The organism is Actinosynnema sp. CS-041913, from assembly GCF_050942485.1.
Lineage (GTDB): Bacteria > Actinomycetota > Actinomycetes > Mycobacteriales > Pseudonocardiaceae > Actinosynnema.
On record NZ_CP192037.1, the window covers coordinates 8,475,441 to 8,533,111 of the forward strand.

The following is a 57,671-nucleotide window of genomic DNA, read 5'->3' on the forward strand; positions in this document are numbered from 1 at the left end:
CGCTGGGCGCCGGCACCGAGGCGATGCGGTTCGTCATCGACTCGATGACCACCGCCGTCGACGACCCGGCCGACACCGACGACCACGACCCGGACCCCGAACCGGAGCCGCAGCCGCAGCCGCCGCGGGCCCAGGCCAGGCCCCAGCCCGCCGCGCCGCCGCGCCCGGTCCGCCCCGCGCGCCGGGACGACGAAGACGACGACGACAACCAGCCCTGGTGACCTAGGAAGGCCGTGCCATGACCGCCCCCGACACGCCGATCGCGGCGCCTCCCGGTATCGAGATCACCGAGGAGAACAAGTTCAAGGGCTCGATGTTCATCGAGGCGTTCGACGGGCTGATCGACTCGATCGGCAAGGACGCCGAGTCGGAGACCGAACGCGTCCTGGACATCACGTTCAACGCCATCGGCGCGGCGTCCTCGGTGGCGATGTTCGCCACCGACCCGTTCGGCTCCATCCTGGGCGCGGGCATCGGGTGGCTGATCGAGCACATCACGTTCATCCGCGAGGGCTTCGACCAGCTCATGGGCGACCCCGAGGACATCCAGGCGAACGTCGAGGCCACCAAGAAGCAGGCGGTCGACATCCGCGTGCTCGCCGAGGACCACAAGCAGGGCCTGGTCACCTTCGACGGGTGGACCGGGCAGGCGTCGGAGCGGTTCTCGGCCAGCATGGAGGCGATGGGCAAGGAGCTCGACGACCTCGCGAGCGCCGTCGAGACCAAGGCCAAGATCGTCGCCGTGTGCGGCATGCTGGTGCAGGTCCTGCGGGACATCGTGCGCGACATGATCGCCCAGTTCCTCGGCTCGCTGATCGCGGGCGCGCTGGCCGCCGCAGCCGCCGCGATCCCCACCGTCGGCGCGTCCATTGCCGCCTTCATCGGCTTCGCGGTCGGCCGGGGCGTCGCGCTCGCCACCAACGTCGCGTCCCGCATCGCGCGCCTGGTCGCCGCGCTGAGCAGGCAGATGGGCCGGATCAAGAACCTCGACGGCATCGTGGAGAAGATCGGCAAGGGCTGGGACCGGTTCGAGAACATCGCCGACGTCGCCGAGATCGCCTGGGAGGGCTACAAAGCCGCCGGCGACGTGGACGAGGCCATCGACAAGGGCAAGAAGCAGGACGACGACCAGGACGTGGTCGACAAGGCGAACAAGGACGCCAAGGACGCCAACCAGAAGTACGAGGACGCCAAGAAGAACGAGCAGAAGGAGGCCGAGGAAACCAAGACGGCCAACGAGAAGCTCAACGACGCCTCGGACAAGGCCGCCGCCGCCAACAAGAAGGCCAACGACGCGGCCGAGGAGGTGAACAAGGCGGCGGAGTCCGGCGACCAGGCGAAGTTCGACGCGGCGAAGGCCAAGTACGACGCGGCCAAGGCCGAAGCGGACGCGGCCCGCGCCGAAGCGGCGACCGCGGCGTCCGGCGCGGCCAAGGAGGCACGCGACCTGGCGAACGCGTCGAAGGAGTCGAACGCGGCGCTGGACGCCACCAAGCCGACCGACGACGCCCAGCAGAAGGCGTACGAGGACTACCAGCAGAAGAACCCCGGAGGCCCCCAGGACCCGGGCAAGACCTCGGCGGAGAACGACCTGACCGCCAAGAACAACGCCGCCAAGGAAGCCAACGCCGCGTACGAGAAGGCGAACGTCGACTTCACGGAGGCCAACGCCAAAGCGTCCGAGGCCAACGCGAAGGCGTTCCAGACCGGCAGCGAGGCCGACATCGCCGCCGCCAAGCGTGCCTCGGAGGAGGCCGAAGCGGCGGGCAAGCGGGCCGAGACGGCCGGTGCGCAGGCGAAGTCGTCCGGCGACGCGGCCAAGTCCTCGTACGACGACTACCAGTCGAAGTACCCGAACAAGCCCGACACCCGCACCGACGCGCCCTCCGTCCAGGTCTAGTACCGCCTAGTCGTCCGGAGAGAACCGCTCATGGCACCCAAGAACCCCGGCGGCGGCAACCCGAACCCGTCACCGAGCCCCAGCCCGTCCCCCACCCCCGGCCCACCGCCACCACCGGTGGGCGGGCCGACGGGCACGTCCGGGTTCGGCATGAGCGGTTCCGCCATGGAAGGCCTGCAGGGCAAGGCGGGCGACTTCCAGTCCAGGCTGAACGCGATCACCGGGGGGCTGCGCGGCCTGCAGCTCAGCCCCAACTCGCTGGGCCCGATCGGCTTGTTCGCCGTGCCTGCGCTGAATTCGTCCAACAACAACTCGGTGTCGCAGGCGGAACGGGCGGCGACGACGTTCGGCAACGTCCAGGCGGGTCTGAAGGCCACGCAGCAGACACACGTCAGCACGGACGCCAACAGCGGCCGCGAGTTCACCAAGTTCAACCCTGACGCGAACGCCCAGCGGCCACCCGGGCAGCCCGGCGGCGGGCCGGTCGGTGGTCCCAAGACGGGTGGTCCTTCGGTCACTCCTTCGCAGGGGCACACGGGTGGCGGCGGTCCTGGCGCGTCGGGTGGGCCCAAGGGGGCCGGTGGGCCTGCGGTCGGACCCGCCAACGCGCCTAAAGGTGGTGCTGGGACCGGACCTTCGGGTGCGCCCAAGGGGGCTGGTGGGCCTGCGGTCGGACCCGCCAACGCGCCCAAGGGTGGTGCTGGGACCGGACCTTCGGGTGCGCCCAAGAGTCCAGGTGGGCCTGCGGTCGGGCCGGTCAACGCGCCCAAGGGTGGTGGCGGAACGCCTGGCGGTGTGGGGATCCCGGGTGGGACTCCCGGTGGGAAGGGCGGCCCTGGCGGCGTCGGTGTCCCGGGTGGAGTCGCCGGCGGGAAGGGCGCAACGCCCAGCGGTGTTGGCGTTCCGGGCGGCACCCCAGGCGGAGCCCCTGGCGGGAAGGGCGCAACGCCCAGCGGCATCGGCACCCCAGGCGGCACCCCAGGCGGAGTCCCCGGCGGGAAGGGCGCAACGCCCAGCGGCATCGGCGTTCCGGGCGGCACCCCAGCCGGCGTTCCAGGCGGCACTCCGAGCGGCGTTCCCGGAGGCTCCAAGGGTGGCGGAACCGGGATTCCCGGTGGGGCCGGCATTCCGGGCGGCGGGAAGGGCGTCGGGACTCCGGGCGCGGCCGACCTGCCTCCCGGCGGGAAGACCGCGGTGGGCGGCGCGGCGCTGACTCCGCCTCCGACGGGTGCCACTCCTCCACCGGCCAAGGGCGGTGGCGCACCTCCGCCGGCCGGCGGCGTGCCGCCGATGGGTGGCGCGCCCGGTGCGCCCGGTGGCGCGGGAGCGTCGGAACGGTCGAGCAAGTACACCGGCGGACCGGGCAAGGGCACGTTCGACGCGCCCACCCCACCGCCGGGCAACGGCACCATCAGCAAGGCCCCGACCAGTTCCTCCTCCACCCCACCGCCGGCCCCGAAGCCGACGATCACGAGCACCGGCACACCCTCGACCCAGCCGAGCACGATCCCCCCGATGACTCCCGGTGGCACACCGGGCGCATCGGGCGGAGCGGGAGTCTCGGAGAAGTCGAGCAAGTACACCGGCGGACCGGGCAAGGGCACGTTCGACGCGCCCCCGCCCAAGGCCGGCGACGGCACGATCAGCAAAGCCCCGGCCTCATCTCCGTCCACCTCGACGATCGTCACCCCGCCGGTCGTCTCCCAGTCCAACAGCAGTCAGCCGCCCGCACCGAAGAAGAGCTCCGGCACACCACAACCCCCGTCGGCCCCCAAACCGAAGTCCTCCTTCAAGAACCCGTTCGCATCCAGCAGCAAGTCGAACGCCGGCAACAGCATGGAAATGCAGCCGGTGAACACCAACACAGACCAGAACCCGAATCCGAACCCCGACCAGAACCCGAATCCGAATCAGGGCCAAGACCAAAACCCAGACCAGAATCAGAACCCGAACCCGAACCCGAACCAGGAGAACCTGCCCGCGCCGACCAAGGTCCTGCCCTCCCAGAACCTCCCCGACTTCTTCCAGACCGGCCAGGCACTGGGCGCGATCGCGGTCACGAACGTCAACGGCGCGCCCGCCGTCACGACCGCCGTGACGAACCTGCTCCCGAACAACCCCAACGCCACCCCCGTCGGCGTGGACCAGATCGAATCGGCGCTCACCAACGACTTCGAGTCGTTCCTCGGCAAAGGCCGGAACTTCCCGCTCAGGGTCGGCAACAAGTGGTTCGAGGCGAACGTCCAAGCGCACCTCGACACCCCGCCCAGCGACGCCGACGCGATCAGCAGGCCCACCACCAAGACCAAGGTCGACTTCACCGCGAACAGCGGCGCGACGGCGAACACCACCACGTCCGTCGCCACCAGCGGCGAACTGGCGTTCTCCGCCACGGCCGGCCGGGGCGCCGGTCCGTACGTGACGGTGGGCGGCAAGGTCCCGCTCGCCCGGCCGGCCGCGTCGACCAGCGTGCAGACGTCCACAGTGGACCAGCGGGCGATCCGGTCCGGTGAGAACTCGACCATCGCCAAGATCCCGGTGACGTACACCGTCACCCTGACCGACGCGAACAACCAGCCGGTCGGCACGCCCACCACGGTCACGTCGCAGCCGGGCGCGGACGTCGACACCACGGTCCAGATCCCCAACGAGCTGGTCAGCCCGACCCCGCACGTTCCGATCAAGCCGGCCGTCGCCCCGAGCGCCGACTGGGGCGCCAAGGTCGAGCACGTGGCCCCGGAGGCGGTCACCGACGTCGACAACGACGTGTTCGACAAGGTCGCCGGCAAGCTCCACCCGTCGGTGACGAAGCTCGGCGCGCCGGGGCGGACCGCGTTGCAGGACTTCCTGAGCCCCACCACGATCCGCGACAACCTCGGCACGATGCTCAACGGCTGGGTCACCTCGCCGGAGCTGGCGAGCCCGAACTCCAGTTACGCGGGCGCGGTGCAGATGAAGGCGACCCTGACGGACGTCGAGCTGCTGGGCACCAACCCCGGCGCCCAGTTGCGCCTGCACGACATCGCGAACACCAGCACCGGGGTCAGCACCAACACCAAGAGCGGCTTCGACGTCACGGTCGGGGTCGGCGGCGGCGTCCAGGTCTCCGGAAAGCTCGGCGGCACGGGCGGTGTGGTCGGCGGTTTCTCGTCCAGGATCACCGAGACCTCGAACGTGGGCACGAACACCGGCAACCGGTCCGGCATCCAGGTGAAGAGCGACACCGGGCTGTACAAGGTGGGCGTGCAACTGGAGGTGCGGACCTCCAACGGCGCCAGCGTGCCCGTCTCCGCGACCACCTACATGCGCATCGGCCTGCCCGAAGCAGCCGCGCAGGGACTGCCGACACCGGACGACGGACCGACCACGCTGACCAAGCCGGGCACCGCGGACACCAAGTTCGAGGCGCCCTACCTGACCTCCGAGCTGGCGGCGGGCAACGTCAAGGTGGGCGAGTTCGCGCCCGCGAGCCAGGTACAGGCCGAGGTGGAGGCGGCGTTGCGGAAACTGCCCGGCTTCGAGAAGTTCCTGCCCGGCTGGGGCGACCCGAAGACGAACCCGACCGCCAACCCCGCCACCAACACCACGGCCAACCCCGCTACCAACCCCGCCACCAACACCACGGCCAACCCCGTCACCAACCCAGCGGCCGACGCCACCGTCAATCCGGCCGCGAACGCTGCCACCAACCCGACCGCAGCCCCGAAGGCCGATCCGCCCAAGGGCGGCAAGAACTTCGCCGATCTGGTCGAGCAGCTCAACAACCAGCGCAAGCTGAACACCGAGCTGTCGCCGACCGCGCTGAAGGCGAAGATGGACAGCCTGCTCGGCCCCGGCGTGAACGTGCAGCTCAAGCGACAAGGCCTGGCCACCAACGACTTCGTCAACATCAAGGTCACCGCGGAACTCTCCAACGTCAAGCACCTCGGCCAGGTCGACGCCCACAACGTGCGCAACTGGGGCGGCTCCGGTCCGAAGCTGGACAGCTCCACGACCGTCCAGAAGGGCGGGAACATCGGGCTGGAGGCGAAGGTCTCCGTCCCCACCACACCCGGCTCCACCGACCTCACCCCCACGCCCTCCGCCGGCGTGAAGTACAGCGACACCACGTCGGTCAAGACCACCGCGGGCCCGGCGGTGAACAGCTCCGGGCTCAACGTCGGCGCGTCCAACGCCCAGGTGTTCGAGCACGACGTGACGATCAAGGTCGAGATCACCGAGTTCAGCCGCAACCGGGCGTGGGTCAAGCGGATCACGCCGGGCTTGCCGGGCGCCCAGCCGCCGAAGCCGCAAGTGGTCGCGAAGACCGGTGGCGACGGGCCCAAGGTGGTCGACATCGGGGAGATCAACGGCAAGGTCAAGCTGTGGGCGTCGGACAGCTCGACGTTCGACACCGACCAGCAGGCGAACAAGCCCGGCACACCGGTCCCGACCCCGTTGGCCACCAAGACCGACATCAAGCAGATGCTCACCGGACCCCGGCCGCCCGCGCCGGAGATCCTGCACGTCGAGGCGGTGGCGAACACCGAAGCCGTGAAGCAGGCGGCGATCACCGCGCTGACCAACGCCGCCAACGGCGACTCCGCGCTGACCGTGCCGGGCACCGCGGCCCGCAACCAGATCGACAAGCTGTTCAGCCCGGAGGCCATGAAGGCCAACCTGACGAAGATGGCCGAGACCGGGGTGCAGGAAGGCGGCCTGAAGTACGGCCGCCGGTACCAGGACCGGATCGGCGCGATCGGCGCGAAGGTCGAGCTGAGCGGGGCCAAGCTCGTCTCCGTCTCGGACAAGACCGGCACCGAGACGACCACCAGCGGTGGGTTCAAGGCCAGTGACAGCACGGTCGACACGAAGGCGGTGGAGTTCGCGGCCGGGCTGAACCTGCCCGCGAAGCCGACCGCGAGCCCGACCGGCCAGGGCGCGGTGGGTGTCAACGCGAAGTGGACGCCGTGGTCGAAGTCGAGCAGCACCGGCGCCGAGGTCGGCGGCAACGTCGACCGGGTCAAGATCGTGCCGGCGTCCGGGCGGACCGTCTTGGTGCAGATGGACGCGAAGGTGACGGTCGTCGCCGAGAGCCGCGCGGGCAACACGGTGTCCAAGGGCAGGACCGACACGGACGGCATCGAGGTCGACCTGCCCGGTGGCGTGTTCGTGCGGGTCAGCGAGGACGTGGCGCGGGACCTCGGCGTGCTGGACCCGGAACCGGACCAGGCCGGCGGCGCCAACCCGGAGCAGAACACCCCCGAGCCGAACCCGGACCAGGCCACCACCGGCAACCCGGACGACATCACCGTCGACGCCGACAACACCACCGACAACGCCAACGACTTCGGCGAACTCGCGCCGCCGAAGTCGTTGCGCCCCGGCCGGCCGGGCTCACTCGGCCTGGGCATGATCGAGAAGCTGCCGCACGACCTGCCCAAGCTGGTCGACGACCTGGCCGCGGACCTGAAGAAGAACGGCACGGACCTCATCCCGCCGTCCGTGCTGGACGACTCGATGAACAACTTCCAGCGGCTGGTCGACCTGACCTCGCCGACCAGCGTCAAGGCGCTCATGGACAGCGCGCTGGACGGCGGCGTGCCGCTGCTGGTGCACAAGCCCGGCACGTTCGGCAAGGACACCTACCAGGTCACGCTGAAGGCGGTGACCGGCGACCCGAAGTTCACCGGCATGGCGAACGACGGCGTGGACGTCGAGCACATCATCGCCGGCAGCACGAAGACCACCGTCGGCCAGGGCAAGGGGACCGCCTGGGGCGTCGGCCTCAAGGTGCCCGGCGCGGGCCTGCCGAGCAGCACGCTGCCGAACCAGTCCGGCTCGGCGGGCGCGTCGGTGGCGGTGAACCACAGCCAGGCCAGGAACAGCGCGGTCACCGACGCCACCACGACCCAGGTCGGCCACAAGCGGGTCGCCGGCGGGCCGGTCGCCAAGTTCGACGTGCCGGTCACCTTCGAACTGGTGGTGGAGAAGGGGAACCAGTCGGTCGGGACGGCCAAGACGCCGACGCTGGACATGGGCGTGCGGCTGCACGCGGACAACCAGAAGATCGCCGTCGAGCCTCCGACTCCCAACACCACCGCGAACGACGGCACCGCACCGAACCCCACCACCACGCCGGTCAGCCCCCCACTGCCGCCGAGCGCGACCCCGAACGCCGACGCCAAGGCATGGCAGACGGATGGTGCGGCGAAGCCCCTGCCGCCGTCCGCGTCGGTGGAGACCCTGCGCGGTGCGAAGGACCTCCGTGCCGCGGCCGTCGAGGCGTTGCAGAAGGCGGGCGCGAAGCCCGGCCTCACCGACAAGGGCACCGGCTCGCTGAACTCGCTGTACTCCGCGCTCAGCTCGGAGAACCTCCAGCCGCAGCTACCGGGGATGCTCACCGGGCCGCTGACCGTGCCCGGCATGCACGAGGCGGCGCTGACCTTCAGCCAGCACGCGGACGTCAAGGTCTACGCCAAGATGGTCAACCCGACGCTCGCCGGGCTGAGCGACGGCGTCAAGCTGGAGAACCCGCGGACGACGGTCAAGACGACCTCCAGCGAAGCCAAGAAGACCGAGATCAACGACGTGGTCGTGGGCGGCCCGACCGGCGGTCTGACGACCAAGGCCAACGAGGGAGCCCTGTTCAGCAGCCCCGGCCTGGAGTTCAAGCACGCGGGCGAGGTGTCGGATGCCCAGGTCGGCGGGGCGTCGAACAACAAGATCAACGACCTCAAGCGGGAAGGCCGCACCGGTCTGGTCGAGTTCGACGTCGAGTACCGGATCGTCGCGGACCTGGGCAAGGGCAGGACCGGTGTGGTCGAGCTGACGGTGCCGGGCTCGGCGCAGGTCCGGATGCCCGCGCTGGAGGCGCAGACCCTGCTGGACAAGCAGCTCGCCGACCTCGACCCGTTCCAGGACGCCGTGAAGAAGGCCGGCGCCGACTGGCGCGCCGCGGAAGTCGCGGTCGAGAAGGCCCAGCACGCGGTGGACGACCTCGAACTGAAGATCAAAGCCGGCTCGACCGCGATCAAGGGCGCGGAGGCCGCGGTCAACGACGCCAGGACCAAGTACGACGCCGAGGCCGCGAAACTGCCCCCGCTCGAAACCGCGGCAGGCAAAGCGGAAACGGACCTCGACACCGCGCACGAGGTGCGCGACACGCGGGGCGGGGAACTCGACGCCGCCGGGAACAACCTGGAGACGGCGAACACCGCGCTCGCCGACGCGAAGGCGGAGATCGGGGAGAAGACCGCCGCGCTCGCCGAGCTGAACATCGAGATCGACACCGCGGCGAAGGACGTGAAGACCGCCGACGGCGCCGTGAAGGCGGCCGAGCAGGCGCTGACCGACCACCAGACCAACCGCCCCGCGCCGCCGGAGGGCCAGGCCCCCGCACCGGATCCGGTGGAGACCGACCTCGCCGATCAGGTCGTGGACGCGAAGGCCGACCTGGCGGCGAAGCAGGAAGCGTTGCAGGACTTGCAGGACAAGTCCACCGCGGCCAACCAGGAACTCGACGGCAGGAAGGCCGGGCTGCCCGCGCTCGAACAGCAGGTCAAGGATGCGGACGCCGCCCTCAAGGAGGCGCAGAAGCTCTTCGAGGCCGCCGAGAAAGACGTCCAGGCCAAGAACGACGCCGCCGAGGCGGCGAACAAGAAACTGGACGACGCCAAGGAGATCGCCGACGCGGCCGAGGCGAAACTGGACGAGGCCCAGGACAAGCTCGATGCCGCGCGGGACGCCAAGGACGCCCTCGTCCAGCAGCGGCCGGGGCTGAAGGAGACCCTGGAGAACCGGCGCAACGACGTCCCGCCCCAGCAGCAGAAGTGGTGGGACGCCAAGAAGGCGCTCGACCAGCAACTCGACGCCTTCAACAGCCCTCCGCCGGACGAGCAGGCACAGAACACGCCGGAAGGCCAAGACCCGCAGAACCAGCAGCCGGTCCAGCAGAATGCGGAAGCCTCTTCCAGCAAGACAGCTCAGCCGACCCCGCCGACCGCGCCACCCACCGGCACGCCGACCAGCCGCTCGATCCCGTCGACCCCGGCAACTCCCACCCCATCGTCCGCCCCCGACCCGAGGCGCGGCCCCACACCGGAGAAGTCCTTCGACTTCGCCCCCGGCACGGACACCCTCACCGACACCCAGGCCGCCGACCTCCAGACCCTCGCCACCGACCTGGCCGAGGCGAACGCCAAGCGCGACCGGCTCGGCTACCTGCCGCCGACCGTCGAAGTCTCCGGCGCGAACGCCCGGACCATCGCGAACACGCTGGCCGACCAGGGCATCGACGCCAAGGTGACCCCCGGCCGGGACAACGGCGCGGACGTCAAGGTCGACTGGGACCTCAAGCGCCCCGCCGACTACGTCCCCCCGGCCGCCCCGGTCGGCACGAAGGTCACCGACACCGTCATCACGTCCCCCGCCCCGCAAGGCCCGCACCCGATCCTGGACGACCTCGGCTGGAAGCACAGCACCGCGGCGAACGCGCCGTGGTTCGACGTGGACAACCCGGCCTCCGCCCAGGACATCGCCGACGTCCGCGCCAACACGCCGGTCACCAGCACCGTCCGGGGCGAGGACGGCGGTGTGCTGTCGAATTCCACGATCACCGCGGACGGCGTGAACCTGGAGGCGTGGCGCGGCCCGATCGCCTACGACGTCCGCAACCTCGACGTGAACGGCGCGAAGGTCACGGACTTCACGGTCAGGCTGCACCTGGACCCGAAGGGCAACGCGAACCCGCAGCAGATCACCGACCTGGAGGAGCGGGCCAAGGCGGGCGTCGACGCGTTCTTCAACCAGGGCAACAAACTGCCCACCGGAGCGCAGTTCAACGTCACGGTCGAGTTCACCGACAACGCCGCCGACGCGCACAGCACCATCGAGATCGGCGACCCGGACGGCCGCGCCAACCAGTTGACCTGGCCGGTGGACACCGACCCGCGCCGGCTCGCCCATGAGGTCGGCCACTTCCTCGGCCTGCACGACGAGTACTTCGAGACCGACGACGTCAAGCCGATCTTCCAGCACAAGGACGGCCAGGGCAGGGTCGTCGACGACAACGGGCCGATGACCGACGGCATCGACGCCGACGACGCCGCGCTCAAGCCGCGCAACCTGGTGCTGATCGAGAACCGGCTGAACGCGCTGGAATCCGTCGCGCCGCAGCCGACGCTGTCCACTGTGGACACGACAGTCCAACCGCCGAACGCGCCGAGCTTCTTCAAGCGCACGCCGCCCCCGGCCACTCCCGCACCCCCGCTGCCGGTCACCGGCCCGCTCCCGCCGGTGCTGCCGAACACGCCCATGCCGGCGTTCTTCCAGAGCAACCAGGCGCTGGGCACCATCGCGACCAACGGCGTGCAGGGCGTCGACCAGGTCACCGGGACGATCACCACCCTGCTCCCGACGGTCGACGGCGTGACGCCGGAGGGCGTCGACCACATCGGCCGGGAGCTGGACGCGAACTTCGAGTCCTTCCTCGGCAACGGCCGCACGTTCCAGATCAAGATCGGCAAGGACTGGTTCGACGCCAACGTCAAGGCGGTGCTCAACCCGGTCACCGGCAACGGCACGGCGTCGCCCGCGAAGGTCGACAGCCGGGTGGACAGCGGCACGACCACGTCCACCACCACCAACCTGAGCACCGGCAACGACCTGTCGCTCACCGCGACCGCCGGCCAGGGCGTGGGCGCGTACGGGACGCTGGGCGTGAAGACCACGCTCTCCACCCCGGTCACCACCTCCACCACGACCTCCTCCACAGTGGACGATCGCGAGGTGCGCGGCGGTGACCCGTCGACCAAGTACGACGTCCCGGTCAGCTACACGATCAGCCTCACCAACGCGCAGGACGTCACCATCGCCAACACGGTGGTCCAAGGCGACGCGGCGAACCCGACCACGGTGGCCCTCCAGGTCCCGGACGACCTGCGCAACCTCGCGAACACCGACAACGACTTCGGCACGAAGCCCGTGGACGACGTCACGTGGAGCGCCGAGGTCGAGCACCTCGTGCCGGAGGCGATCACGGACCTCGATGCCGACCAGGCGTTCAAGGACGTCGCGGCGAACCTGCACCCCTCGGTGGTCAAGCCGGGCGCGGACGGCCGCACGGTGCTGCGGGACTTCCTCAGCGCCACGAACATCCGCGACAACCTGCACGTGATGCTCAACGGCTGGGTCACCTCGCCCAACCTGACCAGCCCGAACGCGAGCTACGGCGCGGCCGTGCAGATGAAGGCCACCCTGGTCGGCGCGGAACTCGTCGGCACGCACGGCGGCGCGCAGTTCCGCATGCACGACACCGCGACCACCACCACCGGCGTCACCGCGTCCACCAGCGCGGGCGTCGAGGTGAACGCGGCGGTCGGCGGTGGTGTCGGCACGCCCGGCGTGCACATCGGCTCGGGCGGCATCACCGGTTCGGTGTCCGCGAAGACCACGGAGTCCTCGTCGGCCGGCGCCACCGCGGTCAACCGCGCGGGCATCCAGGTCGGCGGCCAGACCGGCATGTACAAGGTGACCGTCAACATCGACGTGCGCACCCCCAACGGCCCGCCGGTGACCGTGCCCGCCACCGGCTACGTGCGACTGGGTCTGCCGGAAGCCGCCGCGCACCGGCTGCCCGTGCCGCCCGGCACGCAGGCCGGCATCACCAAGCCGGGCACCGCCGACACCCGGTTCGAGCCGCCCTACCTCGCCGCCGGACTGGCCGCGGGCAACATCCGGGTGGGCGAGTTCACCACGACCGACACCGACGTGCGGTCCGAGGTGGAGACCGCGCTCAAGGGCCTGGACGGGTTCGCCGGCTTTCTGCCGACGTGGAACCGGGACACCGACCCGCGGGCGGACGGCAAGAACTTCGCCGACGTGGCCGAGCAGCTCGCCAACCAGCGCAAGCTGGACGCCGAGCTGTCACCGACCGCACTCAAGTCCACAATGGACAGCCTGCTCGGGCCGGGTGTGCAGGTGCAGCTCAAGCGGCAGGGCGTGACCACGAACGACTTCGTGAACGTCACGGTGAAGGCCAAGCTGAGCGCCCCGAAGCACCTCGGCGAGGCCGACGCGCGCAATGTGCGCGGCCTGAACTCGGCCGCGCCGAAGCTGGACAGCGCCACCACCACGGCGAAGGGCTGGAGCGTCGGCGTCGAAGCCCGCGGCGGGGCGAACGTCAAGCCCGGAGGCGCGAGCCTGGCCCCGACCGCGACCGCGGCGGTGAAGCAGAGCAGCACCACGTCGACCAAGACGACCGCCGGTCCGACCGTGAACGACGTGGCGCTCAACGTCGGCGACGCGAAGGCGCAGGTCTTCGCGCACGACGTCGAGTTCGAGATCGAGATCACCGAGTTCAGCCGCAACCGGTCGTGGGTCAAGCGGATCACGCCGGGCTCGCCGTTCCTGAAGGTGCCGGACGGCAGGACCGTCGTGCGGACGCCGGACCCGGCCCGCCCGGTCGACCCCACCGCCCGGAACAACCCGAAGATCATCGACAAGGTGCAGGGCAAGGTCCACCTGTGGGTGCCCGACGGCTCGGCGCTCAAGACGAATCCCGCCGACCTCGCGCCGAAGCCCCCGGTGGTCACCCCGCTCCCGGCCGACACCACGATCACCTCGCTGCTCAAACCCGGCGAGACCCGCCCGCCGCGCGACGAGTGGCTGCACGTCGAAGCGGTGGCGAACGCGGACGCGTTGCGGGACAACGCGATCAAGCTGCTCGACGCGGCGGCCGGGCCGGACACCTCGCTGACCGTCCCCGGCACGGTGGCGCGCAACCAGATCGACAAGATGTTCAGCCCGGAGAACCTCAAGGCCAACCTGCGCCGGATGGCCGAGACCGGGGTCGTGGAGGACAGCCTCCGGTTCGACCGCCGGGTCACCGACCGGACCGGCGCGCTGGGCATGTCGGTCACCTTCGGCAACGCCAAGCTGGTGTCCATTTCGGACACCACACCGACCGAGGTGTGGACCGGCGGCGGGTTCAAGGCGGGCGAGAGCACCGCAAAGAGCAAGTCCGGGGAGGGCACGGTCGGCGTCGCGTTCGGCGGCAAGCCGGGCGACACCACCCCGCAGGGCGGCGGCACGTTCAACGCGAGCGCCAAGTGGACGCCGTGGTCCAGGACCGAGACGACCGCCAAGGAGGTCGGCGGCAACGTCGACCGCAAACTGGTCCGCCCGCCCGGCGAGCGCACCGTGCTGGTGCAGTTGGACGCCGACTTCAAGATCGTCGGCGAGAGCCGGGCGGGCAACGCGGTGCACGCCGGCACGACCCAGGCCAAGGCCGCGACCGTGACGCTGCCCGGCGGCGTGTTCGTGCGGGTCAGCGAGCAGGTCGCGCGCGACATGGACCTGCTGCCGGACGTGCCGCCGCACGACCCGCCCGAGTTCGGCGACATGCGCGGACCCAAGCGGCTCGCGCCGAACCAGCCGTCGTCGCTGGGGCTCAGCCTGGTGGACGACGTGCCCGACATGTCGAAGGTGGTCTCCGACCTCACCGCGGCCGTCAACCAGCAGACGCAGGGCAGGATCGGTTCCGGGCTCATCCCGGACTCGGTGCTGGACGACTCCATGCGCAACCTCCGGCGCTTGGTCGACTTCACCTCGCCGACCAGCGTCAAGGGCCTCATCGACAGCGCGCTGGACGGCGGGGTGCCGCTGCTGCTGCACAAGCCGGGCACGGTGATCGGCAAGGACACCTACCAAGTCACCCTGAAGGCGAAGACCGACGCGCCGAAGTTTCTGGAGGCCGTCAACGACGGCTACGACATCGAGCACATCACGGCCGGCACGAAGAAGGACTCCGACGGGCTCACAAAGGGCACGTCGTGGGGTCTCAACGCCAAGGCCGCCGGGCTGCACCTGCCGGACGTGCGCAACGGCATGTCGCCGTCGGTCGGCGGCGCGGTCGGCGCGGGCCTGGGCTGGTCGCAGAGCAAGACCACCACCGACACCACCACCGAGCAGTCCGGCCACAAGCACACCGCCACCGGACCGGCCGTGCGCTACCAGGTGCCCGTCGCGTTCGAACTGGTGGTGCACAAGGGAGACCAGGAGATCGGGCGGGCCACCAGCGACCAGGCCCCGATGACCGTCCGGCTGCACGCCGACAACGTGCGGGTGGACGCGCCGACCGTGCCGGACAGCAGCCGCCCGTACGGGGCGGAGGCCACCAGCCGGCCGGACTCCCAGCGGAACCCCGCCAACATGGCCGCGTGGCAGCAGGCCGGCACGCCGGTCACACCGCCGCCGGGTTCGTCCGTGGAAGGCATGCGCGGCGCGCAGGACATCCGGCTCGCGGCCATCGCGGCGCTCGAAAAGGCGGGTGCCGGCAAGGGCATCACCGGCAGGGGCACCGGCTCGCTCAACGCCCTGCTGGCGACGCTCAGCTCGGAGACCCTCCAATCGACCCTGCCCGGCATGACCGCCGGGCCGCTGGACGTGCCCGGCCTGCACGAGTCGACGCTGCTCAAGGCGCAGCACGCGAACCTCAAGGTGTACGCGAAGCTGGTCAACCCCAAGCTCGACTCGCTCAGCGACGGCGTGAAGCTGGAGAACCCGTCCGCCACCACGCACGCCACCACGTCGGAGGTCAAGCACGCGCAGTCCGGGGACGTCACGGTGGGCGTGCCCGCCGGCGGGCTCGGCAAGAAGACCGAGGACGCGCAGGGCAACCCGGACCTGCCGAAGTCGGTCAACTTCTCCGGCACCGGCGTGGAGTTCAAGCATTCCGGCGAGGACGCCACCACCGACGCCGGCGGCCCGACCGGCGGCACGGCGCAGAACCTCAAGCCGGCCGGCCGCACCGGCCTGGTCGAGTTCGACGTCGAGTACCGGTTCGTCGCGGAGGTCGGCGGCAGGGTCGGCGTCTACGACCTGACCGTCCCCGGCTCGGCGGACCTGCGGATGCCCTTGGCCGACGTGGAGGCCGTCCTGGGCCGTCCCATCGACCCCGGCCTGGCCGCCGCGCAGAACGCCGTGCGCGACACCGCGAAGACCTGGCGGACCGCGCAGGCCGCCGTCGACGCCACCCGCCACCGGACCCAGGACCTGCTCACCGAGCGGGTGGAGGCGGACACCGCAGCCGCCAACCTCAGGACCGTGCTGGACAACCGGCTGGCGACGGTCGAGACGACGTTCGAGGTGGTCGGCGAGCGGGACACGGCCGTCAACACCGCCCGCGACGAGCGCGACACGGCGAACTCCGCGGTCGAAGACCTGGAGACGACGGCCGGCGCGCTGGACCGCGCGTCCCGGCGGGCCGACATCGCGCTGCGCGACGCGGACGAGAGGGTGCGGTTCGAGGGCGAGACGGTGCAGGCACTGGAACTCCGGGCCGAGAGCGTCGACAACCTGCTCGGCGAAGCGGAGAAGTCGCTGCACGCCGCGACCACCGCGCTGGCGGACTTCAACGCGACCAACCCACCCCCCGGCGACCCGACCCGCACGGGCCTGGCGGACGGCGTCGAGGCCGCCACCGGGACGCGGGACGGGTGGCGGACCGAGCAGGCGAAGGTCGCGGACGAGCTGGCGGAGGCGCGGGAGAAGCACGACGCGGCCGTTGAGCAGCAGACGATCGCCGCGCAGAACGTCCGGGAGACCACGAACGCGGTAGTGCGGGCCAAGACGGATCTGGAGACCGCCGAACGGACCGCCGAGGCGGCGCAGTGGAAACTGGACGAGGCCGCGCAGCAGGCCCGCGCCGCCCGCGACGTCGCCCGGAAGGCCGATCAGGCGCGGATCGAGGCGGAGCGGGCCCACCAGCAGGCGGAGCGGAAGGTCGCCGAGCTGGACGTCGAGATCACGGCGGCGCAGGCGGAGCTGGCGCAGCGGCGGGCGGCGGCGGACGCCGAACAGGCCAGGTGGTGGGCCGCGAAGACCGCGGCAGACCGCCAGGTCGGCACGTTCAACACCCCGCCACCTCCCACGCCGCCTTCGCCGACACCCTCGCCGTCCCCCACCGTGACACCGGCGCCAACCCTCACCGTGACACCCCCGCCAACCCTCACCGTGACACCCCCGCCGTCCCTCACCGTGACGCCGGCGCCAACCCTCACCGTGACACCGGCGGAGGCATCGACCTCGAAGGCGTTCAAGGCCCCGACGACCATTTCCTCCCAGACCTTCGGCGGCCCGACGGCCACCCTGACCCGTGGCTTCGGAGCCCCGGTCGACGGCACGGCCGCCATCGCCACCCCGGCCCGAACGCCGGACTCCGCCCCATCCCCCGCCGAGCGCAAAGCCCAGCGGGACAAGGCTGTCGCCGACCTCGCGGCCAAGCAGGCGGCCGAGCGGACCGCCGAGAGCAACGCCGTGGCAGCCCGGCAGGCGGCCGAGAAACGGCAGGCGTCCAACGATCTGACCACCAAGCAACAGGCCGAGTACCACACCGCGAGCACCGCCCTGGCCGCGAAGCTCGACGCCGAACGCCTCCAGGCCGAAGCTGACCTGGCCGCCAAGCAGCAGGCGGACCGCACCACCGCCGGCAACGAGCTGGCGGACCGGCTCCGCGCCGAGCACCAGCGCGTCACCCAGGAGCTGGCCGAAAACCAGTTGGCGCGGCAGCAGCAGGTCGTCAGCCAGGTGGTCCGGAACCAGGAGCTGGAGCAGCAGCAGTACGCGGCGCAGCTCCGGGCGCACCTGGCCCAGGCACCGGGCTCGTTCGACCCGAACCAGCTCTGGCAGCGGCTGCTGACCAACCAGGAGAACACCCGCCAAAACGTCGAGCAACAGATCATCGGCCAACAGAAGGTCGAACGCCAGAACATCGAGCAACAGCTCAACACCAGGCTGGAACAGGAACGCCGACAGGCCGAACTGCGGTTCGACCACCACCAGCTCGCCGAGCGCCACCAAGCCGCCCGGCAGCTCAAGGCCCGGCAGGACCTCGAACGGCAGAAGGCCGAACAGGACCTCAAAGCCCGGCAGCAGCTCGAACGGGAACAGGTCGAGAAGCAGCTCGACGCCCACAAGCTGGCCGAGCGGGAGCTGATCGAGCAGCGGCTGAACGCCCGGCAGGACGCCGAGCACCAGGCCGAGCTGCGGAAGTGGCTGCCCGCCGACACCAAGCACTTCGACGCCTTCGCCGACGACGCGGCGGCCGGGAAGTGGGCGGACGACAACTACCCCGGCCTGGCCCAGGTCAACCGGGCGCGGTTCGCGGCGAGCGCGCCCGGCCACGACGTCAACTGCACGAACTGCGTCATCGCGACCCACGAGACGCTGCACGGCCGACCGGTCGCCGCGCCGCCGCTGCCCGCTCCGGCGCAGGGCAGCTACCTGGAGAACCACTTCGGCACGACCTTCCGGCCCGCCGCGAACTACCACGAGGTCGTGGACCACCTCACCGCGAAACCGGGCGCGCACGTCAGCGTGGGCATCACCCGCAGCGACGGCACGGGCCACGTGTTCAACGGGTGGCACGACGGGCAGAACGTGACCTTCTACGACTCCCAGAACAACCGCCCGGCCCGGCTGGAACGCGACGCGGTCCGCATCCAGTTCATCCCGCTGCCCGACCTGCCGACGACCCGGCCACCCCTGACCGCCCAGCCACTCACGACCACCCAGCCACCCACGACCAGTTGGCCGGCCGAGAGCAACCAGCCGGTCCCGACCGCGAGTTCGGCCCAGCCACCGCCGTCAACGGTCCCGTAGCCCGACCGACCAACCGATGAGGTACGCGTGACACCACCACGGACCACCGCCGAACAGTGGCTCGACCGGGTCTACGGCGGCGCGGTCGAGCCGACCCGGTACGCGCTGCTGGAGACCGCGCGGGTCGCGGTGTTCGGCTGCCGGTTCCGCGACGAGACCCGGCCCATGCTGGCCGGCGCGCTCGCCGTGCCGGTGAACGGGGACGCGCCGTTCCCGCTACCCAACGACCGCCCGTTCGCCGACCTCGGCGTCGGCGAGGACGACCCCGGCGACTGGCGGGCCCCCGCCGAACGGGACTGGCGGTGGCGGCTCAACGCCCGCAACTGCGTCGTCACGGTCGACGCGGTGGTGGACCGCTCGCCCGCCTCCGCGCTGCCGTGGCAGCCCGACGACGAACGTCCGGGCTGGTGGGACCGCCTGCGTGGGAACCACTTCCCGGACGCGGAGACCTCGGACTGCGCCGACTGGGACGAGGTGCTGGCCGCCGTCCGCGCGGGCGGCCCGGACACCAGGGGCGTGGTCTGGGTGCGGCGGCAGCTCGCCGGCGTCGAGATCACCGGCCACCTCCTCTACGCGCACCACACGGGTACCGACGTGGCGGTCCTGGACGGCCTGCGCGGCGGCCCGGCCGACCTGGAGACCGCGACGGTCGGCCGGCTCGTGCTGGCGAGGTTCCACCGCACCCGCCCGGACGCCGACCCGGACCTGGGATCGGCGGTCCGCCGGGCCGAGGCCTGGCTCGCCGACGCGTACGGCGACCAGGTGGCGCTGGTCGACCCGTCACCGGCCGACGAACTGGACCGGGGCTGGCTGTTCGCCTGCGCGACCCGCGCCTACCTGGCATCCGGCGACTTCCGCGACCAGCTCCTCGACGCGGCGCTGGTGGTGCCGAAGAACCCGCACCACGAGCCGTTCGGCCTGCCCAACGCCGACCCGTGGCGGTGGCTGGAACGCTGGGACGCAGGCGACCCCGGCCTGCCGCCCACGCCACACCCCGGCCCGGCCGCCTGGTTCACGCCCACCCTCAGCCGGCTGGGCGAGGTCACGGGCACCAGCACGCACACCCGGTGGAGTGAGGTTTTCGACGAGTTCACCACCCGCCCGACCGGCTCGACGGCCCTCGTCTGGATCCGCCGACTCGACCGACGGGGCCGCGAGACCGTAGGCCTGGTGATCAACGCCCAACGCGTGGAAGGCGGCCTCCAACTCGCCGACGGCACCCGCCCCACCCCTCTACAGCTAACCGACGAGGGCGTGCTGAACCTCCACGTGATCCACTACCGCTGATCGCAACATCCCATGTGGACAGCGACACAAATCGGGTAACCCACGTCTCAGGTGAATTGATCCAGACCCCAAACCGCGAGGTCGCGTCGGGAGGTCGCGACTCATTTCCGGCAATCACGCTCTTCGATTGCCGGAAATCAGGCGCGACCTGCCGACTCCCCGGCGACCGAGCCCGCCCCGACGAAGGAGGGGCAATCCAACACTGTTCTATGGCTCACAGACGGCGGCGGCCGTTGGGTCGCGCGGAGCACGCGGGTCTAGCATCCGAGGGTCAAGGTCCCCTTAGCACGGGAGACCAGTCCACCACTGACGCTGGAGGCCGTTGCGCATGGCCGGCACCACCGCAACCGAGCGGTCGGGCACCTCCCGAGGAGGCGGCACGCTCTACCGTGGCGATCTGGGCATGTGGTCCTGGGTCGCCCACCGCATCACCGGTGTGTTGACGTTCTTCTTCCTGTTCGCGCACGTCCTGGACACCGCACTGGTGCGGGTGTCGCCGGACGCGTACGACAAGGTCATCGAGACCTACAAGAACCCGATCGTCAACCTGTTCGAGGTCGGCCTCGTCGGCGCGGTGCTCTACCACGCGCTCAACGGCATCCGGGTGATGCTCGTCGACTTCTGGGCCAAGGGCCCGAAGTACCAGCGGCAGATGCTCTGGGCGATCCTCGCCGTCTGGCTGCTCGTGATGATCCCGGGCGCCTACTTCATGATGGTCCGCACGGTGTCCGAGATGTTCGGGGGTCACTGACCATGAGCGACCTCGTCCTCGACAAGCCGCGCTCCCCGCGCCGCCCCGCCGCCCGCCGCAGCAACGGCGAGCTGTATAGCTGGCTGTTCATGCGCATCTCCGGCGTGGCGCTGGTGGTGCTGGTGCTGGGCCACCTGTTCATCATGAACATCCTCGACGGCGGTGTGCACCGCATCAACTTCGGTTTCGTGGCGGGCCGCTGGGCCTCGCCGTTCTGGCAGTTCTGGGACCTGGCGATGCTGTGGCTGGCGCAGATCCACGGCGGCAACGGCCTGCGCACCGTCATCAACGACTACGCCCGCAAGGACGCCACCCGGTTCTGGCTCAAGGTGCTGCTCTACGCGTCGATGGTGCTGATCATCTCCCTCGGCACGTACGTGATCTTCACCTTCGACCCGAACATCACCGACTGATCGCCGCGGGGAGTACCTCGAAATGCAGTTCCACAAGTACGACGTCGTGATCATCGGCGCCGGCGGCGCCGGGATGCGCGCGGCGATCGAGTCCGGCCAGCGCGCCCGCACGGCGGTGCTCACCAAGCTCTACCCCACGCGTTCCCACACGGGCGCCGCGCAGGGCGGCATGTGCGCCGCGCTGGCGAACGTGGAGGAGGACAACTGGGAGTGGCACACCTTCGACACCATCAAGGGCGGTGACTACCTGGTCGACCAGGACGCCGCCGAGATCATGGCGAAGGAGGCCATCGACGCGGTCCTGGACCTGGAGAAGATGGGCCTGCCGTTCAACCGCACGCCCGAGGGCAGGATCGACCAGCGGCGGTTCGGCGGCCACACCCGCAACCACGGCGAGGCGGCCGTGCGCCGGGCGTGCTACGCGGCCGACCGCACCGGCCACATGATCCTCCAGACGCTGTACCAGAACTGCGTCAAGCACGGCATCGAGTTCTTCAACGAGTTCTACGTGCTCGACATCTGCCTGACCGAGACCGCGGACGGCCCGGTCTGCACCGGCGCGGTCGCCTACGAGCTGGCGACCGGCGAGATCCACGTCTTCCAGGCCAAGTCCGTGGTGTTCGCGACGGGCGGTTTCGGCAAGGTCTTCAAGACCACGTCGAACGCCCACACGCTGACCGGCGACGGCATGGGCATCGTGTTCCGCAAGGGCCTTCCCTTGGAGGACATGGAGTTCTACCAGTTCCACCCGACCGGTCTCGCGGGCCTCGGCATCCTCCTCACGGAGGGCGCGCGCGGCGAGGGCGCAATCCTGCGCAACGCGTCCGGCGAGCGGTTCATGGAGCGCTACGCCCCGACCATCAAGGACCTGGCGCCCCGCGACATCGTGGCCCGCTCGATGGCGCTGGAAGTGCTGGAAGGCCGCGGCGCGGGCCCGAACAAGGACTACGTGCTGCTGGACTGCACCCACCTGGGCGCCGAGGTGCTGGAGACGAAGCTCCCCGACATCACCGAGTTCGCCCGCACCTACCTGGCAGTCGACCCGGTGACGGAGCCGGTGCCGGTCTACCCGACGGCGCACTACGCGATGGGCGGCATCCCGACCAACGTCCACGGCGAAGTGCTGCGGGACAACGACCACGTGATCCCCGGCCTGTACGCGGCGGGCGAGTGCGCGTGCGTCTCGGTGCACGGCGCGAACCGCCTGGGCACCAACTCGCTGCTGGACATCAACGTGTTCGGCCGCCGCGCGGGCATCGCCGCCGCCGAGTACGCCAACGCCCACGAGCACATCGAACTGCCGGAGAACCCGGCCGCGCAGGTCGAGGCGCAGGTCGCGCTGGTGCTGTCCGAGCACGGCGAGGAGCGGGTGGCGGACATCCGCACCGAGCTCCAGGCCACCATGGACGCCAACGCGTCGGTGTACCGCACCGAGGACACGCTCAAGCAGGCCCTGCACGACGTGCAGGCGCTGAAGGAGCGTTACCAGCGGATCACCGTGCAGGACAAGGGGAAGCGGTTCAACACCGACCTCCTGGAAGCCGTGGAGCTGGGCTTCCTGCTGGAACTGGCCGAAGTCCTGGTCGTCGGCGCGCTGGCGCGCAAGGAGTCCCGCGGCGGCCACGCCCGCGAGGACTACCCGAACCGCGACGACACGAACTTCATGCGCCACAGCATGTACTACAAGCAGGGTGAGGGCTTGGCGGCGGACATCCGCCTGGACTACAAGCCCGTGACGTTCACCCGGTACCAGCCGATGGAGCGCAAGTACTGATGACCGCTACCGCTGAAGTGTCCACGGGCTCGCGCGGCGCGCAGCCGCCGGTGCCGGACGGCGCGATCACCGTCACCCTGAAGGTCCGCCGGTTCAACCCGGAGTTCGACGACGAGCCGCGCTGGGACTCGTTCGAGATCCCGGCCCTCCCGTCGGACCGGGTGCTGAACCTGCTGCACTACGTGAAGTGGTACATCGACGGAACCCTGACGTTCCGCCGGTCGTGCGCGCACGGCATCTGCGGCTCGGACGCGATGCGCATCAACGGCGTCAACCGCCTGGCGTGCAAGGTGCTGCTGAAGGACCTGCTGGCAGGCGGCGGCAAGCAGACCACGATCACCATCGAGCCCATCAAGGGCCTGCCGGTGCACAAGGACCTGCTGGTCGACATGGAGCCGTTCTTCGAGGCGTTCCGGGCGGTCAAGCCGTACCTGATCACCTACGGCAACGAGCCGACCCGCGAACGCGTGCAGTCGGTGGCGGACCGCGAACGCTTCGACGACACCACGAAGTGCATCCTGTGCGCCTGCTGCACGACGAGCTGCCCGGTCTACTGGACCGAGGGCTCCTACTTCGGGCCCGCGGCGATCGTCAACGCGCACCGCTTCATCTTCGACTCGCGCGACGAGGGCGCCGAAGAACGCCTGGACATCCTGAACGACATCGACGGCGTGTGGCGCTGCCGGACGACGTTCAACTGCACCGACGCCTGCCCGCGAGGCATCCAGGTCACCAAGGCGATCCAGGAAGTGAAGCGCGCACTGCTCTTCAAGCGCGTCTGACGCGGAGACCGACCGCGACAACCACAAGCGCGTCGAGGGCGGGGCCACCAAGGCCCCGCCCTCGACGCATGTCCAGCTCGTCGGGAAACCCCGCGGAATTCAGTTCGACTGCTGAGCAGCCCGAGCGGCCCGAGCCGCCTTGGCGCGCCGATTCCGCAGGTACATCACGAACGCCAACACCACCCCGAGGCCGGCCACCGCCGTAATGGGCCCGCCGACATTGCCAAAGGCGGTGGTCATCGCGTTGTGCTGGGTATTCCGGGAGTCGGCGACCTCACCCACCGCGGCGCTGGTCGGCGTCGGCTTGGGCTCAAGCGTCTTCTTCCTGGCCTGAGGCGCACCGTCCACCAGCCGCCCGACCGGCTCCGCGGAAGCCAGGTCGAACCCGTAGTCCAGCAGGCTGGCGGCCTGGTCGGTGATCCGGACGGGCTGCTGCTGCCCCCGCAACATGACCACCACGAGCCGACGCCCACCCCGCTCGGCAGCCCCGACGTAGGTGTGCTGGGCGTCGTCCGTGAACCCGGACTTACCCCCGAGCGCACCCTCGTACGTGGTGAGCAGCCTGTTGTCGTTGATCACCGGCACGGTGCCGACACCGCTGGCCGCCGGGAAGTCGATGCGCTGCATCACCACGGCCTTGGCGAAGTCCGGGTACTTCATGGCGGCCCGGAAGATCAGCGCCACGTCGTAGGCCGAAGTGCTGGTTCCCGGAGCGTCCAGCCCGGAAGGCGTCACCGCACGGGTGTCCAGGGCGCCCAGCTCCGCCGCCAACGCGTTCATCTTGCGGATCGCGCTCGGCAGCCCGCCCAGCCGCCGTGCCAGCGCGTGGGCCACGTCGTTGCCTGAAGCCATCACCAGCGCCTGGAGCAACTGCTCCACGGTGTACTCGGCGCCGTTGCGCAGGCCGACGCACGTGCACTCCTGCGCGATGTCGTCGGCGTTGGCCGCGATGGTCGCGTCCGGGGCGAGTTCCTTCGCCACCACCATCGCCAGCAGCACCTTGATCACCGACGCGGGCCGCTGGCGGCCGTGCGGGTCGTAGGCCGCGAGCACCGCCCCGGAGTCCATGTCGGCGATGAGCCAGCTCCTGGCCGTGATGTCGTCCGGCAGCTTCTGGGCGTTGGCGGGCAGCACGAGGCCGCACTCGCCCAGCCGGTCGCCGCCGACCGGGTTCTCCGGGACCGGCAGCGGCACGGGCGGCTTGGCGCCGGGGGCCACCTGTTCGGATGTGTCCACCGCCGGTGGCGGTGACACGCGGTTATCGCACGGAGCGGGCTGTGCCTGTGCGGCCGAGGCACCGAACACTGCGGTGGCCATCAGCGTGCAGGCAGCCAGCACCAGGGCAACGGGCCGTCGGGACGCGGGGGAACGCACCCGCCCAGGCTATCCACCCCGGTTGAGTGACGCGCACCCGCCACGTCCGATACTGCATCCGTGAAGCTCTCCCGTGGCATGTCCGTGTTCCCGGCAGCCTTCGGGGTGTGGTCCCGGGTGCTCTGGTCGACCTTCCTGCGCAACATCCGGAAGGACCCCCGTTCGTGCGACGCCGGCCTGACCGCGTTCTTCACCCTGCTCAAGTAACCCACCACACCCCCTGGAGGCTCCGCCGTGGAGTTCGTGCGCCTGTTGCTGGTGTTCCTGCACCTGCTGGGCATGGGCATGCTCGTCGCCATGTTCTTCGTCCAGAACCGCGTGGCCAAGGACGGGCCGCTGAACAAGGGCTGGCTGCACGGTTCGGCGCTGCAACTGCTGACCGGCGTGGCCCTGGTCGGCCTCGCGCCGCTCACCGACAAGGACTACGACCACGTCAAGGTCGGTGTGAAGCTGCTGGTCCTCGTGGTGATCGCGGGTCTGGTCGCGGCGAACCTGAACAAGCAGAAGGTCGCGTCCTGGCTCATCCCGACCCTGGCCGGGCTGGTGGTCCTCAACGTCGGCGTCGCGGTCTTCTGGACCTGACCCCAGACCTCACCGACGCCGGAACAGCGCACCCAGCAGGACCCCCGCGCCGACCAGCCCCACGGCGGCGCGGGGGCTCGGCGACCGGTGCACCTCCACGATCGGCTGAATCACCGCGGGCGGCGGCGGGGCGGGCAGGTCGCGGAGCAGGTTCTCCCGCGCGGTGGCCGTCCAAGCCGTGATGAACAGCAGGAACTGGGCCACCAGGTTGGCGAACACCAGCACACCGATCACCGGGCCGAACGCGGCGCCGGCCGGCGACGTCGTCACCACCGTGAGGTAGATCGTCCCGACCTGCTTGAGCACCTCGAAGCCGACCGCGGCGGCTGCAGCGCCCTTCACCGCGCTGCGCCACCCCACGGCCTTGCGCGGCAGCTTCGCCAGCACCCACAGGAACACCAGCCAGTTCGCCGCCAGCGCCAGGACGATCGTGCCGATCTTGAGCAGCACCTCGGCCCACCGCACGCCGTCCAGGCCGACGAACTCCAGCACCAGGTGCCCGAACCCGCTGCCGACGGCGGTGAGGCCGAACGACACCACCAGCGCCACGCCGAGGCTGAGCAGCGCCAGCAGGTCCTTCAGGGCCGTCTTCAGGAACGGCAGGTCCTCCTTGGCGTGGCCCCACTGCGCGGTCAGCGCGTCCCGCAGGTTGCTCATCCAGCCGAGGCCCGAGTAGGCCGCGCCGAGCAGGCCGAACACGCCGACCGTGCCCTTGGACTCGATCGCCTGGTTGACCACGTTGTTGACGGTCACGCCCAGCGCGCCCGGCACGGCCTCGGCGATGCCGCCCTTCAGCTCGTCCAGCAGCTCCGGCTGCGACGACAGCACGAAACCGGCGATGGCGAAGCCGATCATCAGCATCGGGACCAGCGACAGGACGCTGAAGTACGTCACCGCGGCGGCGTAGTGCGCGCCGTACTGCTCGCTGTAGCGCTGGGCGGCGCGGAGCAGGTGGTCCAGCCAGGGACGCTCCCGGCGCAGCCGCTGGAGCTTCGACTCCTCCGCCGGCTTCGCCGCCGCCGACGCCCCCGACTCCACCGCCGACGCCCCGGATTTCGGCCTGGCCGCCGCTTCACCCGCCGACTTCGACCTCGCCGCCGACGCCCCGGATTTCGACTTCACCGCCGGCTTCGACCTGGTCGCCGCCGTCGCCCCTGACTTCTCCGCCGGCCCCGGCTGTTGCGCCACGGGACGACGTTAAGCCGTCCGGTGATCAACCGCCACTCGACGGGGTGATCAGGGACCGGCCAGGAACCCGATGCGGTCGTAAGCCCGGCCCAACGTCTTCGATGCCACCTCACGCGCCCGTTCCGCCCCGCGCGCCAGGACCTTGTCCAGCTCCGCCAGGTCGGACAGGTAGTGCTGGACGCGTTCCTGCAAGGGCGTCACGAACTCCGTGTACACCTCGCCGAGGTCCTTCTTCAGGTCCCCGTACCCCTTGCCCTCGTACGCGGCCACGAGGTCGTCCACGGTCCGCCCGCTCAGCGCCGAGTAGATCACCAGCAGGTTGCTGACGCCGGCCTTCCCGGCGGGGTCGTAGACGATCTCCCGCCCGGTGTCGGTGACCGCCGAGCGGATCTTCTTCGCGCCCCGCTTGGGGTCCTCCAGCAGCTCCACCACGCCGGCCGGCACCGACTTGCTCATCTTCGACGTCGGGTCCTGGAGGTCGTAGATCTTGGCGGTGTCCTTGACGATGTACACCTCGGGCAGCCGGAACGTCTTGCCGTAGCGGGTGTTGAAGCGCTGCGCGAGGTCGCGGGTCAGCTCCAGGTGCTGGCGCTGGTCCTCGCCGACCGGCACGTGGTGCGCCTGGTACAGCAGGATGTCGGCGGCCTGGAGGATCGGGTAGGTGAACAGTCCGACGCCGACCTGCGCCTCCTGCCGCGCCGACTTGTCCTTGAACTGGGTCATCCGGCCGGCCTCGCCGAACCCGGTCAGGCACTGGAGCACCCAGGCGAGCTGGGCGTGCTCGGGCACGTGGCTCTGCACGAACAGCGTGGCGTGGTCGGGGTCGATGCCCAGCGCGAGTAGCTGCGCCGCCGACACGCGGGTGTTCTGCCGCAGGATCTTCGGATCCTGCTCGACGGTGATGGCGTGCAGGTCCACCACGCAGTAGAACGCGTCGTGGGTCTCCTGGAGCGCGACCCACTGCCGGATCGCGCCGAGGTAGTTGCCGAGGTGGAACGACCCCGCCGTCGGCTGGATGCCGGACAGGACGCGGGGACGGCTCACCGGGACGGCGGTGTGCTCGACGGAGGTCTCAGGTGCCACGACCCGATTCTCCCAGGCGGATCAGGCGCGCGTGGGAGCGGGCTCGATCGCGGCCTGCGCGACGGCGACGGCCGCCGCCTCGGACTTGGCCCGCACCACGGCCGCCCGGCGGCGCCGGACCAGGCCGGCGACCAGGCCGACCACGCCCATCGCGACGGCGGCGACGCCCACCGGCGTGTTCACCGACGTCGCGCCCAGGGCCACCGTGCTGGTGCCCGCATCCGCGACACCCACCGTGACCAGGGTCGACACCGTGCCGACGACCACACCCAGTGCTGCACTGCGACCGCGCACTGCCGAGCCTCCCTCACCAACACCGCGTCACCACTACGGGTGAACCCTGTTGACGGACGGCCGCGAACCTACCGAAGCTGTTGGACTCCGGTACGGGGTTCGGGTGAACACGTCCGGCGGCAGACTAACCGCGGCGCGTCACCGGCTCGCTCGTGGGGGTTACCTCACCGCGTCGACTCGGCCATATGTCGTAGTCCGCTGGCGGGCCTGCCGACCGGCCAGCGCGGCGGTCGCGTGGAGCTGCCGGACGGTCCGCGCCGAGCCGTGCTCGGAGCCCGCCATCCGGCTGATGGTCTCCTCCATCAACGTGCCGCCGAGGTCGTTGGCTCCGCCTTTCAGCACTTCAGCGGTGCCTTCGTCGCCGAGCTTGACCCACGAGCACTGGATGTTGCCGATCCGCCCGTGCAGGGCCAGCCGCGCGAACGCGTGGATGGCGCGGTTGTCCCGCCGGGTCGGTCCGGGCCGGGCCACGCCCGCCAGGTAGATGGGGGCGTTGCGGTGCACGAAGGGCAGGCCGACGAACTCGGTCAGGCCGCCGGTGCGGTCCTGGAGCGCGGCGAGCGCGCGGAAGTGGCCGAGCCAGTGGCCGGGGTGGTCGACGTGGCCGTACATCATCGTGGACGACGACCGGATGCCCACCTCGTGCGCGGTGGCGACGACCTCCAGCCAGGTGGCGGCGGGCAGCTTGCCCTTGGTGAGCACCCAGCGGACGTCGTCGTCCAGGATCTCCGCCGCCGTGCCGGGGATGGTGTCGAGACCGGCCTCCTTGAGGTCGGTGAGCCACTCCCGCACGCTCACGCCCGCCTTGGCCGCCGCGCTGACGATCTCCATCGGGCTGAAGGCGTGCACGTGCATACCGGGCACCTTGGCCTTGATCGCCCGGACGACGTCGGCGTAGTAGGTGACCGGCAGCTTCGGGTCGATGCCGCCCTGCATGCAGACCTCGGTCGCGCCCGCGTCCCAGGCCTCCTGGGCGCGGTCGGCGACCTCGTCGATGCTCAGCCGGAACGCGTCGGCGTCGCGCTCGCGCTGGGCGAAGGCGCAGAACCGGCAGCCGACGTAGCAGACGTTGGAGAAGTTGATGTTGCGGTTGACCACGTAGGTGACGTCGTCGCCCACGACGTCCGCCCGCAGCTCGTCGGCGAGCCGGGCCATGGTCTCCAGCGCTTCGCCGTCGGCGGTCAGCAGCGCCATCGCCGCGTCGGTGTCGTCCAGCAGCTTCGCCGGGTCGTCGGCGGCCAGCCGGAGGGCTCGGGCGGCGTCCTCGGGCAGGCGTTCGGCGGCCTTCGGCACGGTCAGGGAGGCCCAGTCGCCGTAGACGGAGTCGAAGTCGCCCCGCCGGTCGCCGGTGCGACCCTCGGTGTCGATCGCGGTGTGCAGGTCGGCGCGGCCGTAGGTGTCCAGCCCGCCGTCGGGCTCCTGCCACTCGCGGCCCGCCACCTCGGCGTCCGGGTCGGCCAGGCCGTCCGGCCGGGCCAGCGCCCGCACGTGCGCGGTGAGGCGGGTGTCGATCCACTGCCCCGGCGCGGCGCGGACGTAACCCGGGTAGACCGCGAGGCGTTCCCGCAGGTCGAACCCGGCGGTCCGGGTGAGCCGGCCCAGCGTGTCGACCTGGGGCCACGGGCGTTCCGGGTTGACGTGGTCGGGTGTCACCGGCGACACGCCGCCCCAGTCGTCGATCCCGGCGCGCAGCATCAGCCCGAACTCGTCGCCGACCAGGTTCGGCGGGGCCTGCACGCTGGTGGACGAGGGCATCACCAGCCGGGCGACCGCGATCGTGGCGGCGAGTTCGTGGAGGTCGGCGTCGGGCATCCCGCGCATCGCGGTGTCCGGCTTGGCCCGGAAGTTCTGGATGATCACTTCCTGGATGTGCCCGTACTGCCGGGCGATCCCGCGCATCGCGAGCAGGCTCTCGGCGCGCTCGGTGATCGTCTCGCCGATCCCGATCAGGATGCCGGTGGTGAACGGGACGTTGACCCGTCCGGCGTCGGTGAGGACCCGCAGCCGGACGGCGGGCTCCTTGTCGGGGCTGCCGTAGTGCGGGCCGCCCTTCTCGCTCCACAGCCGCTCGGCGGTGGTCTCCAGCATCATGCCCATGCTGGCCGCCACCGGCCGCAGCCGTTGCAACTCCTCCCAGCTCAGCACGCCGGGGTTGAGGTGCGGCAGCAGCCCGGTCTCTTCGAGGACCGCGATCGCCGAGGCCCGGACGTAGTCCAGGGTGGACGCGTAGCCGCGGGCCTCCAGCCACTCCTTGGCCTGGGGCCAGCGCTCCTCGGGCCGGTCGCCCAGCGTGAACAGGGCTTCCTTGCAACCCTGCGCGGCGGCCCGGCGCGCGATGTCCAGCACCTCGTCGCGCTCCAGGAACGCCGCCGGCAACTTGTGCGGCACCGTCGCGAACGTGCAGTAGTGGCACCGGTCGCGACACAGCCGGGTCAGCGGGATGAACGCGTTGCGGCTGTAGGTCACGACCCCCGGACGGCCCTCGGCCAGCAGGTGGGCGTCACGCACCCGGCCCGCCGCCGCGAGCAGCGCGTCGAGGTCGTCACCGCGGGCCTGCAACAGCACGGACGCCTCGGTCACGTCCAACACTGCGCCGTCGGCGGCACGGCGCAGCGCGCGCCTCATGGCCGCCGCGCTCGGCCGGGACTCGGGCGGGGTGATCGAGATGTCCACTGCCACGTCAACGACACTAGGCGGCCAAAATTCCACGTCCGAGGTCGGGAGTGACGTGGCGCACGATCGTGGGAGCCGTCAGGCCGGCGCGGGTGACCGCCCGGCCACGAGCAGTTCGGTGTTCCGATCGGTGGGCGCGCCGACCGCGCCCGGGTCGGCGTGCGGATCGTTGAACGCGAACTCGCGGGCGAGGGAGGCGAGCCCCGCCGGGGAGAAGTCGTCGTAGTCGGCGGCGTACGGGGCGTCCCCTTCCACGAGCGTGGTGAACAGCGACAGCGTGCCGTCGCCGTTGTCCGCCAGCTCGATGATCCGGGCGTGCTGCGGGTGGTCCACGTGGGCGGCGGTGTTGATCTCCCAGAACGCCCGCTCGCCGGTGCCGTGCGGGACGATCCGGTTCTCGTGGGTGTGCCCGTTGACCCAGGCGACGACGTTCGGGAAGCGCTGGAGCAGGGCGACCAGGGCGTTGCCGGCCAGGCGCGGGTCGAGCGGGCGGCGGCGGTCGGGCAGGACGTTGCCCATGGTCCAGCTCGTGTGGTGGCTGAACAGGACGAACAGCTCGTCGGTGACGGCCTGGGTCTGCCGGAAGCCGAAGACGTCGTAGTAGCGGGAGCTGTTGCGGCGCAGGGTCTTCTCCAGCCACCGGTACTGGTGCAGGCCGATGGAGCCGTCCGCGAACCCGGCGGTGGTCGTGGTGTCCAGGCTGATGCCGGTGACGCCGGGCGCGATGCGGAACGTGTAGAAGACGTCCACGCCGTCGGCGTTGTCCGGGGTGAACCCGTGGCCGACCGGTCCGGGGCCGGTGTTGCGCGGGTCGAGGTGGGCCTGGACGAACCCGGCGGTGCTGAACGGCCTGCGCCGGGCGTCCGGCGTGACGGTGCGGACCAGACCGGCGTTGGCCGCCAGCACGGCCGCCGCGTCGCCCACGTGGGCGGGGTCGGTCATGGCGCGGGCGATCCGGGCGGAGTCGGCGTCCGGGAACCCCATGACCTTGTGGCGGCCGGTGTAGAGGGCGTCGATGAAGGGGATGCCGTCGGGGAGCGAGCCGACCACGCTGTCGTCGTGGTTGCCGAACGTGCAGTACCACGGGATGCGCAGGCCGGGGCTGTCGAACGGACGGAGGGCGGCGTCCAGCAGGTTCGGGACGCGCGGGAAGCCCTTGGCCTTGTAGTCGTCCACGAGGGCGCTCTCGGGGTTCCAGTAGGCCTTGACGCCGGAGTTCTGCACGCCTTCGTACCGGGAGTCGCCGGTGTTGGCCGTGATCCGCCCGCCGTTGAGGACGGTGAGGAACCAGTCCAGCTCGACCTGCTCGTGGTTGTCGGTGTTGTCGCCGGTGGTCATCATGAAGTCGATGGGACGCCCGGTGAACGGCCCGCCGGCCAGCGCGTTGACCTTGCGCACCAACGCGGCCGACGTGTGCTGAGCGAGCGTCTCGTGCGCGCGGAACGCCCCGGCCCCCAGGAGCGGGTGCGTGTACTCGAACCGGGCAGGACTCTGCGCGTCGACCATGTGCATGTCGGTGAACTGCACGAAACACGCCAACGCCCGCCGCCGGTCGACCCGCCCGGCGTCGGGGACGGCAATGTCCCCGCGCACCACCAACGGCCACCCGGGCCCAGCCGCGAGCCTGCGGTACCCGGTGGCGCCGACGGGCATCGCGGCACGGTCCAACGTGGTGCCGGTGGCGACGGCGGAGGCGGGCACCCCACCCCACAGGACCGCCACACCCGCGACCCCGGCCGCCTGGAAGAAACGCCGTCGGTTGATCCCCGCCATCGACCGCTCCTCACCTCGAATTGGTGAAAGAGTTTCACGATTTGCGGTGGGGAGTCACCAACACCGGGTGAAGTGCGGCCGAACGAGCGAAGACGATCGGCAGGTAGATCGTTGGAAGGCCGACGACTAGGACTGGGGCCAGTCGAACGTCACGGTCACCGGCGCGTGATCCGACCACCGCTCCCCATAAGAAGCAGCGCGTTCCACCACCGCGGACCGCGATCCCCGTCCTTATGCGTGGGAATCAGGCCGCGTACAGCTCTTCCTTGGTCTCCATCACTCGCTGCCGGAAGTACGGGTTGCGGATGCTGGAACCGCTCACGAGATCGACGGGTCGGCCGAAGATCTGCTCCAGCCCTTCCTTCAGGGCGAAGTAGCTGCCGAAGTAGTCGAAGCCCGGTCCGGCGTCGAACTCCACGAGAACGTCCACGTCACTGGACACCACGTCGAACGAGTCACCGACAGCGGACCCGAACACGTCGAGGCGACGAACGCCCAACACGCGACACAGGTCCTCGACCTCGGGCAACTTGGCCGCGATGATCTCGTGCACTCCCGTCACCTCCTGGCCACGATTGTGCCCGATCTCAGGTCCTCGGCCAGTCAAAACTCACCGTGACCGGCGCATGGTCCGACCACCGCTCACCATAGGAAGCGGCCCGCTCCACCACCGCGCCGGTAGCCGTGGCCGCGATCCCGTCCGTCCCGACGACCAGGTCGATCCGCCACCCGGAGTCGTTGTCGAACGCCTTCCCCCGGTAAGACCACCACGAGTACGGCCCCACGGCGTCGGGATGCAGGGAGCGCACCACATCCACGTACCCGGACGAGAACACCTCGGACAGCCAAGCCCGCTCCGAAGGCAGGAACCCCGACGACTTCTGGTTGGTCTTCCAAGCCTTCAGGTCCGCCTCGCGGTGCGCGATGTTCCAGTCGCCGCACACCACGACCGCACGCCCGTCCGCCGCCGCCTTCTCCCGCAACTCCACCAGGTACGGCAGGAACGCGGCCATGAACCGCTCCTTCTCGTCCTGCCGGGGCGTGCCGACGTCGCCGCTCGGCAAGTACAGGCTCGCCACCACCACGGACGGCAGCTCCACCTCCACGTACCGCCCGGAGTGCTCGAACTCGGGGGCCCCGAAACCGATCCGGACCGCCTCGGGCGCCTGCCGGGTCAGCACGGCGACCCCGTTGCGCCCCTTGACCTCCGAGTGCGCGTGCGCCACGTGCCACCCCTCGGGCGACCGGACGTCGTCGCTGAGCTGGCCCGGCTCGGCGCGCACCTCCTGGATGCACACGACGTCGGCGGACGTCGCGGCCAGCCACTCCAGGTAGCCCTTCTTGGCGGCAGCCCGCAGGCCGTTGACGTTCACGGTGGACACGGTGAGCACGGGACAGCAGCCTAGTGCCGTTCGGCGACGGCCCAGCCGTGCGGGTAGGACGCGCCGCACCCGACGCAGGACGCCTCCAGACCTAGCTGCCACACCAGCGGGCTGCTACCACCCGGTGACGGCACCCCGCGCAGCGCGTGCCCGTCCAACTCCGCGCGCAGCTCCGGCCATTCGGGCGCACACGCGCACGTGGTGACCGCGTTCCGGCGCGTGGAGCGCCATCGGAAGAACATGCCGACCATCACACCACCACGGCCGGCCGCTCCACGACCCACCCGCTGCCGGAGCGCCTCACCCGCAGTCGCTGTCCGAGGTCGGCGTGATGAAGTCGTTGTTCACCCACTGCCCGTCCTTCAGCAGCCGGAACCCGTTCTCGATCCTCCGGTCGGCCTCGACCACGGTGTCCCGCGGGATCGTCGAGACGATCGGCTGGGTGTCCGCCGGCCCGGCCCGCACGTTGAGGATGTCGGCGGTCACGGTGACCCGGCACGCCTTGCCCGTGCCCGCCTCCCCCAGCGGCTTGCCGCCGTTGGCGACGTACATCGCCCCCGCCACACCCAGCACCCCGATCACGATCAGCCCGCGCACAGGAATCCCGAACATCGCCACGCCTCCCGACACCGCTCCTGAGGTGCAGATATAGCGCGACAACCAGCCCCGCAGCAGGTCCGGGACGCGATTCCACCCCGCAGGGGAACCGACCGGGTGACGCCGACTACCCGCCGGTGCGACCCGACCCGCCGGAACGGCGAAGGGGACCGCCCGAAAGCGGTCCCCTCCACAGCACCGGCCTGGGCCGGTCCGGCGACGGCGGTCAGCCGGCCATGCGCTTCTGCAGGTTCTCGTCCAGCGTGCCGAGGAAGTCCTCGGTGGTCAGCCACTCCTGGTCCGGTCCGACCAGCAGGGCCAGGTCCTTGGTCATCCGACCGCTCTCGACGGTCTCGATGATGACCTGCTCCAGCGTCTCGGCGAAGCCCGTCACCTCGGGGGTGCCGTCCAGCTTGCCGCGGTGCTTCAAGCCACCGGTCCACGCGTAGATCGACGCGATCGGGTTCGTGGAGGTCGGCTTGCCCGCCTGGTGCTGGCGGTAGTGCCGGGTCACGGTGCCGTGCGCCGCCTCGGCCTCGACGGTGCGGCCGTCCGGCGTCATCAGGACCGACGTCATCAGGCCCAGCGAGCCGAAGCCCTGCGCCACGGTGTCGGACTGGACGTCGCCGTCGTAGTTCTTGCAGGCCCAGACGTAGCCGCCCTCCCACTTCAGCGCCGCCGCGACCATGTCGTCGATCAGGCGGTGCTCGTAGGTGAGGCCGGCGGCGTCGAACTTGTCCTTGAACTCGGACTCGAAGACCGCCTGGAAGATGTCCTTGAACGCGCCGTCGTACGCCTTGAGGATCGTGTTCTTGGTCGACATGTACACCGGGTAGTTCCGCTGCAGCCCGTAGGCGAACGAAGCCCGCGCGAAGTCCTCGATGGACTTGTTGAAGTTGTACATGCCCATCGCCACGCCGCCGTCGGGGCCGTAGTTGGCCACCACGTGCCGGATCGGCTCGGAGCCGTCCTCGGGCGTGTACGTGATCGTCAGCTCACCCGCGCCGGGCACCTTGAAGTTGGTGGCCTTGTACTGGTCGCCGTGGGCGTGGCGGCCGATGATGATCGGCTTGGTCCAGCCCGGCACCAGCCGCGGGATGTTGGAGATGATGATCGGCTCGCGGAACACGACGCCGCCGAGGATGTTGCGGATCGTGCCGTTCGGCGAGACCCACATCTTCTTGAGGCCGAACTCCTCGACCCGCGCCTCGTCCGGCGTGATGGTGGCGCACTTGACGCCCACGCCGTGCTTCTTGATGGCGTGCGCGGAGTCGACGGTGACCTGGTCGTCGGTGGCGTCCCGGTGCTCGATGCCCAGGTCGTAGTACTCCAGGTTGACGTCCAGGTACGGGTGGATCAGCTTGTCCTTGATGAACTGCCAGATGATCCGGGTCATCTCGTCGCCGTCGAGTTCGACGACGGTCCCCTGAACCTTGATCTTGCCCATACTCAGGGCGCTCCTCTCGCGACGATGCAAGCAAGACAAGCGTACTGCTATGTCCGGCCGCTGGTGACCCACCCGACTCAAATGGGAACGGGGTCACAATGCCTTAGCCTCCACTCACGATCTTGGAGGGGGCACCATGTCGACCGGACCGACGCACGCCATGAGCGGCTTGCTGGCTTGGGCGGCGGTGACCGCGCTCGCCGACAACCATCCCATCGGCCAGCTCAGTCCGCAGAGCTGGGCCGTCGGCGCGGTGCTGGCGACCGGCGCGGCGCTGCTGCCGGACCTGGACCACCCGTCGTCGACGATCTCCCGGACGTTCGGCCCGATCAGCCAGGGCGCGTCGGCGGCCATCAACACCATCAGCTCGTTCGTCTACCGCACCACCCGCACCCGCAGGGACTCCAACCGCGACGGCGGGCACCGGGGGCTCACCCACACGCTGGCGTTCGCCCTGGCGGCGGCCGTGGGGACGACCGCCGTGGTCCAGCAGTCGCAGAAGTGGGCGCTGCCGGCGCTCATGTTCGTGTTCGCGGGCCTGGCCGTGCGCGGGATCATGAACGACTGGTGCCCGCAGCGGGACGCCCTGCTGATCACCGTGGTGTCCGCCGCGATCACCGGCCTGTGCCTGGCGTGGACGGCGCGGACCCCGGCCAGCGCGGCGGCGTGCGGGGTGGCGGTCGGCATCGGCTGCGTCGCGCACTACATGGGGGACGCGATCACCGAGCAGGGCTGCCCGATCCTGTGGCCGATCCCGCTGGCGGGCAAGACCTGGTTCCCGGTGGCCCCGCCGAAGATCCTCCGCATGCAGACCGGCGGAACCGTGGAAATGGCGGTTGTGGGACCATTGATCACGATTCTGTCCGTCTGGCTGTCCGCGGCGGCGCTCCAGCAGGCGGGCGCGCTGCCGTTCCTGACGGGCTTCGATCTGCTCCCGATCTAGATTTCGGACAACAGCCATTCGTAGGCTACCTGGACCTCACCCGATCGGACTAGCCTCGCCGGGAGCCGCGGCCAAGCCCGGCGGGCTCGTCCTCCCGGAAGGCGCAGGAACGATCTTCGTGGACGTCCGATGACAACCTGGCTCGGCCTGAACGCGGGTCACGACGACCCCGGCACAGCGGACAAGACCGCGGTGGCGCTGTACGAGTCGCTGCTGTTCCACGCCCACGTGGTGTGCGTGCACGCGGTGGGCGACCACCACGCGATGTCGTTCCGCCTGACCGACGACCCGTCCGAGAACACGGTGTCGACCCTCATCGAACGCGGCTACGGGGTGGCGGTCCACCACGGCAGGCTGCAACGCCTGGCCGGCCCGGAACCCCTGGCCAGGGGCGCCCTGCGGGCCGCCATGGCGCACCGGGACCGCAAGGAGGGCAGAGCCCTGCGCTTCCCGGGCCAGCGGTCCCTGCGCGGCCGGTACGGCGTGTCGGACATCCTGGCGTTCAGCGCGATAGAGGACGTCGTGCCGCACGGCATCAAGAGCGTGGACGCGCGCGGCGACCTGCAGCCGTCGTTCGTCAACGGCCGCCTGGTGCTGAGCTGCGACTAGGCCGACGGCGGCCTGGTCTCAGCCGTGACCAGGCCGACGGCCGCCCGGTGCCCGGCTGCGACTAGCCGGGGTGCGCGCCCACGGTGTCCCGGATCTGCCCGCCCAGCCGGTCGGCACTGCGGGCGCAGTGGGCGCAGCAGAAGAACCGCCCCTCCACCTCGACCCCGTGCCCGAGGATCCGGCAGTCGCAGTGCTCGCACCTCGGCGCCAACCGCTGGATCGCGCACTCGAAACTGTCGAACGTGTGCACCCCGCCACCGACGGTCCGCACCTCGAACGCCATCCAATAGTCGTTCCCGCAGACGTCACAAGTCGCCATGGGCGCACCCTGCAACACCCCCACGCCCCCGGCAACTCGAACCGACGACAGCGGACCAGGCCGGACTCGAACCGGCGTCCTCCCGAGTCCGAACGACACGGGCGCGTCAACCACTGCGCTACAGGTCCACGACGAGCCGGGCCGGACTCGAACCGGCGTCCTCCCCCATCGCATGAGGGCGCGACAACCACTGCGCTACCGGGCTCGTCCCAACCCTAACCACCACCCCGCGCCCGAAGACAGTGCCGAACCAACGGCCGAACCAACGGCCTGACCCCGGGCCGCTAAGGTCTGCCGGGTGCGCGGGGTCGACTACTACGAGCTCCTCGGGGTGGGCCGCAACGCGTCCACAACGGAGATCAAATCCGCCTACCGGTCGCTGGCCAAGGTCATGCACCCCGACGCGGGCGGCTCGTCACTGACCTTCCGCATGCTCCAGGAGGCCTACGACACGCTCCGCGACCCGACCCTCCGCCGCGACTACGACCGGGGCTGGTCGTTCACCCGTCCGCACTCACCGACGGCGCCGACCCGCCCGCCACGCACCGGCCGGACGGGCAGGCTGCGCAACTTCGGCGAGGACCCGGACTTCGTGCCCCCGAAGCCGTCCGTCGACCCGGACAGCCTCCCCTGGTGGCACCTGGTCGACGTGGCGCAGCGCGTCCGCTACGCGCCGGCCGCCGGTCCCGGACACGCGCCGGCCCTGGCCGCGCTCTGCGGGTGGTTCTTCCTCCTGCTGCCGGTGATCGCGGTCGACTTCTCGCCGTTGACGCTGACCCTGTGGCTGCTGGTGGTCGCCGCGGCGGCGGTGGCCGCGTTCCGTCTCGTGCGCCGCTACCTGACCGCGACCAAGGCGGACCGGCGATTCGCCACCGAGGTCGACGCGGGCGCGGTCCACGGCACCACCGACGACCGCCCGTGCGAACGACTCACCGCGGACCTGCTCAGCCGGTACCTGACCCGCCTGCCCGGCGCCCGGATCTTCCACGGCCTCGCCTGGCCGGGCTCGGTGTTCGCCGACGTCGACCACGCCGTGCTCTGCGGGCGCAGACTGGTGCTGATCGAGTCGAAGTCCTGGCTGCCGGGCCACTACGCGGCCGAGGACGACGGCACGCTGTGGCGCAACGGCCACCCGTTCCGCGGTGGTGGCATGCGCCTGCCCCGCAGCCTGGCCGTGTACCGGAAGCTGCTGCCGTGGCTGGACATCCGCACCGTGCTGCTGGTCTACCCGAGCCGCGCCGGCGAGATCACCACCGAGGAACCCGCCGACACCCTGATCCCGCCGATGACCCCCGCGCAGTTCGTGGCCGAGGTCGGCGACTGGCTGGCCGAGGACCCGGCCACCGTCGACCGCGAGGCGCTGCGCCTGCTGGTGGCCCAGGTCGTGCCCATCACCCGCGCGAGCTGAACCGGGACGGAGCCACCCGGACGCGGGACGGAGCAGCCGAATGGCCGCTGCCGGCGGCGCGACCGGCGGGCTACGTTCTGCGGATCTTGACCCGCGGTGGGAGGAGCCCGAATGAAGGTGGACGTCTTCAACGAGATCCAAGACCCCCGCCCGTGGTCGGAAGGCCACCAGCACACGCGCCTCAACCAGGCCCTGGAGCAGGCGAAACTCGCCGACGAACTGGGCTACGGCTGCTGGTGGCAGGTGGAGCACCACGGCGCGGAGGAGTTCAGCCTCTCGTCCGCCCCGGAACTGCTGCTGGCGGCCATCTCGCAGCACACCTCCCGCATCCGCCTCGGCCACTCGGCCGTCCTGGCGCCGGCGAAGTTCAACCACCCGATCCGGGTAGCCGAACGGGCCGCCGTGCTGGACCACCTCAGCAACGGCCGCCTGGAACTCGGCCTCACCCGGTCGACCGCCCCGGAGTGGCGGCTGTTCGGCATCGACCCGGGTGACGTGCGGCGCCAGACGCAGCAGGCGTTCGAGATGGTGCCGAGGATGTGGACGCAGGACCGGTTCTCGTACTCCGGCGAGGACTTCGAGATCCACGACGTGCCGATCGTCCCGAAACCCCTGCAACAGCCCCATCCTCCGCTGTGGCAGGCGGCGGCGACGCCCGCGTCGTTCGAGGAAGCGGGCCGGCGCGGGGTGGGCGTGCTCGGCACGACCATCTGGGAGCCGATCGAACGCGTGCGCCGCATGGTCGCCCTGTACCGCGACGCGGCGGCGGCGTGCACGGAGCCGGTGGGGTCGTTCGTCAACGACCAGGTCGCGTTCTTCACGTTCGTGCACTGCGCGGAAACCGACGAGCAGGCCGTCCGCAACGGCGCCGTGGCCGCAGCCGCCTGGTACACCGTGCAGGCGCTGAGGTTCTTCGAGGCGGCGGACACGTTCGTGGAAACCGTTGCGCACCAACAGAAACTGATGGCCGACCCGACGAGCGGCCGGACCGGCGACTTCCTCCGAGCGGAAGCCGCGGCGTTCACCGGCCCGAACCGCGCACAGCTAGTGATCGGCCGCGTGCTCCAGGGCGAGGACGTCCCCGACGAGGAGATCTTCGAGGCGCTGAACGAGCAGGACTCACTGATCGTCGGCAGCCCGGAAACGTGCCGGAAGAAGCTGCGCACCTACGCCGACCTGGGCATCGACCGCCTGATGGCGTTCCACCAAGTGGGCAACCTGTCCCACGAGGACGTGCTGACGAGCCTCAGACTGATCGGCGACCTGATCCCGGAATTCGCCTGACCTCAGACCGCCCGCAACAACACACCGACCAACCACCAGGCCAACCCGGCAACGACAACCTTGCCCACCAGCCCACGCACCCACCACCGAGTGAACCCGTCCCGCGCCCGGTTGCTCAACAACGTCCGCACCGACAGGTAGACGACGACCCCGGACACGTACCAGGCAACCGGCGCGGCGACCAGCATCAACACGAGCCCGGCCAACGCGCTACCGGGCGAGCGCGGGCCTTGGACGTACGGCAACACCACAACGCCGTTGGCGAGGACGAAACTCAGCACACCCCACACCCCGGCAGCCACCCGCGGCAGCCCACGACGAGGCAACGGCACAAACGCCGCCGGCGCGTGATACCAGTTGTAGATATCCCGCCCGGCCTGCTGGACGTGACTGCGGTCCGACGCCTGAGCCTGCTGGCTGACCTCGTCCGGCCCCTCGTCGCCCCTGCGCACCGTCGCACTCCCCTGAACACCTCCGGCAGGACGAAAACCATCCCACAAGATCCACCCCGCTTCGACCCACGCGCCGGCCTGGACCCAACCCGCTCCCCGCGCCTGACACGGGCACCGCTTGAGCGGTCGTGGGATGCTTCCGCCATGAGCCCGAAGGTGTGCCTGGCCCAGGACCAGCCGATGTCGGCCGCTAGTCAGCCAGGCACCCCTCCTCACGCCGCTTAGTTGTTCGGTTTGATTCACTCGACGGGTCGCGAACAACTGGAGCTAGTTGTTCGGTACAGTTCGAGAGGCTTGATCCGAACAACTTTCCAACATCTTGCACCAGGAAGCCCACAACAGCACCGCGCTCGAAGGCAACACCCTCGTCCTGCAGGAAGTCGAACGCCTGCTGGATGAAGGCCGCGCGGTGGGTGCGAAGCCACTCCGGGACTACATGGAAGTGCGCGGCTACGGTGACGCCGCACGATGGGTCTACGGACAAGCCCTCGACCCGGGCGACTGGCAGACAGGCGACCTCATCTCGCTGCAGGAGGTCCGCCACATCCACCACCTCTGCATGACCCCGGTGTGGACCATCGATCCCCACCCGCACGCGACCGATGGGGAGAGCCCCGGCAGCTTCCGGCGCCACGAGATCGCGGCCTTCCCCGGAGGCATGAAGCCGCCGTCCTGGACCGACGTGGACCACCTGATGCGCGACTGGGTCGGAGAGACCGGCAGTTTGCGCGCCACCAGCGACGAACCGCTTCCGGAAGCACTGGCCCGCGCCCACAACACCTTGGAACAGATACACCCCTTCCTGGACGGCAACGGAAGAGCGGGCCGACTGGTCCTCAACCTGTTGCTGGGACGCCTCGGCTATCCGCCCGCGATCATCTTCAAGAGGGATCGCGACAAATACCTCCAAGCGATGAGACGCGCGGACCGCGGCGAGCACGGCCCGCTCGGCGAACTGATCGCCCGCAGCGTCACGTCGAACCTGTACAAGTTCGTCATCCCAGCCGTCGCCGGCCCGGTGAAACTCGTGCCACTTGCGGCGCTCGCCACCAGCGACCTGACCGAGAACGCACTCCGAGTGGCCTCCATACGAGGCCGTCTACGTGCGATCAAGGGCGACGACGGGCTGTGGCGCAGCAGCAAGAAATGGGTCGACGACTACCGCCAAAACCGCCACCGCCGCCTCGGTGGGCCGTCCTCTTGACAATCCGAGGACTTCGGATCTGTGGAGTGACAGGATCTCATTTCGGAGACCACGAAGTCTTGGCCGAAGCCACCAAAAGTCACGCCGGCATCAAGAACAACCCTTCGACCCACACTTGGGCGTACGACATCGCACAGCGGGGGCTGCGAGCGAGGAACGCACCTGAAGCATGAGCGGCGTGCGCGTGAGAGCATCACCGCCATGAGCCCGAAGGTGTGCCTGGCCCAGAACCCGGAAGCGGACGAGCTGCTGGCCAACGACATGTTCGCCCTGCTCCTGGGGATGCTGCTGGACCAGCAGATCCCGATGGAGAAGGCGTTCAGCGGCCCGAAGGTGTTGGCTGACCGGCTCGGCGGGTTGTCGCCCGAGCTGATCGCCGAAGCCGACCCGGAGGAGTTCGCCGCCACCATGGCCGTGCCGCCCGCCGTGCACCGGTTCCCGGGGTCGATGGCCAAGAGGGTCCAGGCGTTGGCTCAAGCGGTCCTGGATGGGTATGGCGGGGATGTCGGGCGGATTTGGGGTGAGGGTGACGGGGCTGCTGTCTTGAAGCGGCTCAAGGGGTTGCCCGGGTTCGGGGAGCAGAAGGCGAAGATTTTCTTGGCTCTGTTGGGCAAGCAGTTCGGTGTCCGGCCGGACGGGTGGCGGGAGGCCGCCGGCGCCTACGGCGAGGACGGGTCGCGGCGGAGTGTCGCCGATGTCGTGGACGCCAAGTCGTTGGTCGAGGTCAGGGACTTCAAGAAGGCTGCCAAGGCCGCGGCCAAGCAGGGGTGATGTCGGGGGCTCGGGTTAGAGTCCCCGCGTGAAGCTGCGGGGGTTGGCCGATCTCACGCCGTTGGGGCAGGGCGGGTTCGCCACCGTCTACAAAGCCCGCCAGGTCCAGTTGAACCGGGACGTCGCCGTCAAGATCGACAACCGGGTGCTCCAGACCGAGCGTGACCGGCGGCGGTTCCTGCGGGAGGCCCATGCCGCCGCGCGGTTGTCCGGGCATCCGCACGTCGTCTCCGTGCACGACGCCGACTTCACGCCCCAGGGCACGCCTTACCTCGTCATGGAACTCTGCGCCGGCGGCTCCTTGGCCGACCTCATCCGGCGGGACGGGCCGTTGCCCGCCGACCGCGTCCGGCAGCTCGGTGTGCAGTTGGCCGACGCGTTGGCCGCCGCCCACGCGGAAGGGGTGCTGCACCGGGACATCAAGCCGGGCAACATCCTGCTCGACCGGTACGGGACCGCGAAGCTCGCGGATTTCGGGTTGGCCGCCTTGTTGGACGCCGAAGGCAGTTCCACCGTCACGCGGGACGCGTTGAGTCCGAGTTACGCCCCGCCCGAGGCGTTCGCGATGGCCCAGCCGACGCCGGCCGTCGACGTGTACGCGCTGGCCGCGACGCTGTACGACCTGTTGGCCGGCAAGCCGCCCCGGCCGGTGCCTTGGCCCATCGAGTCGTTCGACCACCTCGGTGAGGTGCTGCGGTCGCCGGTGCCCCCGGTGGCCGGGGTGCCGCGTGATCTGCACGAGACGCTGGTCCGGGCGCTCAACCCGGACATCTCATATCGGACGTCCAGTGCCGCGCGGTTGCGGGACGAGCTGAAGCAGGTCGCGCCCTGGCCCGCGCCTGTGCAGCCGGGGTTCACGCCTTTGCAGTCCGGACCCACACCGATCCAGGCCGGACCCACACCGATCCAGACCGGGCCCACCCCGCTCCAGTCGGGGCCTGGTCCGCACCAGTCCGCCGTGCCCAGACGGAAGCCGTGGCCGCTGGTGATCGCGGCGGCGGCGCTCGCGGCCGTGGTCGCGGTCGGCACGTGGTGGTGGACGACGAAAGACAAGGACTCCGGGAACGCCGGGAACGCGCCGACCGTCCAGGACGTCGCCGAGTCCGCCCCGCCGCGGCTCAAGGGGTGCGGCACGGGCTACTGCGTCGCCGAACCCACGTGCTACCACGGCGTCATCTCCATCGGCGGACGTGCCGCCACCGCGAGGCGCGCCGGGGACTGCTCCATCCCGCACTTCTGGGAGGCGTTCGCCGGCGGCTGGCTGTCCGGCTCGATCCCCCAGGTCGACAACGACGAGCTCGTCACCGCGCCCGAGGTCAAGGGCGTGTGCACGGCCGCAGCGATGAAGGCCAACACCCGCCCCACCGTGGACACGTCGACCTGGGAGATCACCGCCGTCGCGTTCAGCGAGGGCGACCGGAACTACTTCCACTGCTTCGCCAAGGACCCCGAAGTCGGTGAGACGACCACCAGCGCGTTCGGGTCGGAAGGGTCCTGAGGAGGCGCCGGCCGCAGCGCGAAGACCAGCAGCACCAGCGCGGCCACGGCGAGCAGCGACGCGATCGGCGCCAGCGGCAGCAGGCCGACCGAGCTGATCACCACGCCGCCGACCACACCGGACAGCCCGACGCCCAGGTAGATCGCGGACGCGTTCAGGGACAGCAGCAGGCCGCTGTTCGCGGGCGCCAGCTCGATCAGCCACGCCTGGATCGGCGGGTTGGACGCCCAGGTCAGCGCGCCCCACACGAACAGCGCCACGGCCGCCCCCACGACGGTGGTCAGGGTCAGCGGCAACGTCGCCAGCACCACGATGAAGAAGCTGAACAGCACCACGAGCAGTTTGCGGGTGTCGAACCGGTCGGTCAGTCGGCCCGCCGCCCAGTTGCCGAACGCCCCGCCGACGCCGTACGCCACGAGCAGCGCGCTGATCACCGCGCCCTCCACGTGCGCGGTGGCGGTGAGCAGCGGCGCGATGTAGTTGAACACCGCGAACACCGACAGGCACGCGAGCACGGTCAGCGCCAGCACCATCACCACACGCCGGTCCGCAGCGGGCGCGAAACGCTCCCGCAGGCTCACCGCAGGCGGCGGGTCCACGCGTGGCAGGCCGACGCGCACGGCGACGGCGGCGACCGCCGTGATGGCCGCGATCAGCCCGAACACGCCCTGGTAGCCGAGCGGACCGCCCAGCAGGTTGCCCGCCGGGATGCCCAGTACCAGCGAGAACGTCAAACCGCCGAACACCAGCGCGACGGCGCGGCCACGGCGGTCCGGCGGGCTGAGCACGGTCGCCACGAGTGTCGCGCCGGGCGTGTAGACGGCCGCGCCGAGGGCGCTGATCACGCGTGCCACCAGCAGCAACGGGTAGTTCGGGGCGAGTGCGGCGAGCAGGTTGCCCACGGCCGAGACGCCGAGCGCGACGACGAGCAGGGTGCGGCGTTCCCACCGGCCGGTGACGGCGGCGAGCAGGGGCGACGAGATCGCGTAGGCGATGGCGAACGCCGTGAGCAGTTGCCCCGCGGTGGCTTCCGAGACGTGCAACTCCCGGCTCACGGCGGGCAGGATGCCGGAGACGATGTACCCGCTCGTGCCGATGGCGAACGCCCCGGCTGTGAGCAGGTAGGTGCGGGCAGACATGTGGATTCCCCCGGTGGAGTGATGTTCCATGGCGACCGTACTACGACAACAGTCGAAGTTCGATACTTCTCGTACTATGAAACGCATGCAGAGCGTCCTCCCTCATCCCGCGCGTGACGAGATCCGGATAGAGGCTGTGCTGTCCGCCCTCGCCGACCCGGTGCGGCTGCGCATCGTCCGCGCGCTCGCGGAGTGCGAGGACGGCATCTCGTGCGGGGTGCTGGACCTGGGCGTCGCCGCGTCCACGCTCACCCACCACGTGCGCACGTTGCGGGAGGCGGGCGTCGTGCACGTGAGGCCCCGCGGGACGTCCCGGATCAGCAGTCTGCGCCGCGATGATCTGAACGCCCTCTATCCCGGCCTGCTCGACGGGGTCCTGGCCGCGCCGCACTAGACCTCCGGGCCGCGCCGCGGAAATTGGTTTGCGCGGGTTCCTAAGGTTGTTAGACGTGCGCGCTTACGCGCAACTCGCGCTCGCCGGATTCCGCCGTTACTCCACCTATCGACAAGCGATGTTCGCGGGCTTGGCCGCGAACGTCATGTTCGGCATGCTCCGCACCGCGGTGATGATCGCGGCGGTCGGGGCGGCTCCCATTGCCGGGTACGACGTGCCCGCCGCCGTCGCGTACGTGTGGCTGGGGCAGGGTCTGGTGGCGTTCGTCCAGCTCTGGAACGATTCCCGGCTGGCCGAGCGCATTCGCAGCGGTGATGTCGTGGTCGACCTCTACCGGCCCTGGCACCTCCAGGCCGCGCTGTTCGCCGAGGACGTGGGGCGGGCCGGTTTCTGCGTGTTCGTGCGGCTGGCGCCGCCGATCCTGATCGGCGCGCTGGTCTTCCCGTTCCACTGGCCCGAGCCCGGCACCTGGCCGTTGTTCGCGATCAGCGCCGTGCTGGCGCTGGTGGTCAGTTTCGGGTTGCGGTTCCTGGTCAACGCCACCGCGTTCTGGCTGCTGGACAGTCGTGGCGTGACCACCATCTACATGGTGTCGACCAACGTCTTCTGCTTGAGCGTGCCGTTGGCGTTCTTCCCCGACTGGGCTCAGGACCTGTTGTGGGCGACTCCTTTCCCGACCGTCATCCAAGCGCCGATCGACGTCTACCTGAACCACGGTCCACAGTGGACCGTGCTGGCGCACCAGGCTTTCTGGGCGGTCGCGGTGTCGGTCGCCGGGCACCTGGTGCTGCGCCGGGCCGTGCGGAAGCTGGTGGTGCAGGGTGGGTGACCGGGTCTACCCGAAGCTCATCGGGGCGCGGTTGCGCGGCCAGGTGTCGTACCGGGCCTCGTTCGCGCTGGAGTGCGTCGGGCAGGCGTTCGCCCAGGCGATGGAGCTGGTGATCATCCTCGTGGTGTTCCACCGGATCGACGCGCTGGGCGGGTTCTCCGCGTCCGAGGTGGTCCTGATGTACGCCATCGCGGCCACCGCGTTCGGGATCGCGGACCTGGTCGCCGGGCAGCTCAACGAGCTGCCGGACTACATCCGGACCGGCAAGTTCGACGTGCTCCTGTTGCGGCCCTTGGGAACCCTGCCGCAGATCGTGGTGTCGGACGTCCGGTTGCGGCGGTTGGGACGGGTCGCCGCCGGCGTGGTGACGCTGGTGTTCGCCTTGACGCACAACGACATCGCGTGGTCACCGTGGACGGCGTTGCTGGTCGTGGTCGCGCCGCTGGCCGGCGCGGTGATCTTCTCGTCGGTCTGGGTGGTGGCCTGCGCCGTCTGCTTCTGGCTGGTCGAGGCGCAGGAGCTGGCGAACACCGTCACCTACGGCAGCAACGCGTTCACCTCCTACCCGATCACCGTGTACTCCGGGTGGTTGCGGCGGTTCATGGCGTTCGTGGTGCCCGGCGCGTTCGTCGCCTACTACCCCGGCTTGGCCCTGCTGGACCGCGCCGACCCGTTGGGCGGGCCCGCTCTCCTCGGCTGGATCTCACCTCTCGTCGCACTCGCCGCCGCCTGCGTGGCCGGGCTGGTGTGGCGCTCCGCCGTTCGCCACTACCGAGGGACCGGGTCATGATCGAAGTGCGGGAGCTGCGCCGGGAGTTCACGGTCACCACCAAGGCCGGGCGCTTCCGGCGGACCAGGCGGACGGTCCGCGCGGTGGACTCGGTGTCGTTCGACGTCGCCGCCGGCGAGGCCGTGGGGTACGTCGGGCCCAACGGGGCCGGGAAGTCGACCACCATCAAGATGCTCACCGGCATCCTGGTGCCGACCTCCGGGCACGTGCGGGTGTCCGGCGTCGCCCCCTCCCGGTCGCGGCGGGAGCTGGCGCGGCGGATCGGCGTGGTGTTCGGGCAGCGCAGCCAGCTCTGGTGGGACCTGCCGCTGCAGGACAGCTTCGACCTGCTGCGGGCGATCTACCGGGTGGGCGCGGGCGACTACGCGCGGCGGTTGCGGGAGTGCGTCGAGCTGCTGGAGCTGTCCGCGTTCCTGGACACGCCGGTGCGCCAGCTTTCCCTGGGGCAGCGGATGCGCGGCGAGGTGACCGCCGCCCTGCTGCACGGGCCCGAGCTGCTGGTGCTGGACGAGCCGACCATCGGGCTCGACCTGGAGTCCAAGGAGCGGCTGCGCGAGTTCCTGGTCGACCTCAACACCTCGCGCGGCACCACGCTGCTGCTGACCACGCACGACCTGGACGACATCGAACGGCTCTGCCCGCGGCTGGTGGTGATCGACCGGGGCACGGTGCTGGCGGACGGGCCGTTGGAGGAGCTGCGCGCCGAGGTCGCGCCGGAGCGGGTGCTGGTGGTGGACCTGGAGAAGCCGGCCGACCCGCTGGCCGACCTGCCCGGCGTGGTGGCGGTGCGGACCGAGCTGGGCGGGTTGCGACAGCACCTCGCGTTCCGCCGGGCCGACACCACCGCGGCGGCGCTGATCGCGGCCGTCGCGGCGCGGGCCGAGGTGCACGACCTCGTCGTGGAGGAACCCGAGATCGACGATGTGGTGCGCAGGCTCTACGCGCGTCGGTAGAGTCGGGCGAAACGGTCATCGAGCAAGTCGAGTCACACGGGAGTAGCCATGCGCGCAGGTCGTCCGGTCGCCACCATCCTGCTGGCGCTGGGACTCGTCGGCGCGGTGTCCGGGTGTGGGGCGGTGCAGCAGGCGAACGACACCGCCAACCAGGTCGGGGCCGCCGCCGACAAGGCGCAGCTATGCGTCGAGGCGCTCTCGCTGGCCGGGTTCACGCCGAACGTGAGCGACCCGCAGAAGGCGCTGGACGAGACCCAGGCCAAGGCGGAGGAGCTGAACAAGCTCGCGGAGAAGGCGGGCGACGCCACGCTCAAGGACGCCATCAACGGCGTCTCGGACACCATGTCCAACGTGACGCTGAACGACCTGGACCCGACGCGGCTCGCCGACTGGACCCAGAAGAAGGTGGACCAGGTCGCCAAGCTGTCCGCCGCCTGCGGCTGACCCGTACGGGTCGCGCGCTGAGCGGAATTGCCAGGCTGTCGGTACCTTCGGAACCGTCCTAAGCTCTGACGCACCGGAGGTGTTGCAGATGCACGCGACAGTAGGTGACCGGTTGCACGTCCACAGCCGCGCGGTGGGTCTCGACGAGAGGATCGGCGAGATCGTGGAAGTCCGCGGGCAGGAAGGTGCTCCGCCGTACCTGGTCCGCTTCTCCGACGGCCACGAAGGGCTGGTCTACCCCGGCCCGGACAGCCTGGTCGAGCCCCGGACCGGCGACTAGCCGTTCGACACCGGGTATCCACCTCGGCGCGGCACGGGCCGTGCCGGGGCAGACCCCTGTCCTCGGTGCGGCACAGGCCGTGCCGGGTAGACCCTATGTCGGCCGACCGGGCGCGGGGGCCGCGCTGTCACCCGTTCGGGTGGAGTACCGCGTCGGCCGGTCGGTTGCCCGCGCCCTCGGCGGCGCGGCGCGTCAGCCGAGGATCGTGGTGATCAGCTCGTCGGCCAGGGCCGGGGTCGCGGCGGCGATGCCGGACCAGCGGCGGGACAGGTCGAGGTCGAAGGTCAGCGGGCGGCCGTGCAGGTCGAGCAGCGCTCCGCCGGCCGCGGGCACCGTGACCAGGGCGGCGATCAGGTCCATCAGGCGGTGGGTGTCCGAGCCGGGATCGGCGAACGCGTCCACCGCGCCCTCCGCCACCAGCATGGTCTCCAGGCAGGTCGTGCACAGGATCCGGATGCGGTCGGCGGTGTTCGCCAGCCGCATCCAGGCGTCCTCGGTGCCGCGCTTCGGACGCATCATGCAGAGGGACGCGCCCTTGAGCCGCGTGCGGCCGGACGTGCGGAACGGGGTCGGCTGACCGGCCTTGGCCGACCAGGCGCGGCCGGTGTCGAACCAGACCGTGAGCGCTTCGACCGGTTCGGTGTCGATGACCAGCGCGCCCGCGAAGCAGGACAGCGGGACGCCGACGGCCGCGTTCGCCGAGCCGTCCACGGGGTCGATGACGAGGGTGGCGGCGGAGCCGTTGTCCACGAACCCGGCTTCCTCCGACAGCAGGTTGACGCCGGCATTCGTCGCCGCCTCGACGATCGCTGCCTCAACTATCTCGTCCACCCGCATCGTGGGAGTGCCGTCGGCGCCGTCGGCGACCTCTTCACGCAGTTCGGCACGGGTGTGTAGCTGCCGGGCTTCCTGATACGCGCGGGATGCCGCACGTGCGGTTGCCGCGAGCGCGGGGTGGACGTCTTGCGTGAGTTCGGGCTCCGGGACGGGCCACGGGTTCTTGGTCACGACCACGAGCCAACCACCACGCGAGGTCGCGTCGGTAGGTCGCCGCCCATTTCCCGGCGATCACGCTTTTCGATCGCCGGGAAATCGGCGGCGAACTGCCGACTCCCCGGCGACCTCGCCCGACCTGGCGGAGCCAGGTCAATCCAACTCAGATCAGACCTAGGGCCTTGACTGCGTCGCGCTCCTCGACCAACTCGTTCACCGAGGCGTCGATGCGGCCACGGGAGAAGTCGTCGATCTCCAGGCCCTGCACGATCTCGTACTTGCCGTCCTTGGCCGTCACCGGGAAGGACGAGATCAGGCCCTGCGGCACGCCGTAGGAGCCGTCCGACACGACCGCCGCCGACGTCCAGTCGCCCTCGGCGGTGCCGTTGACCCAGGTGAAGACGTGGTCGATGGCCGCGTTCGCCGCCGACGCCGCCGAGGACGCGCCCCGCGCCTCGATGATCGCCGCGCCGCGCTTCGCCACGGTCGGGATGAACTCGCCCTCCAGCCAGGCCTGGTCGTTCACGGCCTGCGCGGCGATCCGGCCGTTCACCTCGGCGTGGAACAGGTCCGGGTACTGGGTCGCCGAGTGGTTGCCCCAGATGGTGAGCTTCTTGATGTCGGTCACCGACACGCCCAGCTTCTTCGCAAGCTGCGACAGCGCCCGGTTGTGGTCCAGGCGGGTCATCGCGGTGAAGCGCTCGGCCGGCACGTCCGGCGCGTGCTGCTGAGCGATGAGGGCGTTGGTGTTGGCCGGGTTGCCGACCACCAGCACGCGCACGTCGTCCGCCGCGCCCGCGTTGATCGCCTCGCCCTGCGGCTTGAAGATGCCGCCGTTGGCCTCCAGCAGGTCGCCCCGCTCCATGCCCTTGGTGCGCGGGCGGGCGCCGACCAGCAGCGCCACGTTGACACCGTCGAACGCCGTCTTGGCGTCGTCGGTGATGTCGATGCCGGACAGCAGAGGGAACGCGCAGTCGTCCAACTCCATCGCGGTGCCCTCGGCGGCCTTCACCGCCTGCGGAATCTCCAGCAGGCGCAGGCGGACCGGCACATCGGGGCCCAGCAGGTGGCCGGAGGCGATGCGGAACAGCAGTGCGTAGCCGATCTGGCCGGCCGCACCGGTGACGGTGACGTTCACGGGCGTGCGGGTCATGAGCCTTCCCGAATGACGATCCAATGGCTTCAGTCCTCGGGCACGACCACTAGGCAGGCTGCACCTGTCAGCGGCGGTCTCTACTCCGGGACCGGCGCATCGGGCGGTTTGCCCGACGCGGTGAGGTTACCAACCGTTGAACGATGACAAGGTGTGACAGTGGACATCATCGAGGCGGACGAGGACTACAGCGACACCGTGCTGGCCGGACAGCGGTGGGAAGGGCGTTCCTTCCTGCGGTGCGACTTCACCGAAGCGGACCTGCGGGGACTGGTGACGTCGGGGTGCACGTTCACCGAGTGCCGGTTCGACCGCACGGACCTGGGTGACTCTTCGCACACCGCGACGGCGTTCCGGTCGTGCCGGTTCACCGGGGCGGTGCTGGCGTCGGCGTCGTTCCGGTCGTGCACGTTGCTGGGTTCGACGTTCGTGGACTGCGCGCTGCGGCCGATCTCGCTGGAGGAGACGGATCTCACGCTGGTCGGGCTGTCGCAGGCGTTGTTGCGGAAGGCGGAGCTGCGCGGTCTGCGGCTGCGCGAGGCCAACTTCGAGAGCGCCGACCTGCGCGACGCGGACCTGCGGGACGCCGACCTCACCGGGGCCCGGTTGCGGGACTGCCGGTTCGAGGGCGCGGACCTGCGCGGCGCGCGGTTGAGCGCCGACGGGCTGGTCGCGGGCAACCTGCGCGGGGCGCGGGTGGACCTGGAGACCGCCGTGGCCTTCGCCGCCGCGCACGGGCTGCGGGTGGACTAGGGGGTCGGGGCCTCCTGGTTCGCGACCTCCACCAGGACGCCGTCGGCCAGCATGTCCTCGACCGACTTCGGCATCAGGTAGGCGGTGCCGCCGCCGGGCTGCTCGAACCACGGCACCGCGACGCCGGTCAGCACCTCGACCGGGCGGCGCAGGCGGTACACGCGGTAGGGGCGGTTGATCCACGACGGGACCAGGGAGCGTTCCGGGAACGGGGTGCCGGCGGCGTAGACCAGGTTGCCGTTGCCGTCGCCGAAGCGGTCGACCTCCATGCCGGCGGGCAGCTCGACCATCTGCTTGTGGCGGAAGAGGGTGAGCGGGGGTTCGCCGTTCATGGGGGTGATCGGCCAGCTACGGACCTTGGGGCTGTCCTGGGCCTCCTGGCGCGGCGGCGGTGGCGGGACGGGGCGGCGCTCGTCGCGGAAGCCGTTGTTCATCGGCGGGCGCGGCGGTTCGTCGCGGAAGCCCTCGGCGTGCGGGCGGTGCTGCTCGTCGCGGAAGCCGTCGTTGACCGGCGGACGCGGCGGTTCGTCGCGGAAGCCTTCGACGTGCGGTCGGTGCTGCTCGTCGCGGAAGCCTTCGGGGTGCGGCGGGCGCTGGGGGTCGAAGCCGTCGTTGGCCGGCGGGCGCGGGGGCTGGTTGCGGGGTGGGGGCGGGGGCAGTGGGCGCGGGGTTCGGCGGCCGGTGAGGACGAGTTTGCCGATCAGGTAGGCGGCGGCGTCCTCCACGCGGTCGAAGCGGACCGGGTTGGTCGGGCCGTGGTCGAACCACGACACCTCCCAGTCCTGGCCCTCGGTGCGCAGCAGCCACGTGCGGTCGGCGGGTTCGCCGAAGCGGTAGGCGGCGGGTGGGACGTCCAGGTCGTCCAGCGCCCGGCGGACCCCGGACAGTTCTCGTTCCTCGTCCGGCGTGACCTGCCTCGGCTCGACCGCCGGCAACGGCTCGTCGTCCTCGAAGGACTCGTCGGTGAAGTCGGCCTCGTCGGTGAACTGCTGCTGTTCCCCGAACTGCTCTTGCTCGGCGAACTGCTGCTGCTCGGCGAACTGGGGCTGCTCGGCGAACTGGGGCTGCTGCTCGACGAAAGGCTGCTCCGCGAACTGCTGTTGATCCGCGAAAGGCTGCTGGGCGAACGTCTGCTGCTCGGTGTACGGCTGCTCGGTGTACGGCTGCTCCGCGTACGCCTGCTCGGGGAACAGCTCGTCCTGGTCGACCTCGAACTCGGTGGTCCGCTCGGTCTCCTCCGGCTCGTCCTCCGCCTGCTCCGCGCCGGCCTCCGCCACCGGGACGTCGGCGAGGTCCGGCTCCTCCTCCGACGGCTCCTCCAGCACCGGCTCCCGGGTGACCGCCTCCGCCTCGGCGGTGTGCTCCGCCGGCTCGGGCTCCTCCTCGGCGAACGGGCTCCACGCCTGGGTGTCGTTCAGCTCGCGGTCGTAGGTCGCGGGTGCGAACAGGTCCATGCCGTCCACGTACGACTCGCGCCGGTAGCGCTCGTCGATGACCGGGCCGTCCTCCTCGAACCGCACCCGGTACGGCGGGCCGTCCTGCGCGAACTCGATGACCTCCGGCTTGATCTCGGTGAGGTTCGCGGTCTCCTCGACGTCGGCCGGCGGGGCGGCCTCGGGCTCGGTGGGCACGGCCGGCGGGGAAGGCTCGTCGGCGAGCAGCTCGGGCAGCGGCGCGGCGACCGTCGCGCCCACCTCCACCGGCTCCTCGTGCTCCGCGAACTGATCACCGAACGCCTCGGGCGCCGGCTCCGGGACCTCGGCCACCGGCAGCGCGGTGTCCCGCGGCGCGGCGGGCGCGCCGAGGTTCGCGGCGGCGGCGATCCGGGCGTCCTCGGGCACCTCGGGCAGCACATAGTCGTTCGCCTTGGCCCGCTCGACCAGCTCCGGCTCGGGCGGCACGCCGTACGCGCGCAGGTAGTAGCCCACGGCGGCGGGCCAGATCCAGTGGCCGTCGGTCTGGAACGCCACCGGCACCACGGACGGCGCGTCCGGGTTCAGCACGTCGGCGTCGAAGCCGCGCCCGACGACCGCGACCGGCGCGCGGTCCAGGTAGCTCAGCAGCAGCTCGTGCTCGGCCTCCGGCACCGGGGGCCGGTTGACCGACGGGCGTCCGCCGGGGCCCGCGCCGTCGAACACGCGGGCGGTGCGGAAGCCGCGCGGCGGCACGGGCTGCTGGGCGAGCCGGCGGCGCAGCCAGTCCGGCACGTTCTCCTCGGAGCGCGGGAAGAACCGCATCTCGTCCACGTACGCCTGCGGCGGCGGTGGGGTCTGCCACGCGGGTTCCGCGCGGTCGAAGTCCAGGTTGTAGCTGGACGGGTGGTCGAGCTGGTAGCGGGCGTTGGACCAGCTCCCCCGACCCTCCCGGTACATCCCGGCGCGCAGGCGCGAGAACAGCCCCGCCACCTCCTGCGGCGGGGACCAGACGCGCATGGTGCCGTCGGCCGACCGCACTTCGGCGGCCAGCTCGAAGTACCGACCGGTCGCGCGGTATTCCGCCGTCACGTGCCGCCAGTCCTCCGGGGCGGCCCGCATCAGCGTGAGGCCGATCTGCTTGACCAGCGCGTCCTGCTCGGTCGGGTTCAACGGCTTCGGCTCGGACACGTGCATCATCTTCCCCCGCGACTCCCTGTGCTCGCACGGGCCCCCGCTGCGCCGAATGGACGAACCACGCCGGGCGAGGGTGTCTAGACCTCCGGTGCGGGCGGCTCGGTGGTCGCCTCGGCCACCTCGACGAGGCTCCCATCGGCCACCAGCTCGCGCACCGCACGCGCCAGGAAGTACCCGGTGCCGCCGCCGACCTGGCCGAACCACGGCACCGCGACGCCCTTGAGCGCCGGCACCGGCTTCTGCACCCGATACACGTGGTAGCGACGATTCAGCCAATCCGGTGGCAGTGACCGGTTGCCGTACATGGTGCCCGCCGCGTAGACCAGGTTGCCGGTGTCCGCGCCGAACCGGTCGAGTTCGGCGCCCACGGGCAGCACGGCGGCCTCGCGGTCGCGGAACAGCGACAGCGGCGGCTCGTCCGGCAGCGGCTGGATGTCGGCGACCGGCTGCACGACCTGCGCGCGACTACCTCCCCGGGCCTCGTCCAGGTCGTCCCGCCACAGCAGTTGCGCGAGCAGCGCCTTCGCCGCGTCCACGGCGTGCTCGTAGACCCTCGGACGGCCGTGCGGACCGCGGTCGGCGTCCCAGAACTGGACCTGCCAGCCCGCCTGGCCGGGCGCGGGCTCCAGCACGAACGCGTCCGGCTTCGGCTCGACGATCCCGTACTCGTGCTCGTTCACGCCGTAGTGGTCCAGGCGGTTCTTCAGGTGGTCGAGCGCACGCTGATCGGCCTCGCTGATCGCCCGGGGCCGGTGCTCGGGCAGTGGCGCGCTCTCCGCCTGGCCGGTCGCGATGGCCGTGGCGGCGCTGCCCGCCTCCGGGGACACCTCCGCCGGCGGCGCGTAGTCGTTGTCCCGGATGTGCTGGACGAGCTGCGGGGCCGGCGGGATGTGGTGGTTGCGCAGGTAGTAGGCCACGCTGCCGGGCCACACCCACGTGCCGTCGGTGTGGAAGGACATCGGCACGGCGGGCGTCGCGTCCGGCTTGAACGCGTCCGGGCCGTAGGACCGGGCCGCCAGCACGACGGGCGCGTTCTCCAGGTAGTTCAGGACGTCGTCCAGCTCCTGCGGGTGCACGCGGGGCCGGTCGCCGGTCGGGAGGCCCTGCACGTCGACGCCGTCGAACACCGGAGCGGCGATCAGGCCGCCCTGCGCGGTGGCCGGGGCCTGGCCGGTCCTCACCAGCAGCCAGTCCGGCACGACCTCGCGCGGGTGGCGTGCCAGCTCCTCCGCGTACTGCTCGGCCGGGGGCGGCGACGTCCAGTCCGGCTCGTGGTCGCGGTTGAACTCCGCCGAGTACGTGTCCGGGTGCACCAGGTGCAGCTTCATCGAGAGCCAGGTGCCCTTGCCCGGCCGCGCCATGCCCTCGCGCAGCCGCACGAAGAACGGCAGCGACTCGTCCGGCAGCGGCCACTGGAACGACCCGCCGAAGATCGTCAGGCCGGACGCCTCGGTCTCCAGGTGGCGGCCCGCCATCCGGACCTCGATGAAGAGCTGCTCCCAGTCGCCGGGCAGCCGCTGCACGAGCAGCGTGGTGACCGAGCCGAGGATCGCGTTCTGGTCCTCGATGTCCAACTGCGGCGCGGTCATGCGTTCTGCTCCTCGGTAGCGGCCTCGGCCAGCTTCGCGCGCAGCCAGTCCGGGATGAAGGCCTCGTCGCGGGGGAAGACCTCCAGGTCGCGCGCGAAGTCCGCGGCGGGCACCGGAGGGGAGAACTGCGGGTCGTGGTCGAAGTTGTAGGTGATGTCGATCCGGACCGGCGCGTTCACCACGCACCGGCACGAGAACCACGCGCCCCGGCCCGGCTGGTAGAGCACCTGGCGCATCTCCTGGAACGCCGCCGTCAGCTCGGCGGGCGGCAGCATCTCCGGCGTCGACCCGTCCGGCCGGTACACCGTGAGCGCCAGGTCCTGCACCGAGACCGTCATCCGCACCAGCAGGTCGACGCGTCGGAAGTCCTCCGGAGCGGCGTCCAGCAGCAGGCCGCCGATCCGCTGGAGCAGCTCGTCGTGCCGCTGCTCAGAAGTCGGCCGGCCAGAGGGCTGCGTTGTGCTCATTCGGGTAGCTCCTGACGTAGATCTCGGTCGTGCCGTCGGCGAGCGTCACGCGCCAGCGGGTCTGGTACGTGTGCGGGTGGCGCTGGAGCGGGTCGCGCAGGGCGAAGGTGTCGATGATCTCGACCGTACCGCCGGCCCTGATGAACTTCGACCGGTCCCGCTCCATCCGGTGCCAGGTCTCGGCGGACGCGAACGCGGGGCGGCCGTTGCCCTGGTTCTGGTCCCGCTGCTGGCTGGACTGGTTCGCGGCCTCGGCCGGGAAGCCGAGTTCGTTGCCCTGGTGGTGGCCGCCGTCGGACAGCTTCTTCCCGTTGCGGTCGATCTCGCCGTGGCTGCCGACCTCGACCTGGGCGCTGCCGTCCCGGCGAATAGCGCCGCCGGAGGAGCGGTCCGGCCGGCCGGTGGTGGCGACCGTCTCGCCGTCGCCGTTCGTGCGGGCCCGCCACATGCCGTCGTCGGCGGTCAGGGTGGCGTTCGGCAGCGGGTTGTTCAGGTCCGGGCTGAACGGGCGGAACGTGTGGACGTGCGACACCTCGCCGGCGTCGCCGGTCTGGAACGTGCCGTAGCCCTGCTTCTTGTGGTCGTCCAGCGCGAACCGGGTGTTCGGCGGCAGGTCCCGCCGGGCCGCGAACGGGTCGCTGTTGTTGAACGGCCTGCTCACCGCCGCGCGCTGCTCCGGCGTCCAGTGCGCGGGCATCCCGCCGACGACCGCCACCGAGTACACGTACTCGTCGCCCACCCTGGTCCGCTGCGCCCGCAACTGGACCTCGCCGTTCGCCGGCGCGGGCCACGTCCGAGCCGGCTGTTCGGCGCGGCCGAGCCCGTAGAAGCCGTCCGAGGTGACCTGGG

Annotated in this window: 44 protein-coding genes and 2 tRNA genes (2 of these 46 cut by a window edge); 24 read left to right on the plus strand and 22 right to left on the minus strand. The window is 70.7% G+C overall.

The features are described from left to right. From ACQPZF_RS38175 to ACQPZF_RS38210, 8 genes are all read left to right on the plus strand, one after another. On the plus strand, positions 1 to 221 hold the 3' end of the coding sequence (locus ACQPZF_RS38175) for a YbaB/EbfC family nucleoid-associated protein (protein ID WP_433265518.1). Its footprint begins 280 nt before the window's first position; 221 of the gene's 501 nt are visible here — the last part of the coding sequence; its start codon lies off the left edge, out of view; its stop codon occupies positions 219 to 221. A gap of 17 nt (positions 222 to 238) precedes the next feature. After that, positions 239 to 1,900 (plus strand): hypothetical protein, encoded by a 1,662-nt coding sequence (locus tag ACQPZF_RS38180; RefSeq protein ID WP_433265520.1) that lies wholly within the window; start codon positions 239 to 241, stop codon positions 1,898 to 1,900. Positions 1,901 to 3,190: 1,290 nt separating this feature from the next. Next, complete coding sequence (locus ACQPZF_RS38185; RefSeq protein ID WP_433265522.1) at positions 3,191 to 18,541, plus strand: toxin glutamine deamidase domain-containing protein; 15,351 nt, start codon at positions 3,191 to 3,193, stop codon at positions 18,539 to 18,541. A 27-nt stretch (positions 18,542 to 18,568) separates the two neighbouring features. Continuing rightward, entirely contained in the window at positions 18,569 to 19,828 is a 1,260-nt protein-coding gene (locus tag ACQPZF_RS38190) for a YrhB domain-containing protein (RefSeq protein WP_433265524.1), read from the plus strand. A 328-nt stretch (positions 19,829 to 20,156) separates the two neighbouring features. Continuing rightward, complete coding sequence (sdhC, locus tag ACQPZF_RS38195) at positions 20,157 to 20,579, plus strand: succinate dehydrogenase, cytochrome b556 subunit (RefSeq protein ID WP_433265526.1); 423 nt, start codon at positions 20,157 to 20,159, stop codon at positions 20,577 to 20,579. A gap of 2 nt (positions 20,580 to 20,581) precedes the next feature. Beyond that, complete coding sequence (locus tag ACQPZF_RS38200; RefSeq protein ID WP_433265528.1) at positions 20,582 to 20,992, plus strand: succinate dehydrogenase hydrophobic membrane anchor subunit; 411 nt, start codon at positions 20,582 to 20,584, stop codon at positions 20,990 to 20,992. Between the two features lie 22 nt (positions 20,993 to 21,014). Continuing rightward, a complete protein-coding gene (gene sdhA, locus ACQPZF_RS38205) occupies positions 21,015 to 22,766 on the plus strand; it encodes a succinate dehydrogenase flavoprotein subunit (RefSeq protein WP_433265530.1) in 1,752 nt (583 codons plus the stop codon). Next, positions 22,766 to 23,548, plus strand: a complete 783-nt coding sequence (locus ACQPZF_RS38210) for a succinate dehydrogenase iron-sulfur subunit (protein ID WP_433265531.1) — start codon at positions 22,766 to 22,768, stop codon at positions 23,546 to 23,548. The genes sdhA and ACQPZF_RS38210 overlap by 1 nt, the downstream gene beginning before the upstream one ends. A 99-nt stretch (positions 23,549 to 23,647) precedes the next feature. Here the strand turns inward: ACQPZF_RS38210 and ACQPZF_RS38215 are convergent, their stop codons facing one another. Further along, positions 23,648 to 24,802 carry a D-alanyl-D-alanine carboxypeptidase family protein gene (locus ACQPZF_RS38215; RefSeq protein ID WP_433265533.1) on the minus strand — a complete coding sequence of 385 codons (1,155 nt, stop codon included), beginning with the start codon at positions 24,800 to 24,802 and terminating at the stop codon, positions 23,648 to 23,650. Positions 24,803 to 24,982: 180 nt separating this feature from the next. On the opposite strand from ACQPZF_RS38215, the gene ACQPZF_RS38220 reads away from it, so the two are divergent. Then, complete coding sequence (locus ACQPZF_RS38220) at positions 24,983 to 25,129, plus strand: hypothetical protein (protein ID WP_433265535.1); 147 nt, start codon at positions 24,983 to 24,985, stop codon at positions 25,127 to 25,129. Positions 25,130 to 25,156: 27 nt separating this feature from the next. Then, positions 25,157 to 25,504, plus strand: coding sequence for a hypothetical protein (locus tag ACQPZF_RS38225; protein ID WP_433265537.1), 348 nt, complete (start codon positions 25,157 to 25,159; stop codon positions 25,502 to 25,504). 9 nt (positions 25,505 to 25,513) lie between these two features. Here ACQPZF_RS38225 and yhjD read toward each other — a convergent pair whose 3' ends face one another. The 10 genes from yhjD to ACQPZF_RS38275 form a co-directional block, all read right to left on the minus strand. Beyond that, positions 25,514 to 26,542 (minus strand): inner membrane protein YhjD, encoded by a 1,029-nt coding sequence (gene yhjD, locus ACQPZF_RS38230; RefSeq protein WP_433274908.1) that lies wholly within the window; start codon positions 26,540 to 26,542, stop codon positions 25,514 to 25,516. A 198-nt stretch (positions 26,543 to 26,740) separates the two neighbouring features. Beyond that, positions 26,741 to 27,775 carry a tryptophan--tRNA ligase gene (gene trpS / locus ACQPZF_RS38235; RefSeq protein WP_433265539.1) on the minus strand — a complete coding sequence of 345 codons (1,035 nt, stop codon included), beginning with the start codon at positions 27,773 to 27,775 and terminating at the stop codon, positions 26,741 to 26,743. Between the two features lie 21 nt (positions 27,776 to 27,796). Continuing rightward, positions 27,797 to 28,069, minus strand: coding sequence for a hypothetical protein (locus ACQPZF_RS38240; RefSeq protein ID WP_433265541.1), 273 nt, complete (start codon positions 28,067 to 28,069; stop codon positions 27,797 to 27,799). A 159-nt stretch (positions 28,070 to 28,228) separates the two neighbouring features. Further along, the gene (locus tag ACQPZF_RS38245) at positions 28,229 to 30,748 is read right to left on the minus strand and encodes a bifunctional FO biosynthesis protein CofGH (protein WP_433265542.1); all 2,520 of its coding nucleotides are present in this window, start codon (positions 30,746 to 30,748) and stop codon (positions 28,229 to 28,231) included. Positions 30,749 to 30,820: 72 nt separating this feature from the next. Beyond that, positions 30,821 to 32,515 carry a TIGR03767 family metallophosphoesterase gene (locus ACQPZF_RS38250; RefSeq protein ID WP_433265544.1) on the minus strand — a complete coding sequence of 565 codons (1,695 nt, stop codon included), beginning with the start codon at positions 32,513 to 32,515 and terminating at the stop codon, positions 30,821 to 30,823. Positions 32,516 to 32,759: 244 nt separating this feature from the next. Next, entirely contained in the window at positions 32,760 to 33,068 is a 309-nt protein-coding gene (locus tag ACQPZF_RS38255) for a nucleotidyltransferase family protein (protein ID WP_433265546.1), read from the minus strand. 34 nt (positions 33,069 to 33,102) lie between these two features. Continuing rightward, positions 33,103 to 33,906 (minus strand): exodeoxyribonuclease III, encoded by an 804-nt coding sequence (locus ACQPZF_RS38260; RefSeq protein WP_433265548.1) that lies wholly within the window; start codon positions 33,904 to 33,906, stop codon positions 33,103 to 33,105. 11 nt (positions 33,907 to 33,917) lie between these two features. Continuing rightward, positions 33,918 to 34,139, minus strand: a complete 222-nt coding sequence (locus tag ACQPZF_RS38265; RefSeq protein ID WP_433265550.1) for a hypothetical protein — start codon at positions 34,137 to 34,139, stop codon at positions 33,918 to 33,920. 58 nt (positions 34,140 to 34,197) lie between these two features. Further along, on the minus strand, positions 34,198 to 34,509 hold the full coding sequence (locus tag ACQPZF_RS38270; protein WP_433265552.1) for an SH3 domain-containing protein: 312 nt from the start codon (positions 34,507 to 34,509) through the stop codon (positions 34,198 to 34,200). A 211-nt stretch (positions 34,510 to 34,720) separates the two neighbouring features. After that, positions 34,721 to 35,941, minus strand: coding sequence for an NADP-dependent isocitrate dehydrogenase (locus tag ACQPZF_RS38275; RefSeq protein WP_433265554.1), 1,221 nt, complete (start codon positions 35,939 to 35,941; stop codon positions 34,721 to 34,723). A gap of 136 nt (positions 35,942 to 36,077) precedes the next feature. Here ACQPZF_RS38275 and ACQPZF_RS38280 point away from each other — a divergent pair, with 136 nt between their 5' ends. Both ACQPZF_RS38280 and ACQPZF_RS38285 read left to right on the plus strand, forming a co-directional pair. Beyond that, on the plus strand, positions 36,078 to 36,884 hold the full coding sequence (locus ACQPZF_RS38280; RefSeq protein ID WP_433265556.1) for a metal-dependent hydrolase: 807 nt from the start codon (positions 36,078 to 36,080) through the stop codon (positions 36,882 to 36,884). A gap of 129 nt (positions 36,885 to 37,013) precedes the next feature. Continuing rightward, the gene (locus ACQPZF_RS38285; RefSeq protein WP_433265557.1) at positions 37,014 to 37,493 is read left to right on the plus strand and encodes a hypothetical protein; all 480 of its coding nucleotides are present in this window, start codon (positions 37,014 to 37,016) and stop codon (positions 37,491 to 37,493) included. A gap of 61 nt (positions 37,494 to 37,554) precedes the next feature. On the opposite strand, the gene ACQPZF_RS38290 is transcribed toward ACQPZF_RS38285, so the two are convergent. From ACQPZF_RS38290 to ACQPZF_RS38300, 3 genes are all read right to left on the minus strand, one after another. Continuing rightward, on the minus strand, positions 37,555 to 37,812 hold the full coding sequence (locus ACQPZF_RS38290) for a Prokaryotic metallothionein (protein WP_433265559.1): 258 nt from the start codon (positions 37,810 to 37,812) through the stop codon (positions 37,555 to 37,557). A 51-nt stretch (positions 37,813 to 37,863) separates the two neighbouring features. Then, positions 37,864 to 37,940: transfer RNA gene (locus ACQPZF_RS38295), tRNA-OTHER, on the minus strand. Between the two features lie 4 nt (positions 37,941 to 37,944). Further along, a tRNA-Arg gene (locus ACQPZF_RS38300) sits at positions 37,945 to 38,018 on the minus strand. 92 nt (positions 38,019 to 38,110) lie between these two features. Between ACQPZF_RS38300 and ACQPZF_RS38305 the strand changes: the two genes are divergently transcribed. Then, positions 38,111 to 39,220 carry a J domain-containing protein gene (locus ACQPZF_RS38305; protein ID WP_433265561.1) on the plus strand — a complete coding sequence of 370 codons (1,110 nt, stop codon included), beginning with the start codon at positions 38,111 to 38,113 and terminating at the stop codon, positions 39,218 to 39,220. Positions 39,221 to 39,331: 111 nt separating this feature from the next. Next, positions 39,332 to 40,504 carry an LLM class flavin-dependent oxidoreductase gene (locus tag ACQPZF_RS38310; RefSeq protein ID WP_433265563.1) on the plus strand — a complete coding sequence of 391 codons (1,173 nt, stop codon included), beginning with the start codon at positions 39,332 to 39,334 and terminating at the stop codon, positions 40,502 to 40,504. Positions 40,505 to 40,506: 2 nt separating this feature from the next. On the opposite strand, the gene ACQPZF_RS38315 is transcribed toward ACQPZF_RS38310, so the two are convergent. Further along, positions 40,507 to 40,956 carry a hypothetical protein gene (locus tag ACQPZF_RS38315; RefSeq protein WP_433265565.1) on the minus strand — a complete coding sequence of 150 codons (450 nt, stop codon included), beginning with the start codon at positions 40,954 to 40,956 and terminating at the stop codon, positions 40,507 to 40,509. Between the two features lie 319 nt (positions 40,957 to 41,275). On the opposite strand from ACQPZF_RS38315, the gene ACQPZF_RS38320 reads away from it, so the two are divergent. The 3 genes from ACQPZF_RS38320 to ACQPZF_RS38330 all read left to right on the plus strand — a co-directional run bounded on the left by ACQPZF_RS38320 (position 41,276) and on the right by ACQPZF_RS38330 (position 44,429). Continuing rightward, on the plus strand, positions 41,276 to 42,160 hold the full coding sequence (locus ACQPZF_RS38320; protein ID WP_433265567.1) for a Fic family protein: 885 nt from the start codon (positions 41,276 to 41,278) through the stop codon (positions 42,158 to 42,160). Positions 42,161 to 42,361: 201 nt separating this feature from the next. Further along, entirely contained in the window at positions 42,362 to 42,931 is a 570-nt protein-coding gene (locus ACQPZF_RS38325; protein ID WP_433265569.1) for an HhH-GPD-type base excision DNA repair protein, read from the plus strand. A 28-nt stretch (positions 42,932 to 42,959) separates the two neighbouring features. Continuing rightward, positions 42,960 to 44,429 carry a serine/threonine-protein kinase gene (locus tag ACQPZF_RS38330; RefSeq protein ID WP_433265570.1) on the plus strand — a complete coding sequence of 490 codons (1,470 nt, stop codon included), beginning with the start codon at positions 42,960 to 42,962 and terminating at the stop codon, positions 44,427 to 44,429. On the opposite strand, the gene ACQPZF_RS38335 is transcribed toward ACQPZF_RS38330, so the two are convergent. Further along, on the minus strand, positions 44,354 to 45,568 hold the full coding sequence (locus ACQPZF_RS38335; RefSeq protein ID WP_433265572.1) for an MFS transporter: 1,215 nt from the start codon (positions 45,566 to 45,568) through the stop codon (positions 44,354 to 44,356). The genes ACQPZF_RS38330 and ACQPZF_RS38335 overlap by 76 nt on opposite strands. An 85-nt stretch (positions 45,569 to 45,653) precedes the next feature. Between ACQPZF_RS38335 and ACQPZF_RS38340 the strand changes: the two genes are divergently transcribed. From ACQPZF_RS38340 to ACQPZF_RS38365, 6 genes are all read left to right on the plus strand, one after another. Next, a complete protein-coding gene (locus tag ACQPZF_RS38340) occupies positions 45,654 to 45,962 on the plus strand; it encodes an ArsR/SmtB family transcription factor (RefSeq protein ID WP_433265574.1) in 309 nt (102 codons plus the stop codon). A 55-nt stretch (positions 45,963 to 46,017) separates the two neighbouring features. Beyond that, positions 46,018 to 46,791 (plus strand): ABC transporter permease, encoded by a 774-nt coding sequence (locus tag ACQPZF_RS38345; RefSeq protein ID WP_433265576.1) that lies wholly within the window; start codon positions 46,018 to 46,020, stop codon positions 46,789 to 46,791. Next, positions 46,784 to 47,581 (plus strand): ABC transporter permease, encoded by a 798-nt coding sequence (locus tag ACQPZF_RS38350; RefSeq protein WP_433265578.1) that lies wholly within the window; start codon positions 46,784 to 46,786, stop codon positions 47,579 to 47,581. Before ACQPZF_RS38345 ends, ACQPZF_RS38350 begins: the two co-directional genes overlap by 8 nt. After that, complete coding sequence (locus tag ACQPZF_RS38355) at positions 47,578 to 48,534, plus strand: ABC transporter ATP-binding protein (protein WP_433265580.1); 957 nt, start codon at positions 47,578 to 47,580, stop codon at positions 48,532 to 48,534. Before ACQPZF_RS38350 ends, ACQPZF_RS38355 begins: the two co-directional genes overlap by 4 nt. Positions 48,535 to 48,582: 48 nt before the next feature. Next, positions 48,583 to 48,978: a bacteriophage spanin2 family protein gene (locus ACQPZF_RS38360; RefSeq protein ID WP_433265582.1), complete on the plus strand. Its 396-nt coding sequence runs from the start codon at positions 48,583 to 48,585 to the stop codon at positions 48,976 to 48,978. 88 nt (positions 48,979 to 49,066) lie between these two features. Beyond that, positions 49,067 to 49,258 carry a DUF1918 domain-containing protein gene (locus ACQPZF_RS38365; protein ID WP_433265584.1) on the plus strand — a complete coding sequence of 64 codons (192 nt, stop codon included), beginning with the start codon at positions 49,067 to 49,069 and terminating at the stop codon, positions 49,256 to 49,258. A 192-nt stretch (positions 49,259 to 49,450) separates the two neighbouring features. Here the strand turns inward: ACQPZF_RS38365 and ACQPZF_RS38370 are convergent, their stop codons facing one another. Both ACQPZF_RS38370 and ACQPZF_RS38375 read right to left on the minus strand, forming a co-directional pair. After that, positions 49,451 to 50,266, minus strand: coding sequence for an inositol monophosphatase family protein (locus tag ACQPZF_RS38370; protein ID WP_433265586.1), 816 nt, complete (start codon positions 50,264 to 50,266; stop codon positions 49,451 to 49,453). 148 nt (positions 50,267 to 50,414) lie between these two features. After that, a complete protein-coding gene (locus tag ACQPZF_RS38375) occupies positions 50,415 to 51,404 on the minus strand; it encodes a malate dehydrogenase (protein ID WP_433265588.1) in 990 nt (329 codons plus the stop codon). A 159-nt stretch (positions 51,405 to 51,563) separates the two neighbouring features. Here ACQPZF_RS38375 and ACQPZF_RS38380 point away from each other — a divergent pair, with 159 nt between their 5' ends. After that, entirely contained in the window at positions 51,564 to 52,157 is a 594-nt protein-coding gene (locus ACQPZF_RS38380; RefSeq protein WP_433265590.1) for a pentapeptide repeat-containing protein, read from the plus strand. On the opposite strand, the gene ACQPZF_RS38385 is transcribed toward ACQPZF_RS38380, so the two are convergent. The 4 genes from ACQPZF_RS38385 to ACQPZF_RS38400 all read right to left on the minus strand — a co-directional run. Then, on the minus strand, positions 52,154 to 54,760 hold the full coding sequence (locus tag ACQPZF_RS38385; protein WP_433265591.1) for a glycohydrolase toxin TNT-related protein: 2,607 nt from the start codon (positions 54,758 to 54,760) through the stop codon (positions 52,154 to 52,156). The genes ACQPZF_RS38380 and ACQPZF_RS38385 overlap by 4 nt on opposite strands. An 83-nt stretch (positions 54,761 to 54,843) precedes the next feature. Further along, positions 54,844 to 56,355, minus strand: coding sequence for a TNT domain-containing protein (locus ACQPZF_RS38390; RefSeq protein ID WP_433265593.1), 1,512 nt, complete (start codon positions 56,353 to 56,355; stop codon positions 54,844 to 54,846). Further along, a complete protein-coding gene (locus ACQPZF_RS38395) occupies positions 56,352 to 56,822 on the minus strand; it encodes a hypothetical protein (RefSeq protein WP_433265595.1) in 471 nt (156 codons plus the stop codon). Before ACQPZF_RS38395 ends, ACQPZF_RS38390 begins: the two co-directional genes overlap by 4 nt. Beyond that, positions 56,785 to 57,671, minus strand: partial view of a glycohydrolase toxin TNT-related protein gene (locus tag ACQPZF_RS38400; RefSeq protein ID WP_433265597.1) — the end only. Its footprint extends 4,960 nt past the window's final position; only the last 887 of its 5,847 coding nucleotides appear in the window; its start codon lies off the right edge, out of view — the gene reads right to left on this strand; its stop codon occupies positions 56,785 to 56,787. The genes ACQPZF_RS38395 and ACQPZF_RS38400 overlap by 38 nt, the downstream gene beginning before the upstream one ends.

Excerpts from the sequence above, each read along its gene's own strand:
- ACQPZF_RS38365 (WP_433265584.1), top strand. The coding sequence starts at position 49,067 with ATGCACGCGACAGTAGGTGACCGGTTGCACGTCCACAGCCGCGCGGTG.
- ACQPZF_RS38200 (WP_433265528.1), top strand. The coding sequence starts at position 20,582 with ATGAGCGACCTCGTCCTCGACAAGCCGCGCTCCCCGCGCCGCCCCGCC.
- ACQPZF_RS38280 (WP_433265556.1), top strand. The coding sequence starts at position 36,078 with ATGTCGACCGGACCGACGCACGCCATGAGCGGCTTGCTGGCTTGGGCG.
- ACQPZF_RS38265 (WP_433265550.1), bottom strand. The coding sequence starts at position 34,139 with ATGTTCTTCCGATGGCGCTCCACGCGCCGGAACGCGGTCACCACGTGC.
- ACQPZF_RS38270 (WP_433265552.1), bottom strand. The coding sequence starts at position 34,509 with ATGTTCGGGATTCCTGTGCGCGGGCTGATCGTGATCGGGGTGCTGGGT.
- ACQPZF_RS38375 (WP_433265588.1), bottom strand. The coding sequence starts at position 51,404 with ATGACCCGCACGCCCGTGAACGTCACCGTCACCGGTGCGGCCGGCCAG.
- ACQPZF_RS38180 (WP_433265520.1), top strand. The coding sequence starts at position 239 with ATGACCGCCCCCGACACGCCGATCGCGGCGCCTCCCGGTATCGAGATC.
- ACQPZF_RS38360 (WP_433265582.1), top strand. The coding sequence starts at position 48,583 with ATGCGCGCAGGTCGTCCGGTCGCCACCATCCTGCTGGCGCTGGGACTC.
- ACQPZF_RS38395 (WP_433265595.1), bottom strand. The coding sequence starts at position 56,822 with ATGAGCACAACGCAGCCCTCTGGCCGGCCGACTTCTGAGCAGCGGCAC.
- ACQPZF_RS38390 (WP_433265593.1), bottom strand. The coding sequence starts at position 56,355 with ATGACCGCGCCGCAGTTGGACATCGAGGACCAGAACGCGATCCTCGGC.
- ACQPZF_RS38250 (WP_433265544.1), bottom strand. The coding sequence starts at position 32,515 with ATGGCGGGGATCAACCGACGGCGTTTCTTCCAGGCGGCCGGGGTCGCG.
- sdhC (WP_433265526.1), top strand. The coding sequence starts at position 20,157 with ATGGCCGGCACCACCGCAACCGAGCGGTCGGGCACCTCCCGAGGAGGC.
- ACQPZF_RS38275 (WP_433265554.1), bottom strand. The coding sequence starts at position 35,941 with ATGGGCAAGATCAAGGTTCAGGGGACCGTCGTCGAACTCGACGGCGAC.
- ACQPZF_RS38335 (WP_433265572.1), bottom strand. The coding sequence starts at position 45,568 with ATGTCTGCCCGCACCTACCTGCTCACAGCCGGGGCGTTCGCCATCGGC.
- ACQPZF_RS38185 (WP_433265522.1), top strand. The coding sequence starts at position 3,191 with ATGGGTGGCGCGCCCGGTGCGCCCGGTGGCGCGGGAGCGTCGGAACGG.
- ACQPZF_RS38285 (WP_433265557.1), top strand. The coding sequence starts at position 37,014 with ATGACAACCTGGCTCGGCCTGAACGCGGGTCACGACGACCCCGGCACA.
- ACQPZF_RS38310 (WP_433265563.1), top strand. The coding sequence starts at position 39,332 with ATGAAGGTGGACGTCTTCAACGAGATCCAAGACCCCCGCCCGTGGTCG.
- ACQPZF_RS38210 (WP_433265531.1), top strand. The coding sequence starts at position 22,766 with ATGACCGCTACCGCTGAAGTGTCCACGGGCTCGCGCGGCGCGCAGCCG.
- sdhA (WP_433265530.1), top strand. The coding sequence starts at position 21,015 with ATGCAGTTCCACAAGTACGACGTCGTGATCATCGGCGCCGGCGGCGCC.
- ACQPZF_RS38325 (WP_433265569.1), top strand. The coding sequence starts at position 42,362 with ATGAGCCCGAAGGTGTGCCTGGCCCAGAACCCGGAAGCGGACGAGCTG.
- ACQPZF_RS38290 (WP_433265559.1), bottom strand. The coding sequence starts at position 37,812 with ATGGCGACTTGTGACGTCTGCGGGAACGACTATTGGATGGCGTTCGAG.
- ACQPZF_RS38355 (WP_433265580.1), top strand. The coding sequence starts at position 47,578 with ATGATCGAAGTGCGGGAGCTGCGCCGGGAGTTCACGGTCACCACCAAG.
- ACQPZF_RS38340 (WP_433265574.1), top strand. The coding sequence starts at position 45,654 with ATGCAGAGCGTCCTCCCTCATCCCGCGCGTGACGAGATCCGGATAGAG.